The sequence below is a fragment of the Streptococcus cristatus genome, assembly GCF_003944225.1.
Taxonomy (GTDB): domain Bacteria; phylum Bacillota; class Bacilli; order Lactobacillales; family Streptococcaceae; genus Streptococcus; species Streptococcus cristatus_K.
In genome coordinates, this window is the sequence record NZ_RJPN01000011.1 from 1 (window position 1) to 57,671 (window position 57,671).

The following is a 57,671-nucleotide window of genomic DNA, read 5'->3' on the forward strand; positions in this document are numbered from 1 at the left end:
AGCTGATACAGATGCTGAGTGACTAGCGCTTACTGATGCACTTACGCTTGCACTTGCTGAAGCACTTTGGCTTGCTGTTGCTGAGCTTGATGCTGATTGGCTAGCACTGATGCTTGCTGAGATAGAAGCTGATGCGCTTTGGCTCGCACTAATTGACGCAGAGTGGCTCGCGCTTGCTGAGATAGAAGCTGAGTTCTGGTTGTTAGATGCTGAAGCTGAAGCTGATTGGCTTGCTGATACAGACGCTGAGTGACTTGCACTTACTGATGTTGAAGCACTTTGGCTTGCTGATTCTGATGCGCTTGCTGATTGGCTTGCTGATACAGACGCTGAGTGACTTGCACTTACTGATGTTGAAGCACTTTGGCTTGCGCTTACTGATGCACTTACGCTTGCACTTGCTGAGGCACTTTGACTCGCACTTGCTGAGCTTGATGCTGATTGGCTAGCACTGATGCTTGCTGAAATCGATGCTGAAGCGCTTTGGCTCGCACTAATTGACGCAGAGTGGCTCGCGCTTGCTGAGATAGAAGCTGAGTTCTGGTTGTTAGATGCTGAAGCTGAAGCTGATTGGCTTGCACTTACTGATGTTGAAGCACTTTGACTAGCTGATTCTGATGCGCTTGCTGATTGGCTTGCTGATACAGAGGTTGAGTGACTAGCACTTACTGATGCTGAAGCGCTTTGGCTTGCGCTTACTGATGCACTTACGCTTGCACTTGCTGAAGCACTTTGGCTTGCTGTTGCTGAGCTTGATGCTGATTGGCTAGCACTGATGCTTGCTGAGATAGAAGCTGATGCGCTTTGGCTCGCACTAATTGACGCAGAGTGGCTCGCGCTTGCTGAGATAGAAGCTGAGTTCTGGTTGTTAGATGCTGAAGCTGAAGCTGATTGGCTTGCACTTACTGATGTTGAAGCACTTTGACTAGCTGATTCTGATGCGCTTGCTGATTGGCTTGCTGATACAGATGCTGAGTGACTTGCACTTACTGATGCTGATGCGCTTTGGCTTGCGCTTACTGATGCTGAAGCCGATTGGCTGGCGCTCACTGATGCACTCGCTGACGCACTGGCCGAACGACTTGAGCTTACTGAAGCTGAAGCTGAGCGACTTGCACTAAGTGAGGCACTCGCTGACGCACTGGCCGAACGACTTGAACTTACTGAAGCTGACGCTGAACGACTTGCGCTAAGTGATGCACTCGCTGAGGCACTGGCTGAACGGCTTGAGCTTACACTTGCTGAAGCTGAGCGACTCGCACTTAGCGATGCGCTGGCTGATGCACTGGCTGAACGGCTTGAGCTTACGCTCGCTGAGGCTGAACGACTTGCGCTAAGCGAGGCACTCGCTGAGGCACTTGAACTTTGGCTTCCTGATACAGAAGCGGATACGCTACTGCTCACGCTCGCACTTGCTGAGGCACTTTGGCTAGCATTTGCTGAGATAGATGCTGATTGGCTCGCACTGATACTTGCTGAGTTAGATGCTGAAGCACTTTGACTTGCAGATAAAGAAGCTGAAACTGATTGGCTCAGGGATCCGCTTTCTTTAACATTTACTTGAATGTCCTTAAAGTTAAGCTGTCCCGCTTCGTCAGTAATCTTATATTTAAGTGTTACAGTTCCTGTTTTAGTAGGCGTTCCAGAAATTTGGATAGATGGAATATAACCAGTTTTACCAGCCCCTAATTCATTGGTTGTGGTAGTAACTGTTAATCCAAGTTCTTCTAGTTCTTTCTTACCATGAATCAGTTCAACCGCTTGATCTGCAAGGTAAGAACTTTGCCAAGAGCCAACAGACTTATCTCCTTTGTTATTACCATCATGAACATATAAAGTTTCATTAACTCGTTTACCGACTTCAACTTCAGGAACTAGTGGTTCAGGGGAAGGAATTAGTGAGTCTTTACTCTTATTGATAATTGACTCCTGCGCAGCCTCAGTTACAACTTCTTCTGGACGGCCTAGATAGGTAAAGAATTCAGCATCCTTACCTCCCAATCCATCATTATGTCTGACAAGATAATTAGGATTTTCAGTTTTAACAGTCCCCGTAACAGTGACTTTAGGAACATAGGTAAAATCAGCACGTCTTTCCACTCCTTGAACAAACCTCAAGCCCATCGGTTTGGTCCAACCACCATTACCAGTGTACAAAGTAATAGCATTTCTAGCATCTTGCTCATATCTATACTGTTTATCATTATGGAAATAGTAGGTTTCATTGACTGTGTCTCCTACTTTATATTTTGCAAGAGGAGCCAGTGCTTCTTTTTTCCCTTCGGCATCATACGTTACAGCAGGTCCCTTAAACTGAGTAGTAGTAAGGTTCATGAATATGCTGGTTTGAGGAAAGCTACGTCCATCAAAGGTCACATCCAGATTGATACTACTTCTAAATGCTTTTGGATTATCACTCTTGAAAGTTACATATGGAATATAACGTCCAGGAGCCACTTCCACACGACCTGTTTCCGAGGTAATATTATATTTCTCTTGTGCTTCTTGCCAGTTTCGAGTCTCTAGAGTTTGTCTTGGAGAAAGTCCTGCAAACTCACTATCCTTATATGAACCGTAAGGATATTCGTCCGCATCAAATTGAGACTTATGCATATAATATGTTACCGAGAAAGGAACACCTGCTCGTCCCAGAAAGACCCGTTGTCTATTTAAACGACCCGTTGTTTCTGGAGAGTTGATGCTATATGGATCGGTATTTAGAAAGAAAGGTTCTTTTGATCCAGTATCGATCGGATTTGCTCTAAATCCAGAATACCCTGTCTTTGCTGCAGTCGCTACAGTATTGTCAACCTTTTGGTTTTTCTCAGCTTGCTTAGTTGTATCCTTACCTTGGGCTTGGTTCTTATCTGCTACAACACCAGCTGCGATGTTGTTGCTTGTTGTTGCTGCTTGGCTTGTGCTAAGAGCTGCACTTGCCAAACTTTGGTTAGCACTACCTGATACAAGACTTGCCGCAGGGTTGACCTTAAGGTTGAGCGATGCAGAAGCTGAGGTAGACACAGAAGCCTGAGCTGATGGTTCGCTAACAACTGATGTACTCTCAACTACAGAGGCAGGTGCTTGAGCGCTTGCTGACTCTGATGGTGTAGAGCTTACTGATGCAGATGCTTTTGCACTTGCTGAGACTGATGTAGGAGCTGATGCTGATTGACTTGCTGAGGCAGATTGACTGACTGAAGCTGACTGACTTGCTGAGGCAGATTGACTGACTGAAGCTGACTGACTTGCTGAGGCAGATTGACTGACTGAAACTGACTGACTCGCACTCGCTTGATCCTCAACAGATTGACTGACTGATACAGAAGCTGTTGCAGATGCTTGTTCTGCTTGAGCTTTCTTTACTTCCGCTTGCGCTTGAGCGATGATTGAGTTGGCACTTGTTTCAGTTGTTTCAGCTACTTTCGGTTCAGCTGCGATGACTGTTTTATCCTTTTCTGTATACTCAGATGTTTCATCCGCATAAACAGTTTGCTCTTGAGTCATCACAAATCCTGCAGCCCCCGCGGCCAGGATTCCCCCTATACCCGCTAGCGTGTTAAAACTAAGGTGTGCGTGATCAAGTTCTTCAGTGTCTGACAGGGTACTAGAGACAACTTCGCCCATCCCACCGATACGGAAGAGATCCAATTGAGAGTTCGAGGCTTTTACCCAGTTTTTACCCGACTTGTAAAGCTTATAACGCTTTTTCTCATCTACGATCTCGAAATCTTTGTTAAATTTTTTACTTCGAAACATTCGATTCCTTTCTTTTATCCAATTGCGACCCTTTGTTAATCTCATGACCATTAACAAAGTGTAGATTGCGCTGCCTCCCAAAACCAGAGTTAATAAAAGTTGCAGTCAGTTTCAGTTTTTATCCCTTTGACTCAGAAAAAGCAGATTCCATCTGGGATATACCAGCCGTTTTTATCCAGTATATACCACTCATCATTTTACCAAAACGGATTCCCCTTTTCAAGTAATTATATGTAAAATAACAAATGAAAATAGCTAATTTTTTCAGAAAATCCGCTTTTAAGCTTCAAATTGTTGAAAGCGTTTTATTATCTTTCGAACCCCCTACTCCCCCTTTCACACTAGTTCAATTAGATAGAGGCAAAAAAACCTTGACGATTTGCTCGTCAAGGTTCATCTTTTCCAGAGACCTCCTCCATCCAGAAAAAATCCTAGAAAAAGTGTCCCAACTGCATGATGATTGTGACCAAGAGAGTGATAAGAAAAAGAATGCCACCTAACACTGCAATCATACTAAACTCTTGCTTCTCTCTTTTCAACGGTCTCCTACGATTATCTAGTTGCTCGTTGATATGTTCCTGCAGAATTCCCTTTTTCTTCTCTGGCATGATTGTCCTCCTTTACTAAATCTGCATAAAGGAACTTGCCTTCATCGAAAGCAAGTTCTCATGTATCTGGTTAAAGAATAGTCTTATATTGCTCCAAACTAGCTTGATTAGCAGCCTGTTTCTGTCTAGTAAGTGCTGCTTCCATCTCTGATGAGTGGGCAAGGACACTTTGAGTCTTATCCACCATGCCTGAGACATTTTCTGGCGCATAAATGTGATCATCCGCAATAAATCGACGGCTATGACAAGTATTTGTGAAACTGAGAATCAACATGTTGTTCTCAAAGGCTGTGCGACAAGCATTAAGGATTTCATCGCTGATATTGATATCTAGATACAAGTCACATCTCTCAAAAAGCTCTGCAACCTTTGCCGGACGAATATTTGGATAAAGCGAAACATTCGGATAACGATTGAGCCCCATCAAATGGCCAGACATTTCTGTGATGGCTCCAATATGGAAATGTACATTTGGTAGCTGAGTCAAGAGTTGCTCTATTTGCTCAAGCTGATCACTATTGGTCAAAATCAAGGCTTCTGGATTCATATTATTAAGACGTTGGTAATCATAAATATAACCAATATTGTGGAAATAGACTTTTTCTTCCGGTGTTGCCAAGCTTTGAATTTTCTCATATACCTGTCTGTCCTGAACAGCGATGCGGATATTGCGATGAGGCATTTTCATAGCTACTTTCATATTTCCAGGTAAGGCTTCTCCGATAGGCTCCTGCCAGAAAAGAACATCTTCTGCACGACCATTTTTAGGACGAAGAGCGTAGGCCACCAAGAAGGGGGTTGCTAGAGAATTATAAATAATACGATCTGTATCATATCCACGATATTGCAGATAAAAGACGACAAATTCTTGTTTAGATTTAAAAATATGACGCTTTCCTTCAAGTGTCAAGATGATATCACCAGTCAGATGATTTTCCATAATGACCACGACATTGCTCTGGTCAAAATAACGAGTATGGGTCGGACGTTGTGTCTGGTCGTAGGTTATTTGTGCAAAAAGCCGTCCTTTGCGATTGTAGATATCTGCCGCTCGGACTTGCCCCTCTGTATCCAACCATTCGACAGCCCGCACACGTCTTTCATGTGTCGGTTGGCGATAGAAAATATTCGCACGCTTCTTGCCCATATCCAAGATTTCGCCATTTACATTGCTGGAGCGAATCTCCCATAGATGCGGTTTGGGGACAAGATTAAAATAAATTGGACGGCCCTCTGGTGTGTCCAAATCTCCTGTAAAATAACTGTAAGGAGACTCGACATCTGGTGAAAGATAGCCATCGTCTTGTACAACAACAACAGGACAATCAAGTCCTGTTGCTTTTAATGAACGTAATAAATCAAAACTTGCTTGATCATAGCGGTCAAACAAACAAATCATAGTGGTTATGCCTTTCTTTCTGAATCCTACTTAGTTGGTCTGAGCCGATTGGACAAGATCAGACCAGCGCTGGGCAATATGCTCATCAAGGTAAGGCTCAGCTATCTCGTAGGATACACGGGACAAATCTTCCTGAGAATGTTGAGTTAATAGCTGAACAATCTTTTCCGCATACTCTGTCGTCATGGCATCTAGATCATCTGGACGAGCCTTGGGAATCAGGTAGCCATTTTCTCCATCGCGGATAAAGGTTGGATTTCCATAACGTACATCAAAGCCAATGATGGGCAGGCCAGAACCTACTGCTTCCAACAGAGTCAGACCAAAACCTTCACTTGTCGATGCTGCTAGATAAGCGGAATAATTTTTGTAAATATCCGCCATATGATGATGCCCCATCAGTCGAATATACTCTTCTGCTTGCAGATCCGCAATCAGCTTCCGCAACATAGCTTCCTCACCACCGGTGCCATAGATATCAAAGGTGATTTCCGGTAATTGCTCATGCGCCTTCACTACAGAGTGAATTAGCCAATCGATATGCTTTTCACTGGCCAAACGAGAAGCTGTCATCAAACCAAAAGGTTTCCGCTGACCTTCTGGTCGGCGCAGCTGATCCAAGCTGCCCACAGGAATAGTTAAAATATTCTTCGGCTTGATGTCGGTATACTGAGCAAACTGCTCTTTCAGCAGCTCTGTTTGAGCATCCGTCGAGTTGATGATGTAGTCCACTTCTTCTGCATATTCAAATTGATACTCGTAGTAATTATTCCACAGGATATAATCTTGTTCCGCAGGATTTTCACTGAAGTGGTCCGCATGAACGATGACAGCTAGTTTGGCAGACCCCTTATTTGCGAAGATTGGCTGGCCAATATCCGTCTCCCTGTCTAATATCAGTAAATCCTTGTCTGTCAACTTCAAGCTTCTCATGAAATGAGCAACAAACTCCTGCTTGGAGTAGAAGACCTGATCTGGAAAACGATAAACTTGCGTTTCTGGCTTACCATCCACTTCATCGATAATCTCTTCGTAAGCCACGCTGCCATCTTCATTGAGCCAAGTCCGTTGGTAGAGACGAGCCCGACCATCTACAGGACTATAGTATTCAATAAAGTTTTTGGTATAAGTATAATATTCTTTCTGAATGAGACAGCCACGCGAAACAATCTCTGCCCGCTCAATCAGCTCATTATCCATATCGCAAGCATAGCACGTTACGAAATCATTATCTCCAAACAAGATCCGAAAGGTCTTATTCTCAGGATTACGGACGATTTCTAGAGGTTCTCTATCAAAACTAGCTAAGACTTGTGCTAGAGTGTAGGTCGTTGGAGCAATCTTAACATCTGTAAAATACTGATAGAGCCAAATGACCTCAGAGTCTTCAAAACCGATATTCTTCGTCAAATGTTCAATATTATCAGCTGAAATAAAATCCATAAAGATGAATTTTGCCTCTAAGCCCACACTGCGAAGCAATTTTGCACGATAAATTTGTGCGTACTCGACTCCGCTGCTTGCCCAACCAATTCCTAGGTTGATGTTATAAATTGTCATAAACCATGTTCCTCTTACAAAAGACTATCTTTTTTAATTCTTGAAAGTCGTTTGATGATTTTTCCTTTCTTCTTTTTCCCTTTTTCTTTATCTTCGTCTTTTGATTTTTTGACAGGAGAAGTGAAGTAAGTAACGGGAACAGAGCTATCTGTACCTGTCTTAGCAAATGTTTGCTCAATATTTACAACTTCTTTTTGTGGAGCAGAGATTTCTACTGGGACTTCTTCCTCACCAAAAATATCTGATTCGTTTACTTCTTCTTCGTGCGCTTCAAGAGAAGCTTCATCAAATAAACTTTCAGCTTCAACTTGCTCATTTGAAGCCTCGTCTTCTTCCAAAGGTGTATCAAACAAACGCGTAGCTTCATCTTCCTCTAAAGGAGTATCAAATATGCTTGCAAATTCGTCGTCTTCCGAAGCTTCCTCGATTAGACTTGCGATGTCAATTTGACCCTCTAAAGTTTCTTCGTCTAGAATCTGACCAATTTGACTAAGAAGCTCTTTGATTTTTTCCTTTTGCGCCTTATAGAGTTGTTCCGTTTCAAGACGTTTTTTCGTCAATTCATCGATCTCTTCAAGGATAGACGATCTTACTTGTAAGAAGTCTTTCTGGGCTTTTTCTAGAACCTCTTGAGCCTCTTTTTCTGCCTTTTCATGTGCTTCAATAATCAGCGATTTAGCATAAACAACGGCTTCACCGATTTCTCTTTCTTGGTTCTTTAAAGCATCAATTTTTTTACGTAAAGATTCTATTTTCTCATTCTTTTTACGAATTTCACTATCAAATCCTTCTTCTAACGATTCAATGTATTCTTCAACTTCCTTGGCACGATAGTTACCAAATAGGGTCTTTTTAAGTCTCATTCTGCTCCCTCTATTCTTCATTTATTCTAATTATATACTATCTTATCAATTGTAGCATAAAATGACGCTTATTACCATTGTTTTATAAGTCTCCGAGCAAAAAAATCCGGATACTACAGGAGCAAATAAAATTCTATTTACCCGCTAAATCTATGGTTCTCTTAGTTTTGTAACCTTATTCTTTTATAAGCAAAAACACCTGAATAGATGACATATAATCCATTCAGGTATTTTCATAAAAGGTAACTAGATGTAAACGCATCTAGTTTAGAAATTGAGATCTACCCAGCTGAGAGGTGTATAGCCAAGAAGCTCAACGCCATCATATTCTACTGTTTTAACGATCTCTTGAATATTCGTTTTTAGCTCTTCTATTGAGCGGCTGTCTGACTCATCTAATACTAGATCATCTTCCACAATAAATAGTGGCTTTTGATAGCGGTCATAAAGATTATTCATAGCTAGGCGAAGACCTACAGGATCAATTGGATTCTTATTGGTATTATTATAGCCATATTTATTGATAAAGACTTCTTGAGAATTACTAGATGCATGGTAGCTAAAGCTAACAAAATCAACCTTTCCGACTCGTAGGTCAAAGAAGTCATCATTTTCAATATCTAAAGCAATCTGCTCACGTTCCAAACGACGCAAGAAATGGTTTGGATAAGAACCACGAACTTGTACATCTGTAAAGACATAGTTTTCACGGTTCTTAACTTCTGCTTCCATCGCATCAATCGCACTATCTAAATTCTGACTATAGTTACGACTGACTACCAACATGCCACCAAATTGAAATTCTGGATTGATTGATTTTCCAAGCTTAACAGCACGTGCCGAAGCGACTAATTGATAATGAGCCGCCTGCCAGATTCGTTGGTTTCGATTTTCTCCATCTTCAAAGGACAGACCACCACCAAGATATGGTAAATGGTGTAAAATATTAAATTCATTAAAGGTAATCCAATATCTTACCTTGTCTTTAAAATGTCTGAAAACAGCTTCTGTATAATGCTCATAAAGTTCAATCATCTTGCGGCTCTTCCACGCACCGTATTTTTCATACAGATGAAGAGGAAGATCGAAATGACTTAAAGTTACAATCGGTTCAACATCCTTTTGCAACACTTGATCAATGATAGTCTCATAATATTTCAAACCTTCTTCACTTGGCTGCGCTTCTTCTCCAGTTGGGAAAATTCGCGCCCAAGAGATAGAAATTCTATAAACATTGAAGCCCATCGATTGAATCATATTCAAATCACTAACATAATCCGGTTGACTCGCTAAAGTAAATTGTCCCAGAAGATCATAGGCACCTATTGGTACTTTTTTGTAGTTGATTTCCCCTGTCAGTACTCCTATACGTGGTTCACTAATTGGTAATACATCCGTCGTTCCCAAACCTTTATTGCTGTTGGGCATCGTATTTCTAATCATAATGACTCCTTTTGATTTTGTGAATATATATGGATACTATTGCATCCTCTAGTATCTTTAAAATTATCGCTGGTCTTTCTTATTTTGAGTGATTGAAGCCAATCCAGATAATGTACTAGCGACATTTTTTAAGTCAGGAGAAATTGGCTGTGAACCTGGTCTTACCATCTGATATGCCTCTTGATCTGTTACACTCAAGTTTGGAGTTGTAGATACTTGAACAGACAAGCTTTCTTGAGATAGTGCAACCGCCTCTGAAAGTTCCTGAGATGCAAGGTTCATACTATCAAGCGATTCTTGTTGATAGGCAAGACGCATTGACTCTGTTCGAGACAAGCTAAGTGACAGAGATTCTGAGACTTGTAAACTATGTGATACTGACTTAGACTCTGAAACACTCTGTCTGTAAGAAAGCAACTCTGAGACTGAAATGCTATAAAACTCAGATAAGGAAACTCTCACAATACTTTGACTGATTTGCTCTGATTCACTCAGGGAAATCGACTCACTCAAACTAAAGGAAGTTGAGATGCTGACACTATGACTAAGAGATTCGGAAAGACTGATAGAGGCTGAGGTACTCTGACTAACCGACTCTGAAACTGAAATTAACTTGCTCTCATATGCAGATTGGGCAACAGAAGCACTAACTGAGAGTGACGAACTGAGCCAATTGTACTCTGAAATTGATTGACTCAAACTTAAAGAAGTTGAAAGGCTCGCACTTTCACTTAATGATTCAGAGATACTGAGGCTCTGGCTAAGACTTTCAGACTCACTCAAACTCAAGGAGCTTGAAACACTCAGGCTTTGACTCAAGGATTCTGAAACACTGAGGCTCTGACTAAGGCTCTCAGACTCACTCAAGGAAACTGATTCACTTAAACTAAAGGCAGTTGAAAGGCTTGCACTCTGACTGAGAGATTCTGAAACACTCAGAGAGAGTGAAGCACTCTGACTAATAGAGTCGGAAAGCGATGTTAACTTGCTTTCCAATTCAGATTGGGCAACAGAAGCACTAACTGAGAGTGACGAACTGAGCCAAGTATATTCGGAAAGTGATTCACTCAAACTAAAGGAAGTCGAAATGCTTGCGCTCTGACTCAAGGATTCTGACACACTAAGGCTCTGGCTCTCTTGTTCAGATTGACTGACTGAAATTGACTCACTGAGACTCAAAGAATGTGAAGCGCTGACACTTTGGCTCAAGGATTCTGAAAGGCTGAGACTCTGACTAAGACTTTCAGATTCACTCAAAGAAGCGGACTCACTCAAACTTAAGGAGCTTGACGCACTGAGACTTTCGGATTCACTCAAGGAAATTGACTCACTCAAGCTGAAAGAAGTGAAGACGCTCACACTCTGACTGAGAGATTCTGAGACACTAATAGACTCGGAAATTGATGTCAATTGGCTTTCCAATTCGGATTGAGCAACAGAGGCACTAACCGACAATGAAGAACTTAACCAAGTATACTCGGCAATGGACTCACTCAGGGAGATTGAATCGCTCAAAGAGACTGACTCACTGAGACTGAGGGAGGCTACTGTCCACTCACTCAAAGATTCTGAAAGAGAAAGAGACTGGCTATGGCTAAGTGATTCTGATAGCTGCTGACTCTCCTTGGCTGATTCAGATTCGAAAAGAAGTTGAGAAAATGCTTCACTCAAGGATAGAGACTGACTGATGCTCAAAGATTCAGATGCCGAAAGGCTAAGTGAAGTAAACTCAGACTGAGCCAACCATTCAGAAGTAGAGAGGCTCAGGCTAGTGCTAAGAGAAATCAAGAAAGTATCTGGCTTATGTTCGTTTACTGAAAGTGAATACGCTTCCTCCTCATAAACTGAATCTGAAAGACTCATAGAAGTCTCTTCTAAGGCACTGAGAGACTCAGATTCTGAAAGGCTCAGACTGGCACTAATGGATTCTGACAGAGAAACTGACTGACTATCCGCTACCGAAGTTGAAACGAATTCGCTAAGAAGGATAGAAGCTGACTCGGAAAGACTCTCGCTTGCACTGATAGAAGCGGATAACCATTCACTCTCATAGAGTGAATCTGATTCTGATATGCTGAGAGATTCAGATTCAAAGATACTCCAGTATTCAGACTCAGAAAGACTCTCACTGGCGCTGATAGAAGCGGATAGCCACTCACTCTGATAGAGTGAATCTGATTCTGATATGCTGAGAGATTCAGATTCAAAGATACTCCAGTATTCAGACTCAGAAAGACTCTCACTGGCGCTGATAGAAGCGGATAGCCACTCACTCTCATAGAGTGAATCTGACTCTGAGATACTGAGGGACTCAGATTCGAAAATACTCCAGTATTCAGACTCAGAAAGACTCTCACTTGCACTGATAGAAGCGGATAGCCATTCACTCTCATAAAGCGAATCTGACTCTGAGATACTGAGGGATTCAGATTCGAAAATACTCCAGTATTCAGACTCGGAAAGACTCTCGCTGGCGCTGATAGAAGCGGATAGAGATTCATCCTCAAGAACCAGCTCAGATTCTGAATCTGACTCTGAGATACTGTGAGAAGAGTCTAAAGAATAAGTCTCTAATGAATCATTTTCCCACAGCGAATCTTGAAGAGGACTCTCGCTTATTGAAACAGAGGCACTATCGAAATGTTCAGCAGACAAACTCATTGAGGTCGAAACGCTCATTGATAAACTTTGGCTGACATTTTTTATCAGATCATCTACTACCAAGCTATTGTTGGCTTGGAAATCCTCAAAGTCTTCCATAATAGAAATTGGCTCTGTCTGTGGTTTTAATTCTTCATTAATACCTAACACAACCTGATTCTGCTCTTGGGGTTTTCGGCTAATCGGTTTTAAGATGGCTGCATCCGGATCATAATAATTATCATCCTCCGTCACCAATCGTTTAAACTTCGATATAACGCGCTTAAACCCCTTTGCTTTTGCTTTATTATTCTTACCCATAAATATACATTTTCTCCCGAATGCAGTTATATCCTTATTATAAAGTCTATAGCACAATCTGTCAAAACTTTAGCCAAAGAAAACCTCTAATTTCCCTGTAGGCTGAACATTGACATAACTAAGCGCCATATTTTTTATAATTTTAAGATTCATGTCTGCATTCATTCTCTTATATGACTCAAAAGCCTCTTTATGAAACTCATATACAGGATTCTTTTGTGCATAACCTTGACTAACCACTAAAGTTTGAAATTGTTGGAGATAGTCAACTTGCTCCACCCAGCAATCATCCACTGCTCTTAACACTGCGATGCGTTGAAGCTGCCCAAATAGTTCTAAATCCTCAATTCTATCGCGTTTTCGCTGATATTCTTCAATGAAAAGCTTAGATAGGAACTTCTTAACTTGACGAATATTTGTCACATCTAAATCTCTCGGAATGCCTTGACAATAGTAGCTAATGTTATCCAAAACAAATCGATACAAATCAGCCTGTTCTTTAAATGGATGCTTCTTCATATAGGCGTCCATAGCATCTGATAAAACAGATAAAAAATATTCTAGTTTAAAGTCAGAATGAGCAATAATGTCATTGCGCTTATTATAAATGATTTGCCGTTGAATTCGGATACTTTCGTCATACTGCTCCGTTGATCGTCTTGAAGCAGCTGCCGCATTATCGCTGTTTCTCTGAGCTTCTGTCACCTCATATTTAATACGAACCGATTTTAGATGAACCTTCTGTTTTTCCTCTGGCTTGGCGACTTCTTTCTGATAAAAATCATTGATCCATTTACTGCCAGTCTTTGTAATAATATCATCTTCGAGTGAAACAAAGAATTTACTTAGTCCAGGTGCGCCTTGACGGCCTGCACGACCACGAAGCTGCAAGTCCACTCGTTCGCTGGACATTCTCTCTGTTCCAATAATCGCCAGTCCGCCTAATTTAGCAACGCCTTCTTCTAAGATAATATCCGTTCCCCGACCAGCCATAGAGGTTGCGACAGTTACCGCAGAACGCCGGCCAGCCTGTGCAATCATCTCTGCTTCTTTTGCTGCATTGTAGGCATTTAGCACGTTATGAGCAATTCCTTCCTGCAGCAGGAGCATGGAGTAAATTTCTGACATTCTTACCGATCCTGTCGCAATCAGAACTGGCTGCCCCTTTTTGTGTAATTTTTTAATATAATCCAAAGAAGCATAAAGTTTTTGAGGGATAGTTAGATAGATCTCATCTGGATAATCAATCCGTTGATTGGGCTTTCTAGTAGGTACAACGACCACTCCCAAGTCATACACTTCACGAAATTCATCTTCACAGACCTTCCCTGTACCCGTCATCCCCGCCAATTTAGGAAACATCTTGAACAAATTTTGATAGGTAATAGAGGCCATGGAGCGTGTTTCTAAGGAAATCTTTACGCGTTCTCTCGCTTCCAAGGCTTGGTGCAAACCAGATTGGAGTTTATTCCCTTCTAAAACTCGCCCGGTTGCCTCATCCATCAACTTAACTTCACCATTTTCTACAGTATACTGACGATCTTTTTCAAATAAATGATTGGCCCTTAAGGCCAAATTGATTTGACGGATCAGTTGGTAGTTATTTGGATCGTAAGCATTTTGTACACGGAAGTATACTTCTGCTTCCTTGACACCTTTTCTCGTCAACCAGACTGAAGTCCGAGTCGAATCTAGCTTAAAATCTTCCCCTTCCTTCAAGGTCTTAACAAACTCATCACAGGTAACAAATAGATTGGACTGAACCCGCGGAGAGCCTGATATAATCAGAGGCATCTGTGCACTATCCAAGAGAGCTGCATCAACCTCATCCACTAAACAGAAATAGAACCTAGGCAAGAATTTCTTTGCTTGAGAGGTTGCTAAATTTTCTTCAAGGTAATCAAATCCCAGCGCACTATGTGTTGTGTACACGATATCACTTTGATAAATCCGCTGCTTTTGCGCAACCTTCAATTTTTTAGCTGGATTTTCTGAAACACCAATCCCAACTGTCATTCCTAAGTAATGAAAAACAGGAGCCATTTGTTTAGCGTCACGTATCGCCAAATACTCATTGGCCGTAACTAAGATGGCGCTGTTTCCAGTTAAAGCATTTAAGTACAAGGGCAGAATTGCTGTTAGTGTTTTGCCCTCTCCCGTCCTCATCTCGGCAATCTGATTGTCTTGCATGACTAAGGCACCTAAGATTTGCACATCGTAAGGATAGAGCCCCAAGACACGCTTAGCCGCTTCACGAATGGTGGCATAGGCTTCTGGTAAAATTTCCTGTAGCCTTTCTCCCTTAGAAAGACGGCCTTTAAACCATTGAGTTTTAGACTGCAATTCTTTATCTGACATGGCTTCATAATTGTCAGAAAGCTGATTAATCTTTTCTAAGATTTTTTTATACCGCCTTAGTTTAAAGGAATTAGCTAAATGTAATTTTTTAGGCTTCATTCTTTCTCATCCACTCTTCCGTTTTCTCCAAGTCTATTTTTTGAAGCAAAAAGGACTGATCCAACAAATAATCAATTTTGGTTAGTACCCGCGGCCTATTTTTCAGATGGGCATACTCTTTTACTCTAGCTGAATTGAAGCGTTCCAGTAGCAAATCTCTAAATAAAGGATAATTTACCCTATTTTGATAGCGAACAAGAACATGCTGATAATCCAATTCTGGCATGAAATCATCAGTCACTAAAGCATAGGCATTTTCAAATTGCTGTGAGTAAAGCAAGGCTGCGATATTTGAAATCGGCCCATAGCCAGCAAAAGCGACCTTTTCAAAAGAATATTCTCGAGACAGCTTTTCAATTGTTCCAAGTAAGATTTCGAAGAACTCTTTTTCCATATACAAAAGAGCGTCTTTATAGGAAGAATTGACTACCAACAAATTTGGAAAATGTTCCCGAACAATTTCTGAAATGTAACCCGTCCGATTAAAATCAGGCTCCGTAAAGCAAACGTAAATCGTCTCTTGATTGACGTCCTTATGCAACAATTTCGAAATCCAATAGCGATCGACAGTATAATCTGCCACACCTTCTTCAGCAATATAGATGCTTTCAAACAAGAAACGATGGCAACCTGAACTCACTAATTGAATTTTATAATGATGGGTATTATTAGGAACACGAACGCTCATGGTCTCACCCTGCTTAATGATTTGATTAAAAATCTCCTCATCACGCGCATTCATAAATTCAATCTTCAAGTAGGTCGAATTTTCAGGAAGAGTCTCCAGATGGCTGCCAAAGATATATTTTTCTCCTCGCTTCAATTCAGGAAGCTGACTCGTATTTCGTAAAGCCTGATAGTTTGCTTGCGAATGCCATTCATGAATGACTGTACCAGACGGCATGAACTGATTCTCATATAAGACATGCCCATCTGCTAGCAGCTTCACAGACGATCCATATAGATACTGTGATACACTTTGCATATCCCAATAAGCAAAATAGATTTCTTCCTTGTATCTCACGAATCAAACTTCCTTTCAAAACTATTCACTAATAAAGTTTTATATTGATTAAAGAACCATTCGACAATTCCTTGCGTATCATCATTGTGTCGTCCAGTCAATCCTTTACTAATGACATTAACGCGGTAAGCTCGCTTCCCTAGCTCTTCTAGCATATCAGGGTAGGCCGTACCATCGTAGTCATCATGATACATATAAGACACAATAAATTTTGTCCTTGAAAAATCAGCCTCTTTGAATGCTGTCCAGAAGTGCTCATTAAGTTGAGCTGTTCCTTCCTCTGATAATTCTCCTGTTGTACGAAGCACCAAATCTAAAGAAGTAGGAAAACCTCCGGGACGAATCGTGGATTCATTCTCTGCAATATCGCCTAAATTTACTAAAGGCTTACCAACAATCACTGCATGAGGCTCTAACTTGGAAGCATAATACAGGGCTCCAAAGGTCCCCATTGATAGTCCGGATAAGGTCAACTGATCCCTTGTAAAGCCTAATTCATCTAAGCAGTGATGAATGACCTGAACAAGCTTTTGCTCTAGCTCTTCTGAGCCGAGATAGAAAGCACCACCCTCAGAACGCGGATCTCCAATCAGCAAGAATGGGGCTCCCAAATTGTTCATCATCCAGTATCCCTCAAACCCTTCAGCTGGACGATAACCAGAAAAATAAATATTGAGAGGTGGCTTCAAATCACCAGGATGGAAGTAGTAAATCAATTCCTCCCGATTTTTATCCACAACACGATTTCCACCAATCAACAAGTCCCCATAACCCAAATGAGACTGGCGATGGTGGAATGGTCCAATTTTCACAATTCCTTGCCCCTTTACTTGAACACTGACGCTTAGGTAATAAGAATCGCTGGTATCCAAAACGAGAGGCTTATCAAAAGATTCTTCATCATAAATCCACTCTTGCATGGGAGAATTGCCAACTGGATAACCCTTGATGACATAACGAATTGCGCAATCTTCAGAATTTCTGAACTCTGGCCATAAATCCAAAGGGGCGTCTGCGCTCAGAAAGATATTGTACTGATAGGTTGCTACAGTTTGGTAATCCTCACCATATTGGCCACACAGACGGAGATAGTTAGTTCCTTCATAGTTAATCTGACCTGAGAAGGAGGGATTGACAGCTAGATGATTAACACTGAGCTTGGTACCACTTTGCTTGGAAGAAAAGCCCCGTGAAAAAAGATACAGCATCTGAGCTGGATCTTCAAAAGTAGACTGAACGGCCCTTTTGCGTAAAAGGAATCTTTCCAAAGTTTTTGTAGTGATTTGACAGCGCTCATGATAAAACAAGCGATAAACCTGAATTAAGCTGTCCAATACTGTAATGTACTCAAAATGCTCAACAGTATCGACCAATACAACATCATAGGGCTTAACAGCCTTCGGTTTCTTCCCATCCTTTTTTAAAATACCGATATCTTCTGGCAAGAGAGACATGATATCTTCTGGTTTAACAAATGTCCATGCGATATTACTAGGAATCTCATATTGGTGCTGCCAATTCTCATTGGCAATCTGTAGGACACTAATTCTGTTCATTTAGCTTTAATTCCTTTATCGTATTTTTCCACATTTCGACAATTTCTCCCCTTGTATACAGCTCAATCCTCTTAACCGAATGCACCAAAGACTGATTCCAGTGTTCCAAATCTGTGAGGTAATACAAGAGTGCCTCTATCAGGTTAGAAATATCATCCATGATCCAACCATTTTCGCCATGCTTCACATAGGAAGAATTATACAAATTCACTTGAGGAATTCCTCCACTGATACCCGCAATTTGAGTTCGTATATCTGCCGGGCTTCCCAAATCCAAGATGACGCGAACATACTTCAGAGCCTTCGCCAAATCGGTATCACTATGAATCACCACAGTATCAATTCGCTCTCTGGGGCTATCATCATCTTCTAAGCGTGGATCACCACTCTTAGTAGCCTTATCCTTGTCAACAAGGAGCAATTTTTCTGCATACTTTGTTGATGATAAAGATTCCTCAAGAAACTGTCGAATAGAAGCTTCTCGACCAAAATCCTGACTCTGCGTCCCAACCAATAAGTCAATCCACTCATGTTGTAACATCATATCAAACAAGGAAGTAAAGACATATTGAAGATGATGTTCTGGTAAAGTATCGAAATTGACATAGATGATCAACTCTTTTTTCCGCTGACTATGCCCAAGATTCAACTGTGTATCATAAGGTGGAATTTCATAATAAGCAGGAAGTTGCTCTTCTTCTACTTCCCCCACTTGTTCTGCAATCTTCACAATTTTATCCAAGCTATCTACCACAAAAAATGGGGTATCTTTTAAATCAGAGAATAATTGTTCTATATTCGTAATCGGATAGCGATTGCCAAAGAAAGACAGAACAACAAGATGATCCTTCTTAATCTTTTGGAAAAAATGATTATGCTGCACATCTGCTGAAACAATAATCGAATCATCCTTGGTTAAAACAGAAGCCAAATGCTGCTCTAGCTTTTCTTTAACAAGCTCCTCAATATTCTGATAGACATCCTTGGCAAATGTGCCTTGTGCTTCAGGATTGATAATGACCTGCTGGTTATCAGCTGTCAAAAATTCTCTGAATTGCCATATTCCTTGTGCATTCAGATAGTCCTGATAATAAGGCTGATTATGCTCAAAATAGATAATACTGGAGACAAAGCCACGGTCATCAAAAACAAGCTGATAATCTATCTGATTATTTTCAAAATAGGTAATATCAAAAATATTACCTATTTGTGAAAAATTAATCTGAGCATGAGGTAGGTGATCGACGTAAACATCTACAATAAAAGGAGTATAAAAGATTTCTGCTCCCTGAGGCCATTTCAAATCATCCAAACGAATTTTTCGTGCAGGCACGTCTGTCAGACCTTGTATGCTATCAAATAGATTCCACATTTCATCTGATGAAAGTCTTTGTTGATAAAAGAAAGTCCGGATATGAGGTGAATAATTCAAAATCAGGACAGAGTTGGCTTCTCCTGATTGTTGAAACATCCGCAATAAATTTACGGCATCGTCAAACATCATATTTTTCGGCTGCAGATAGAAAGGTAGGGCAGTAGAATACCATTTCCGATCTTGTTTATACCAAGAAGGTACAAAGTAAAACATATCCCTCTATTCTCCTTTTACTTCTAGTTCTTTATGATAATAAGTCCCGATTCTTAAGATTCGTATTTCTTCACGCAAGGGCAAGAGCATGCTGATCAAAATGACTAGTGTGCTTGGCAAGGTCAAAAAGAAACTTGGTAAAGGCAAGAAGAAATTAATAAAATAGGGCAGGCCGACATACAAGATGAGATAGATAGCTCCTATATTTGATTGCAAAGAAATATAGTGTTTTAACACTTTTAAGGTTTCTTTCCCCGGCTGAATATAGTCAAAATACTCACCCTGACGCTGCAAGCGTTTTGCTGTCTCTTCCGGTTCCAAATTGATATAGGCAAACAAAATACCCAACAAGTAAATCGCAACTAGATAAACAAAGAGACCCAAGGGCTTTGTAAAGTCAAACAAATTCCCAAATTTTACTGAAAATCCTTTCCCCGTCCAGTCTAGTAATAATTGGAACAACATCAAGACACTTGTTGCATACATAATGGGCATTCCACCAGAAGGAATGAACTTAATTGGCAAATAAGATTTATCATAGTAGCGACTGCTCAACATGATCCGATTAAGAGGCAGACGTATCTCCGCTTTCTCACATACAACAGCAACAAAAGTCAAAAGAAGATAAGCTATAGCCGCAGCAACTAACATCATGCCACCTCGGAGAGAAGACAGAGATTGACCAATCAAGATTATTAATTGATTGGCAAACTGAAGCAAAATCCCTGAGATAATGATGATGGTTGACCCTCCCACTCCTTTACGAGTATTAAGACTTGATAACCAGATAATGATAAAACTACCCGTCACAACCGTGGTTAAAACTGCTGCATTATAGAGCCAATCATCCACGAGAAGTAGAAAGCGACCATTTCCTCTATAAGCGGTGTACATAATGGCTAGTCCCTGCACAATAGCAAAGAACAAGGTTAAGATCTTTTGAAAGAAATCCGTTTTTTTAAGAGACCAAGATTGTATATTCCAGCTTTTCTTCAGGTTCATGACTTGCCATACAATCATCGTCGTAATCCAAGGTCCTAAGCCCAAAGAAAATACTGAAATCTGAGAAACATCAATTCCTGCCAGCAAATACAAAGCGGCCAAGGGATTGTCTTCCTTTACCCGAAAAGCTTCCATACTGCCATTGTAGCCTGGAAGCAAGATATGCCTCCCTAATATATAAATAGCAATAATGAACAGTGTAAAGAAGATTCTCTTTCTAAAAATATTCTGACGCTTCTTTTTCTTAAGACCAAAGTGCTCCATTTATTATCCTTTATTTGTATTTTGGACTTGCCCAGAGCCCTCTTTTCATACATAAACTTGTCTTTTAAGTCAAAGACTTAAGAAAGCAAGCCCATTCCATAGAATTATAGATAAGGAATCAACTTGCTTTCTCTATTTTGATTACAAAATGTGGGCAATTCGTCATTTAATTAAAATCTGATCGAATTTTTTCCACCATTTCCTGATAATTCTCATGTGAGAATACTTGCTCTGAAACCCCTTCTGTTTGAACATTATCAAAGGCATAAACAGGCTTACCAGACTCTTGAAACTCTCTAATTACAGTATCGAATTTCTGATCGTGATTAATATCAAGATAAATGTCGCTGCTCGCAAGTAAATCTCTCAAAGGATATGGCAAAATTGCAGGGTGCAAGCGAACATTTTCATAAGCCATCAGTTTGAGTAACTTATCAGACATCTGTGTGTAGGCAGCAATATGAAATAGACAGTTTGGTAATGCATTCACCAAATCTTCAATTCCCTCTAACCTATCTGAGTTTGTCAAGGTTACACAGTGGAGAGCAAAGCCTTCATTCCTCTGTTTAATAGCTTTCTCGACATCAAATTCATCTGTCTCAATAATTGTAGACCAATCAAGAGAATTGTAAAACCACCATACTTCACGCAGACGCATGTTGGAAACAGTGTTCCATGGTTTTTGACCAGAAATATAATGCAAAACAGCAGGTAGTGGAGAGAGTGGGATTTCGAAAATCCAGTCATGCTTATCTAGCGCAGCTCCCATGTCAAAACCGATTTGAAAATTGTAAGTATCTTCCAAATCAAGTTTTTTGCCCTCAAACATCAAATTCAAGATAGACTGATCACCTTCAGTAAAATTGGCTAATTCTCTATCTGTCAACTCGACCAATTGCTGAGCCATGTTTTCTTCACGCCAACGCTTATTATTGATGAGCATCATTCCAGAATTAAAGCCAAAGCCTACTCCATATGTCGCGCGAGTCGTTGCTACATAATAATCCTCCAGATCTATCTCAAAAAGATGGTCCAGATTTCGTGTCACAACAATATCACAATCTAAATATAAGACTTTATCTGCTGCAACGTAATTCGGTATAAAATAGCGCCCATAGGCCATGTAGTTGATATGAGCGTAAGTCCCAGCTTCCCATTTCGATTTCACCTGATCGTCAATCTGGTCATTAAACAATTTCACATCGTTCAACTGACTGCCAGATGCTTCTACCTTCCGACGCGTATAGTAGAACCATTCTTGAGGAATATCCTGATTGAAAACATAAATATCTAGATTTTTATGATGACAGCAAAGAGATTTTATTGTTGTTTCAATCTGTCTAATATACCCGTAATCTCCCGAAACCACAATGGCTTTTTTCTTTTCCAAAACACTACTCCCACTACGCTTATTCAATTCTCTAAAAAAATCGCTATTAGGGTTTATTATACCATAAATTCCGCCTTTATTCAAACACCTTCTTGGAAGCTGGACCTAACTTTTCTAGCCTTACACATAGAGGTGAAAGCTAAGCAGGCAAAAAGAAGAAAGCTTGCTATAAGCGCCTCTAATATCTATATCCTTTTAAAATCAGACAGCCACTAGCTGCAATGTACTTAAATGTGTGCTCTCATGCTATCAAATCTTATAAAATTAGGGCATCCCAAAGAATTAGCAGGTATTTTATTGAGAAAAATGAGAGTGGGACAGAAATCGGTAATTCGTTAGAATTCGATTTCGTCGTTCCACCTCCGCACAGTTGAGTAGGGCTGTAAAAGCTGATGAAATCAGCGTAATAGAGCCCACTCAACCACTGCGTCTTGCTCGACAATCCAAAGACAATTGAGAGGCTAGGACTTTTGTCCCAGCCTCATCTTACCCTACTTACATCACTTAGTTATTATGCACTCGATTCATGTATTCGGTGTAGGATTCTGTTTGCATCAGTTCCTTAGCATTTTTAACCCGCTCGGCAGTCGGTGGCTTCACACCTTCCAGTGAATAAGGAATACCCAGCTCCCGCCACTTGAATTCTCCCATAGTATGGTAAGGAAGAATTTCAAACTTATCAACGTTCTTGAGTGTTTTGACAAACTTACCTAGCTCAATCAAGTCCTCATCACGGTCGGTTAAGCCTGGCACTAGAACGTGACGAATCCACACTGGCTTCCCGATATCTGAGAGATATTTTGCACAGGCCAGAATGTTTTTATTGGTCTGGGTAGTCACGATCCTATGCTGCGCTTCATTAATTTCCTTGATATCCAGCAAGACCAAATCCGTCACCGCCATCAGTTTATTAAACTTTTCTAGATAACGAGGCGTATTTCTAAAAGGCAGAGCACAAGTATCCAGCGTACAATGAATCCCCAGCTCTTTGGCCTTGGTAAAGAAGGCAATCAAAAAGTCGATTTGCAGAAGTGCTTCTCCCCCGCTGACGGTAATACCACCTTTATTACCCCAGAAACCTTTGTAACGAAGAGCTTCTTGTAGGATATCGTCCACAGTCCGTAGTTGAGACTTGTTAGTCTCCATCTCCCAAGTATCTGGATTGTGGCAATATTGACAACGCATATGACAGCCCTGCAGAAAGACGATGAAGCGGATACCTGGTCCATCCACTGCCCCAAAACTCTCCGTAGAGTGCACCATTCCTGTTACTTTCCCATAATCAATCGCTTCTTCAACCATAATAATCCTCTTGTACCTGAAAACGTTTTACTATAACTACATTATACCACGATTCTAGTGAAAATAGATAGATTCTGCCTATTTTTTAGAAAATAAACTGTTTTTCAATTTCATTTTCATTGTGTTACAACAGATAAAGTCTTCCATTTCTCTTAAAATTGCCTCTCTCCGTTTCCAGCTTTCTCCATAAAAAAAGCCGCCCTAGAGGGCGACCTTTTCGGAGATTGTTATGAAAAAAAGGTGCGGAACTATAGCTGTAACAGCTGCTCATCTGTTAAACTAAAGGACTCCTTCTATCAAATAAAGTTAAGAGGTCTTTATTTGATGCTTCTAGTATACTGCACCATACTTAAAAGAAGCTTAAGCTGGTTTTAATCATTATTTTACTAGAATAGCTAACGTTTCATAGGGTTTCAGGGTCATGGTCGCGGCTACTGCTGTCTCCTCGTAATTCGAAATCAGCACCTGCCTAATTTGATAATATCTAAAAATGCTCTATCTTCTATCTCTCCGACGGCCGCCAGTTTCAATACACGGAGAGTCGGCACAAACTAGATAAATTTCGCTTCGTGGATTTTGCTACTCGGTAGAGAGAATGAAGTCTTGATTCAGCGAGCATAAAAAATCTCCTCTGTCAGCTAAAATCTAGCGAGCAGAGGAGTTTTCCTGTTCTTTGGTTTGTTGTTTAGTTTTATATGTTTTTTATATTTAGGAGATGATATGAAAAATTTATGAAATGTTGATACGAGAATCTATTTCTTGCTTCTATTGCTAGTACTGGTTAAGCTGCTTTGTTTAACTTGGAGCGAATGAATGATTTCTGATAGGTTACTTTTACTTTATATGTCATTGGACTGTCCTCACTTCTTATTTGTTGAGACTAGTATAGGACTTTCAGCTTAAGCATTCCTTATAAAAATCTTGCGGAAAACTTAAAACAAAAGAAGCTGAATTATTTTTCAGCTTCTTCATCTTCTTCAATCATTTCAGATATTTCCACTTTCACCTTAGTGACACGGCCATTTTTAACCTTGTCATTGGTCAAAATCAGTTTTTTATTCTGGCTTTCCACTTCATAGCTGAGCCGCTCTGTTGGATTTGGAATGGTTCCAACACCAGTCAGATAATAACCAGCAATAGTATCCACATCATCACTATCGATTTCAACTTCAAAATATTCATTAAAGTCATTGAGGGTCATCGTTCCTAAAACAATGTAGGTATTCTCACCAATTTCATGAACTTCGATGGCAACCTTGTCTGTTTCGTCTTCGATTTCACCGACGATTTCTTCCAACAAGTCTTCAAGCGTCACAAGACCCGCCATACCACCATACTCATCCAGCAGAATCGCCATTTGATTTTGAGTATTCCGGAGAGATTTGAGCAAATCATCCACAAAAATCGTTTCAGGCACAAAAAGTGGCTCTTGCAGAATCTTGCGGAGATTGAGATTGTCGAATCCATTAGCGAAGGCTTCATTTAACAAGCGCTTGGTATGAATCAAACCGATCACATTATCCTTATCGCCATCATAGACAGGAATTCGTGAGAAATTTTGCTTGAGGATACTTTCGATGATTTCCTTGGTATCATCCTGAATATCAACCATAAAGGCATCTGTCCGCGGCACCATGAGTTCACGCGCCACCATTTCATCCAGCGAGAAAATCCCCTGCAGCATTTCGATTTCATCTGCATCCAGCGTCTCCTCACTATTGGTCAGCATGTACTCAATCTCATCTCGGGTCATTTTTTCATCCACATCATCAAACTTCATCGGCGTCATCTGACTGAGAAGATTGGTAGAGGCTGAAAGCAACCAGACAAACGGACTGACAATTTTCCCGAGGAAGATAATCACTGGTGCAGTCCGAATAGCCAAACTATCCTTAAGATTCATAGCGATTCTCTTCGGATAAAGCTCCCCTAAAACAATAGAAATATAGGTAAGGAGGGCAAGAGCCAAGAAACTAGCAACTGCATGCGCCGTCTTGGAATCACCCATCCAAGAAGCAAAGATTTTCCCTAAATTATCCGCAAAGCTTGCCCCCGACAGGATATTAATGACGGTAATACCGACCTGAATCGTTGACAGAAAGTTATTAGGGCTTTCAAGAACTTTTAATAAACGAACGTATTTGGCATCGCCTTCTTCGGCTTTCTGCTCAACGCGAGCTCGATTGAGCGACACCATCGCCATCTCAGAAGCTGAGAAAAAGGCATTTAGTAAGGTTAAAACAAATAGCAGTATTGCTTGCAATAAAATACTCTGACTGCCAGGGTCTTCCATGGATTCTTCTCCTAAAAATTATAATCAGGTTTGATTATAACATATTTTTGGGATTCGTGCACAAGGATTTATTAGAAAGCGTTTTGCAGATTAATCCTCTAAGTCCTGCAAGACTTTTTCTAGCCGAGAAATAGCTCCAACAGGCAGGGCTGTCTTGGGATATTTCTGATTAAAGGCCAATAGGAAGTTTAAACGAACCTGCATTCTTTCACGAATGAGCTGTCTGTACTTGTCGTCAAAGTTTGGAACAGCATAGCCTTTATAATCCAAGTATTCAAAACCCTCCAAAGGACCAAGAGGCTTAAATTTAGCCCTGCCGTCTACAATCTGCTCGATAATATCTAAAGATACTTCCTTTGGGATACCTTTGCCCATATAAAAACCAGTATTGATAATGTAGCAAGCAACTCCTGACTCAAATAAACGACGGAATTTCCGATAATCTTCCACCAATGGATAGACTCGGAAAGGATTGGCATAAGGCTCAATAACCAAGTCTTCATGCAAGCCAGTGACATTCTCGGCGTTGGAGCGCTTGGTCATCAGGGTGCAGCCCATTGTGGAAGCCATCAGCGGATCATTGATCTTAACCAGAGGCGGCAGAGAGTCATCCTTCATAATCCAGAAAATAGCGTTGATGGGCTCATCAATTCTGTCTACTCGATTTGGAGTCGCAAAGCGCGATTTAACAGTCCGTCCATTCCCATTGCGAATGTCCTCTGTTACTAGCTCTTTCCGCCCATTTTCATCTAGTGTTACTCCACAATTCTGCACGGTGACAAAGAAATCCTGCTCACTATGGCCTGTAGGATAGTCATTGGTCTTGTCAAAATAAGACGGTTCGAGGGCAATAGAGGAGCCATCCTTGACCGAGATAATAAAAGCATCATCATGGAGAACCTTGATATCATATTTATGGTCATGTTTGGCATGCGTCAATGTGGATTTTCCTGAACCGGATAGACCAAAGAAAGATGCAACATAGTCTTCTTTTTCCGTCTTCTGCTTGAAGATTTTTAGACCTCCGTGGCAGGCAACATAGCCATTTCTAGCAGCTGTTCCCCAAGCCAAAGTTAAGGTCGCTTTTTTCAGTTCTCCGAAATAATTTAAACCCAGAATAACGGCGCAATTATGATTGGTATCAAAGTAAACCAAACCTTCTGGATAGTCTGGATGCGTCCACTTGGGATCAAAAAAGACAAAGATATCATTTTCCTCGTACTTTTTAGAAGCTCGTAGGCGGTTCTTAAATTCCTCATCCAAAATCTGGAAATTCAAGAGCCAAGAATAGAGATTGTTGATTTCTTCCTGAGGAACCATCAGATGGGCGCAAACCATGAAGTCCTCATCCAGCCCCACGACTGCATCTGCCTTATAAAAGGTCCTCTGATGTGCCTGATAAACAGCACTACGAACCAGAAACAGCAAGTGCTCATCTTCCTGACGATCTCTGCCATAAATTCGTCTAGCCTTGGCAGTTCGGCCGACAACAGCCCCCGAGTTAGTTAATAAAACGCGGGCATAAGTAAGAAGAATCTTTTCTTATTTCTTGCGGAGAAAATTTACGACGTGTTACCATAACGATACCTCCTTTATGCTATTACTATTATTTTAGCATAAATATCCAATGATGAACCATAAAAAATGCAGTAAAAAAGAGAAAGACGAGCTTTCTCCTATTTTTTTATAATACCAAATTCTTCATTCTTCTTTTGCTGCTGAGCTTCTTTGTGGTTATCATAAAGATTGGCGAGGAATTTCACGATTTCCTTGAGGATGGAGTAGGTCGGAATCGCTACAATCATGCCCATAATACCATAGATATTACTTGAAAGAAGCAAGAGAACCATAATCGTAATGGGATGCACTTTCATAACACTCCCAACAATACGAGGATAGAGGATATTCCCATCAATTTGCTGGATAATCAACATATAGATCAAGGCTGCCAGCATTTTATTAGGGTCAGTAAAAAAGTAGGTAATCAGCATGGGAATCAAGCCGATACTAGGGCCCACATAAGGGATCAAGTTAGCCAAAGCTGAGAAAATAGCAAAGACTAAGGCATACTTGAGTCCAATGACACTGTAACCAATATAAGCTAAGGTCCCAATCAGCAAGGCATCAATTGAAATACCGCTGATATAACGGGCAACGGTCGCATTGAGATTGGTCAAGAGACTAGATATATTGAGTTTATCGCGCTTAAGAACTGTCCGCTCCAGCATAGGCAAAAGTTTGTGTCCATCCATCAGGAAGTAGACCAAAAAAATCGGCGTCATGATAAGAATCATGAGGGTATTGATGACAGCAGATACTACACTACCCAGACTATTGGTAACACTATTTAAAATATTTTGCAGAATATCTACATAGGACAGGTTAAGCTGCTGGATAGTAGACTGAATATTTAAACTCTTAAATAAAGGATTTTTGGACAATTGATTAACAAAACTCTGAATTTCCCAATAGAGATTTTGTGTCGAGTTGATCAAGCTGGACAGCTGGTTAATCAAAATTGGCAAGAGGTAGATTACTCCGACTGTCACTAGGCCAAAGAGTAGGAAAAGAGTGATTAAAATCCCGAAAATTCGATTAATCCTCAACTTTTTTTCGAGCAGTGTCACCAGAGGATTTGTAATATAGTAGAGAAATCCTCCCATAACAAAAGGAATTAAAATCGTATTGATAACGCTCACCACTGGCGTAATCATATCTCCCATCTGGCGCCAGATGAAAAAGATAATCGTCAGCAGCAAGACTTCACTGGTCCAAAACATTAACTTACTTTTATGAAACATCTTTACTCTCCTCCAAGTTATTTTACCATAATTTATCATAAAATAAAGGTGATTTCATAAAAGAAAGAATAAAAATGGAAACATTATTACGTTCGAAGAATTTGGCTAGTCAGAAAAGATCACGCAATTCAAAATCTAAATCAGACAAATAAAAAATCACCTGAAAGCAAGAGCTGAAAAGCGGAATTTTTCAAGTGATTTTTGCTATTACCTCCATCAGGAAGCAAATGGTGCAATGATAATATTACAAAAGTTTAAAATCTTAAGCAGATGATTAGCCCTTAATCGGGATTGAAATCTCAATCAAACTATTGGCATAGATCGTCCGAATGGCAGAGGCGTCAATATTCTTTTGGTCAATTTTTCGTTTCAAAAAGAATTCTCTAATTTTTTCAATTTCTTGCTCTCTGATTGCGCGATGCTTATTTGAAATGAGAATTTCGTAATGGCTAGGGGCCTCTGTGAAAATAACATCACTATTGCCCGCAGAATAAACCTCTACAAGCGTTGCGTCTGTACTTTCCAACTGATTTTTTACTAATTCTGCGTGGGTATTCGTCGTATTTATAAGCTTCATTCATTTGCCTCCTACCTTAAATCGTCGCTATTATTATAACACGTTTTTCCGGAATTGTGAATGATTGCCTGTAATTTATATCATTTTAAATATCGCAGGCTAGTTATTCTGATATTTACGCTTCCACTGCTCAATTCCCCATTTATGACTGCCACGTTTCAATTTTTCAATTGCAAGATCGACAGGAAACCATGCTAGGTTATTGAAGTCTTCCAGCGGCTTTTCTACTTCCTGATAAGAAAGGGCTTCGTAAATATAGGCAGGATTATAGAAATGCGTGTCCCGATGGCGAGAATAAAAATACTCGTCCGCCTGGCCAAAGTAATCTCCTACTTGGATACTAAAGCCAAGCTCTTCCAGCAATTCCCGCTCGAGAGTAGCCAGCTGGTCCTCTCCTTCTTCCATTTGTCCTCCAGGAAGAAACCACGCACCATTAGGTGCCTGTACCAAAATGATATTTTCTTTCTTTTCATCCGGAATCACTGCGTAAACTCCATAGCGTGTCACATACTCGACATTTTCCTCACGAACTCCAAAAACTGGATGGGTCATTATCTTTCCTCATTCCTTCTAATCTTTACTACTATCATAAAAAACTTATACTAGCCTGTCAAGAGTTTGAACTTATTTTTTCAGCTTCCACAAAGAAGTCTAATCCCTTAGTTTTTAAGCGAAAAAGTCCGCCTCAAGTGAGACGGACCTTCTTTTATTAGTTATCAGTCAAAGCTAACAAGATTCGGCTGGCTTATTTTTCTTCAAATCCTTCTGCAACTGCATCCGCAAAGTTTTCTTCTACAATGCTTGCACAGTGGTCACAAATAACTGCATGATAGCTACGGTCTGCAGTAGTTGGATCGATACGACGGCAACGGTCACAAACTTCACCTGCAGCGCGTTCAACTGTAAAGGCTACATCTTCAAAGCTAACTGCGCCTTCTGGAGCTGATCCTTCTGCAATGGTCAATTCTGACACGATCAAAAGTTGAGCTACATTGCTATCCACTGCTCCAAGAAGAGTTTTCACCACTTCATTTGGATAAACTGTCAAGTGTGCTTCAAGTGATTTACCGATAACTTTGGCATTACGCGCTTCTTCCAAGGCTTTTTGAGCTTGTCCACGGAAGTCCATGAAGGCTGCCCATGTATCCAAGATTTCTTCTTGGTTGGCAAAGATTTCCGCTTCTGGCAATTCTGACAACTGAACAAAGTCTTCTGCTTCATGCTCTAGGTAAGACCAGATTTCTTCTGCTGTGTGTGGCAGGATTGGTGTTAAGAGTTTCGTGATTTTGACAAGAATGTCATAGAAGACAGTCTGCATTTGACGGCGCTCAAGTGATTTGGCACCTTCGATGTAGACAACGTCTTTAGCGAAGTCAAGATAGAAGGCTGACAAGTCAACGTTGATAAAGTTCACCAAGGCCTTGTAGATTGTCAAAAATTCAAAATCAGCATAAGCATCACGAATCGTCTTGACAAGCTGGTTAAAGCGAATAGTCATGTACTTGTCAACGGAACGAAGCTCATCGTAAGCGACTGCGTCCTGATCTGGGTTAAAGTCAGAGGTATTGGCAATCAAGAAACGAAGGGTGTTACGGATCTTACGGTAAGTCTCAGAGACTTGGCTCAAGATATCCATAGAGATACGCACGTCGTTACTTGAGTCAACACTTGTTACCCAGAGACGCAAGATTTCAGCACCAAATTGTTTTTCAACATCGCTTGGAGCAATGGTATTTCCAAGGGATTTAGACATCTTCTCACCCTTACCATCAAGGGCAAAACCTTGTGACAAGATTTGTTTGTATGGCGCTACACCATGGTTGGCAACTGATGTGATGAGTGAAGAGTTGAACCAACCACGGTATTGGTCAGAACCTTCTAGATAGAGATCAGCTGGGTATTTAAGCTCTGGACGGTTAACCACCACTCCATTCCATGATGAACCTGAGTCGAACCAAACATCCATGATATCCGTTTCTTTCTTGAACTCGCCATTTGGTGAACCTGGATGCTTAAATCCTTCTGGCAAGAGGTCTTTAGCATCACGTTCCCACCAGACAATAGAGCCGTGCTCTTCAAAGAGTTGAGCCACATGTTCGATGGTCTCAGCAGTCATGATTGGTGTTCCGTCTTCTGCGTAGAAGATAGGAAGGGGAACTCCCCAGGCACGTTGACGAGAGATAACCCAGTCGCCACGGTCACGAATCATGTTGTAAAGACGTACTTTACCCCATTCTGAGTGGAACTTCACTTTTTCAATTTCGTCCAAGATTTCTTGGCGGAATTTAGATACAGAGGCAAACCACTGTGGCACTGCACGCCAGATGATTGGTTTTTTCGTACGCCAGTCAAATGGGTAAGAGTGAGAGATTTCTTCTTGCGCGAGGAGTAGATTACCAAGTTTTTCGACAACAGTTGGAACTACCTTGTCATAGAATTGACCCGCAAAATCAGGACCAGCATTTTCCATCATGATCCCGCGTTCGTTTACAGTTACAGCAACTTCTAGTCCATTAGCAACACCGACATTGTAGTCATCCTCACCAAAACCAGGAGCTGTATGGACGATACCTGTACCAGAGTCAGTCGTAACGTGGTCACCAAGGATCACCAGCTCATCTACAGCCGTATCCCATGGGTGGGCTGTTACGATATGGTTCAATTCTTGTCCACGGTAAGTTGCTAAGACTTGTACATCAGCCCAACCAAATTTCTCAGACAAACTGTTCAACAATTCTGCAGCAACCACAAACTTACGAGTTTCACCAGCTGGTTGTACGACTACGTAGTCAATATCTGCTCCAACCGTCAATCCACGAGAGGCTGTAATGGTAAATGGCGTGGTTGTCCATACGACGATGTAAGTGTCCGTATCTAGCACACCTTTCCCATCTTTAACTGGATTGGCATAATAAAGGGAAGTTGAAAGCAAGTCATGGTATTCAATTTCCGCTTCAGCCAGGGCTGACTCAGATGACCATGACCAGTAAACTGGCTTGGCACCACGGTAGATATAGCCTTTTTTAGCCATTTCACCAAAGACACGGATTTGAGCCGCTTCATAGTCTGAAGTCAAGGTCACATAAGGATTTTCCCAGTCACCAGAAACGCCCAAACGTTTAAAGTCTTCGCGTTGTTTATCAACTTGAGAGAGAGCATACTCACGGCAAAGTTTCAAGTACTCAACCAAGTCCATTTCTTTGCGTTTAACACCCTGTTTTGCCAAAACTTGCTCGATTGGGAGACCATGAGTATCCCAACCTGGGATGTAAGGCGCATAAAATCCTGACATGGATTTTGAACGAACAATAATATCCTTAGAAATCTTGTTCATCGCGTGTCCAACGTGGATATTTCCGTTTGCATATGGAGGTCCATCATGCAAGGTGAAATGCGGTTTTCCTTGATTCAATTCTTGACGACGTTGGTAAAGTTTTGCTTCTTCCCATTCTTTTTGCCAGATTGGTTCTTTATTTGGCAAGCCAGCACGCATTGGAAATGCAGTTTTCCCAAGATTCAGGGTTTCTTTGAGTTTCATTTAGTCTCCTTATTCCATCATAATTTTCAAAATAAAAAACCACAAACTTCTCCGAAAGGACGAAAATTCGTGGTACCACCTTTGTTTAGACAGGAAAAAGCCTGTCCCTCTTAGCCCGTAACGTAGGCGGACGTCGTTTCTTACTCGATTCAGAAACGATGAAGCAGAATGATAAGTCAAACAAAAGGGATTACAGGTCTTTCACCACCACCTGCTCGCTGAAAATATTTTATTTGCCTTGTGTTTCTGCACTTATAAAAGATCCACTTGAACTTTAGAATCTTCATCCAAATCTGAAAGTTCTCCAGATTCTAAAATTTCTTTCTGTTGTGCTTGGATCAGCTCTTCATCTATAGTCTGAAGAGTCTGTGTTTCTGCCAAATCTCGATTTGCTTGCTCAATTCGTTCTTGCAATTCAGCTAATTCTTCAGGTGAGAATTGGCGCGTAACATCTACTTCTTCCTCTAGCTCGACTTTTTCTCCAATCGCTTCTTCAACCACTTCTTTAAAGGCTTCATCACTGGTTTGGAGATAGGCAGCAGTTGGGCGAAGGATATCTTCCCAATCTGGAGAGTCAACAATACTTAGTTGACTTTCAATTGTCGATTTGAGACGCTGATGGAAGACACGCGTTTTATTTTTCAATTCTTCTGTCTCAACAGCTACTCTTTTGGCGTTATCTGTAGCCTGACGAAGGATATCATTTGCCTTATACTTGGCTCTATCTAATAAACGTTGCGCATCTTGCTCTGCTTGCTGCACAATATTTCCTGAACGTTCTTGTGCTGCCTGTTTGACCCGCTCTGCTGTATCTTGTGCAATCAAAACAGATTGGCTGAGCGAGTCTTTCATTTCATCAAAATAAATTAGACGTTCTTCAAGATTACGGATTTTTGCTTCTTTCTCACGATTCTCACGAATTAATTCCTCATAATCATTGACAATGATATCAAGAAATTCTTCAACTTCATCAATATCGTACCCTCTAAATCTGGTTGAAAAACCTTTATCTCTAATATCTAATGATGTTAGTGCCATGTTCCCTCCTTATTTACTAGGTAATAATTCAACTGTTAGTTTATGCTTCCCGTTTTTGGAAAAACCATTTTCTGTTAAAATCTTAAATCTTCCATATTTCCTAACGCTAATCAAATCGCCCAAAGAGAGCTGTTGACTAGGATTATCAATGGTTCTGTAGTTCTGCTTTACCTGCTTCCCCATGATTAGTTCCACAGCTTGACTACGTGATAACTTAAACACTGTCGCTACCAGCTTATCCAATCTGAGACTAGAGACCAAAACATCTGTTGTTTTAGTCGCCGGTGACTCTTGTAGCTGCTCTCTGAAATCAACTCTTCTTAGCCGAACTGGAACTTTAGCTATTTTAGAAACATTCGTAATGAAATATTCTTCTAATCTTCTATCCACAAATACTTGTGCACGGTCATCCACAACGATAATATCGCCAAATGTCCGCCTCTCAATCCCTAGCTGATGCAAAAGAGTTCCCATAATTTGTGAATGAGTCACCTTATAGAACTTACTTGCATAGGTAATCTCTAGCAAGACCACATCGAAATCTTCGAGTTCTAATTGATAATAGCTAGGTGCAATCAACACTTTAGCAAACTCACTTGGAAAATAATCTGAACTAGCAAATACTTGCACATCATATTGCTTACTCAAATTTTTGAGAATATTGACCTGATGAGGATTCAAAAAAGCAGTCGTCTCATAGCTATATTGATTTTCTACTCTTTGAAGCAATTCCATGCTTTTATCCAGAAAATCTTGATCATCCTGAGAAAAATGCTGATAGATCTTGTTTACCATAGCAATAACAAGGAAGCGAGGAAGTGTAGAAATAAAGTATCAAGCACTCTCAAGGCAAAAAGTGCTGCCAGAACAGTAAAGTCTAATCTACCAAACTGCAAAGGCAACCTGCGGAACAAACGCAAAAATGGTTCAACCAGAGAACCGACAAGCCTTCCTAGGGCTGTTTGGTAAGCTCCAGGGAACCAAGACAAGAGTGCATAGACGAAGACGAGAAGGGAGTAAAGATCAATTAGATTAGAAACTAATTTTAAAATAAAGTAAATCATTAATTATCTGCTGCGTTTCATATCAAAATCGTATTCACTCAGATCCACATCGTTTGGAAGGCGAATATCTTCTACATTGACGACAACATTGATTGGAGTGAGCAAGTACATGGTACTAGCAACTTTTCTCAAGTTCCCAGCCAAAACATAGCGTGCCCCATCAAGATAATCCAAGCAACGTCTTGCTTGTACCTCTGTCATATATTGAAAATCAATTAAGATACTCTCATTCGCCACAAGTAAATCAACAACCTCTGTTGCTTCCTCATATTTTTTAGGATAGCGAACATCAATCGTAACCTTTTCACTAGATTTCACTCGATGCTGAGCCAGTTCTTGTTGGCGAGCATGCAATCTAGTAATATTTTCTGTTGTAGGCTTTTGTTGGACTTGTGAAGAAGCTGAACGAGTACGTGCGTTTTCCTTTGCTGATGCAGCCGGAACTGGCTCGATCTCTGCAGGCTTCAAAACAGAATCAGATTCATCTGAAGGCTGTACTGGTAAGTCAGACTTCTCTCCATCTTCTGTAAAGTATTCTATAAATTTATCAAATTTATCTTTAAATGACATAGTTCTTTCCTATTTAAAAAATGCTGTTCCGATTCTGACATAGGTTGAGCCGTTGGCAATCGCTTCTGGATAATCACGGCTCATTCCCATACTCAAATCAGAAAAGGGCATGTTTTTTAACTGTTTGCTTTGTAAGTTTAATTGAAGCTGATGTGCCTCTGAAAAAATCTGATTCAGCTCTTGATGATCAGCTTCGAGTGGAGCCATGGTCATCAGGCCAACAATGCAAATATTTTCTAAGACTGCAAGCTCTGGTAAAACACTATCTAGTTCTTCAACTAAAAAACCGTGCTTGCTTTCTTCTTTTGAAATATTGACTTGCAAGAAACAATTAATCACATGATCTGCTCGCTTATTGATTTCTTGAGCCAATTTGACAGAGTCTAAAGCATGGAAATAATCAACATAGTTGATCACATCTTTCACTTTTCTTCTCTGCAAACTACCAATTAAATGCCAGGTAAGGTTTTCTTCCTTTAAAGCATGATATTTTTCAAGAAACTTATCTACTCGATTTTCTCCAATATGTTTGATTCCTGTATCCACGAGTTTTTTCGCTGTTTCACAGTCAACATATTTGGTAACCGCAATAATGTTTACGGAGTCCTTCAATCGATTTTCTTTTTCAACTATTTGAGCAACATTTTGAAAAATTAAATCTTTATTTGCTTGAAAATCCATTTAATTAGCGATTTCTAAAGAATGGCGGTGTTTCAAGTTCGTCATCTTCTTCCTTAATATCTGTAAAGCGCTCTACACGGCTAGAAGGCACAGGTTCTGCTTGACGAACGATTGATTCACGACGTAAATCCCAATCTCCAAAGGCTGAAGCTCTAGAAGTTTCTACAGTTGAGCGATGAGAAGAAGCTGGCATTTCTCTTGTTTCTGCCATATCGAAGTTTCGATCATAATGAGCAGATGATTGTGCTGAGCGTACTTGCTCAGCTCGACTCGCAGGTTTAACGCCTTGCAATCCACTTACCTTATCAACCTTATCCTCTTTAACACCTGTTGCAACAACAGTCACACGGATTTCATCCTTCATAGATTCATCAATAGAAGTACCGAGCCAGATGTTGACACCATGACCAGCTGCTTGATTAACGATTTCAGAAGCTTCTTCTGCTTCAATCAAGGTCATATCTAGGCCACCAGTAACGTTGACGATCACGTCTTCTGCACCATCAATAGTTGTCTCAAGAAGTGGAGAGTAGATAGCTTTGCGAGCTGCTTCAATAACACGTTCTTCACCGCTTCCGATACCGATACCCATCAAAGCATTACCTTTGTTTTCCATAACAGTCTTCACGTCTGCAAAGTCAAGGTTGATCAAGCCAGGACTAGTAATCAAGTCAGTAATACCCTGAACCCCTTGGCGCAATACGTTATCAGCTTCACTCAAGGCTTCCAGAAGCGGAGTTTTCTTGTCAACAATTTCCAAAAGGTTGTTGTTTGAAATGATCAAAAGAGTATCTACATGTTCACGCAGCTCATTGATTCCTTCAACGGCAAAATTACCACGCTTGCTTCCTTCAAAGCCAAATGGACGTGTCACAACTGCTACAGTTAGGGCGCCTACTGATTTAGCAATGCGAGCAATAACTGGTGCTGCTCCTGTACCAGAGCCACCACCCATACCTGCAGTGATAAAGACCATGTCTGCTCCTTGAAGGGCTTCTGTCAAGACTTCTTCGCTTTCTTCAGCTGCTTTACGACCAACCTCAGGTTGACCTCCAGCACCCAGACCACGAGTCAACTTAGGACCAAGCTGGATAACTGTTTCTGCTTTTGCACTGCTAAGTGCTTGCACATCTGTATTTGCTGCGATAAATTCTACGCCAGCAAGACCTTCATCGATCATTCGGTTAATAGCGTTTCCGCCGCCGCCGCCAACACCAATTACTTTAATGACTGCGCCTTGTGCAGCAGCCGCATCAAATGAAAATGTCATAATCTATTTATTCTCCTTACTCAAACATATTCCCAATTAAATTGCGCATCTTATCTGTAAGACTAGCCTTTGGTTCCTCTTGTGGTTCTTCATTTCTAAGCGGTGCAATTTCTGGTTCCACCTCTTGAACTGGTTCAACCGGCTGATGATCAAAGCGAGGTACTCTATGACTTGGACGTTCAAAGCTAGTTGCTTGATGACGCAACTGCTCGTCTCCACGAACAGCAGCTTGTGCAATTCGATCCACTTCGGTCAGATTGCCAGCATACTCTGAAAGACTAATCACGTGGGCAAAAGCTGGATTACGGATACCGATTTGATTTGGTACATATAATTTAGCGTGAACGCCAAATACTTCCTGAGCTAATTCTACAACGCCAGGCAAGATCGCTCCACCACCAACGATGACGATACCACCAGGAAGATCTAACACGTGTCTTCTATCTAAATCTTGCTTGATTTGTTCAAAAACATGTTTGATACGAGCAGAGATGATTTCAGCTAGATAGGCTTCTGTTATTTCAACTGGATTAACTTCCCCGATGACTTCAACTGGGAAAGATTCTGTGCCTGCAAATGGTACATAAGCTACACCATAGTTAAATTTCAAGCTTTCTGCCAATTTCTGAGAAGTTTTCAAGACTTTTGAAATGTCTTTTGTGACATAGTCGCCGCCTTCTTGATAGATATTGGTAAATTGTAATTCTTGATTTTTTACAGAAGCAACTGTAGTTTGTCCGCCACCCATATCAATGACTGTCGCGCCAAACTCCCGTTCTCCTTCGTTCAAGATGGATTTTGTCATCGCTAAAGGAGAAATGATAATATTCTCCAATTTCACTCCTGCACGCTCTACTGTTTTACGAAGATTATGCAGGATTGTACGAGGACCAGTGTAGAGTAGGCCGCGCATTTCTAGGCGAATCCCCATCATACCACGAGGATCACGGATCCCTTGGAAGCCATCAACAACAAACTCTTCTGGAATGAAGGTAATTACTTCACGGTCAGGAGTCATGCTCTTGGTCAAGGCAGATCTTACCACGCTCTCGACATCTTCATCGGTAATTTCTTTGGAGTCACTAGTCACAGGAATCATTCCTTGAGTTGGCTCAATTTGCAGTAAATTTGCAGGCAAGCCAACATTCACTAGTCCAATTGAAATCCCCGCTTTTTCTTCTGCTTGAGAAATTGCTGACTTAATAGCCGCTGCTGCTGCTTCAATATCGACAATAATCCCATCTTTAACGCCAGCACTCTTTGCATTGCTGACTCCAATAACATTCATTTCACCGTTGATGTGCTCTGCCACCAACACTTTAATTGTGCTACTTCCTATATCTAATCCAGTAAAAAAGCCATCTCTAGCCATTACATCAGTCCTCTCTGTCTTCCACGTTTCCATTCTAATACAAATAACTCTAGAAAATAGGGTTATCCAAACTTTATTATATCATAAAAATACGAAATTGGCGCAGTTTTTTATCTATAATAATTAGTTATTTTCAGAAATCTCTGGCTTTTCTGCCTGAGATTGAGCAGAATGCTCGGTAGATTGCTCTGCATGTTGAGTTGAAGATTCTGTATCTTGCGCATCGTTGCTAGCTTCATGGATAGCTTCATTTTCTGTGCCTTGCGCGTAGCTAAAAATACCAGCCTCCATATCAACCACACTTGGCACTTCCAACTGAGGATGAATTCCTTCATAGTAAGGAAGTTTCTTAGCAATATGAGAAATAGGAACTAAAATTTGGTGTTCATCAGACATGGTAATAGTCACTAAATCCTCTGTCACCTTGCTAGGAGTTAAATCAACCCTTCTCATACTTTTTTTGATCGAATCAGGAACATTCTTCAGTTGTTGAACGAATTCCTTGATCAAGCCTGCATCCGAGAAGGTCACATCCATCCGCTCTTCCGGCAAGGCATCAGCCGCAACCCCATTTTTTACGTATTCTCCACTGGTTAAAATAGGATAATACTTAGAATCTTTCTGCAAATAACCTAAAATGCCATATTCCTGAACATCGATTTTGAAAGTCAGCGGAAATTGATAGGTCATCTCTACATTTTCAATCCATGGGCTAGAAGCTTTCAGATTTTGCTCGTAATGATGGCGATTTTTGTAAACAGTAACAGTGTAATCGCGCTGATCAATTTTGCTACTGCTTCTTAGCTCCTCCTGACTCACTACCTTGTTTCCTGTAAATTCAATGGTCTTCATAGTTGCAAGCGGTGTGAGGAAATAAAGGGAAACTAAGAAGATTAGAGAACTTGTCACTAAAACTGGCAAAGCTCGATACCAGTGGATTTTCTCAATTGGAACTTTTGGAAGCTCAACCCGCTCTACTTCTTCCTCCTCTTGCTCTTCTTGTTCTTGAACTTCCTCTTGCTCCTCACCTTCAGATTCAGAATCTTGCAATTCAGTTTCTTCTTCACTTGTAGGAGAGTCTGTGTCAATTTCTTCGGAGATAGTATCTTCTTCGTTAGAAGGCTCCTGATTTTCCAGTTCCGCCTTCATTTCTTCTTTTTTCTGCTCTAGTTCAGCTCTTTTTTTCTCTAACTCAGCTTGCTTTTTTGCCTTTTCTTGAGCTTTTTTCTCAAGATACTCTTTGTTTCTGACTTGCCATTCAGAAAGAGAAAGTTGAGCCGTTTCTTGCTTGTCTTCCTTGCTTTTTTTCATTTTTTCCCTTTGTTAATATCTTGCTTCAAAATTTCATAAAAATCATCTACAGATTTTAATTCCGGCGCTTTTTCCATTCGTTGATAATAAGCATCCTTTTCTCTTAGTAAATCATCCACTGATACTTGGAGATTGATCCGATTCAAGTTTTCTTCATTGATTTTAAGCGCATACCCTTTTTCCAAGAAGTAGTTGGCATTTTCAATCTGATCTCCTCGACTTGCCCCAAGCCCCAAAGGTACAATCACTTGCAACTTCTTCATCGCCAGTAATTCAAAGATAGTATTGGAACCACCTCGTGTCACGACGACATCTGCCATAGCCATTAGTGGCTGATATAGATCTGTCACATAGGACACTCGGTAAATGCGATGGGAAAGCTCATCCAAGCTAGCATCGCCCGTCAGATTGATAATATTATATTTTTCAATCAAGCGATCCTTGTTTTTGGTAATAAAATCATTGAAGACTTTCGCTCCTCCTGAGCCACCAACAAAGAGCAAGATAGGTTTTCCTTCTGTGAAATGAGCCTTGATTTTCTCAATCTCAGCTGGTTCCGTTTGAGGGAGGGCCGCAATCTTGGTCACCGCTCCAACATGTTCAGCCTTGCTCAGTCCTTCAGCTTGCTCAAAAGTCGTGAACATCTTTGTCGCGCATTTATAACCGATTTTATTGGCCAAACCAAGCGACAAGTCAGACTCATGGATAAAGACTGGAACGCCCGTCACCTTCGCAGCAATCACTGGCGGAACAGACACAAAGCCTCCTTTTGAAAATAGGGCTTTTGGACGTACTCTCAACATGATGCCCAGCGACTGGAGAATCCCACCTGCCACTTTGAAAACATCCCAGAGATTCTGCCAAGAAAAATAGCGACGGAGCTTGCCAGTTGCAATCGAATGGAAAACAACAGGTAGACCTGATTTCTGAATTTCCTTGTACTCAATCCCATGGCGGTCACCGATATAATGGACTTCCCAGCCCTCCTCAATAAATTTAGGCATCAGCAAAAGATTGAGGGTCACATGACCAACTGTCCCTCCGCCTGTAAATACTATTTTTTTCATTTTATTCCTTTAATTCTTTAAACACGGCAAGGAATTCATCGCCCCGCACTTCAAAATTCTTATACATATCCCAGCTGGCATTGGCTGGACTGAGAAGGACAACATCCCCAGGCTCCGCCACAGAAAAGGCTTTACGAGTAGCATCTCTGATATCTGAAGCGTCCAGATAACTTACCTCTGCCTGATCCGCAGCCCGCTTAACACGCGCAGCTGATTCTCCTAAAATCACCATCTTTTTCAGACCCTTGATATCTGGCACCAATTCATCAAATTCATTGCCACGATCCAAACCACCAGCAATCAGAATGACCTTGCTATTGTCAAAGCCTGATAAAGCTTTTTGTGTCGCTAAAATATTAGTTGATTTACTGTCATTGTAAAATTTGACTTGATTGATTTCGCCCACATACTGGAGACGATGCTTGACACCTCCAAAATGAGCCAGAGTTTCTCTAATAACTTGATTGTCAATCCCACGAAGTTTGGCTACTGCAATGGTTGCTAGAGCATTTTCTACATTATGGCTACCAGGCACGCCTAGTTCAGAAGCTTTCATAATGGCTTCCCCACGGAAAGTCAGCACATCGCCGTCCAAGTAAGCTCCATCGACCTTTTCTTTAGTCGAAAAAGGAAGCACTTTGGCAGCCGTCTTCTTAGCCAATTCTTTCGCCAAGTCTTGATTGAAATTCAACACGACATAGTCAGAAGCTGTCATATTTTTTTGGATATTCCACTTGGCCGCCACATATTCCTCAAAAGAGCCGTGATAGTCCAGATGCGTCGGCATCAGATTTGTAATGACCGCTATTTCTGGATGGAAGGCTTCGATTCCCATTAGTTGGAAAGAAGAAAGTTCCATGACCAATGTGTCTGTTTCACCCGCATCTTGGGCAACTTGACTAGCTGGAAATCCGATATTTCCTGACAAGAGGCCATTTTGTCCGCCTGCTGTTAGCACTTCCGCAATCATGGTTGTCGTAGTCGTTTTTCCATTGGAGCCAGTAATCCCGATAATCGGTGCATCCGAAATCAGATAGGCTAGCTCCACTTCGGTAATAACGGGAATCTGCTTTTCCAAAGCCCTCATGACCATAGGATTGTTGTAAGGAATGCCTGGATTTTTCACCATCCATTCAAAATCTTCATCCAACAGTTCCAGAGGATGACCACCAGTTATGACCTTAATTCCTTCTTCCAGCAAAGATTGGGCAGCCGGATTTTCCTCGAAAGGCTTGCCGTCATTGACCGTCACAATCGCTCCCAGTTTATCCAAAAGGCGGGCAGCTGACTCCCCTGATTTAGCTAAACCCAACACCAAAACTTTCTTATTGGCAAATTTTGAAATAGTCTTCATCATGTACCTCTTCATTCATACTACCTTCTATTTTACCTTTTTTTGCGAAAATAAAAAAGTCATATCAGCCTTTTATTTTAACTGTTATCAGCTTTCAATAAATAAGAAGAAATATTATTCTATTTGAAACCTTTGAAAAACCTATTTATACAAGCAATAACTATCCAAAACATTTAATTGCCAGTGCCTTATCAAACCTGACCTACTCACTGATGGTCAACAACATTCAAAAGAATCGGGCCTTCTTTAAATGAAAAACATCGGTAACTGTATTATATTTCTACTCAGCCAAAGCCACCATCGAAGGATCTCGCTTTAGATAAACAAAAGGAATTAGGCTACCGAAAGTCTACACGAACTTTGGAATCCTAATTCCTTCCTTATAGTTTATGAGTTTAAAGTTCTTTTGATTTCTGAGATGGTACTAGACGCTCGATGTCCATCAAGGCCCACACTGTTATAATAATCAAAAAGATACTCACAAATAATTCTCCAGGCAATTTAAAAATTTGAAAAATTGCCAAAGCAAGCAAAATAATCAAGGCAACCAGCAAAAGTACAAATGTCAAGACATTCAGCGTTCCCTTAATACTAGTTGGAATGGCAAATACATAGAAAAGCAGGATTAATATTCCAATAATCAGGTAAATCATGCCGCTCCTTTCTACCACCAGTCAACTCAATGATTTATTCTGCTGCTTGTTTTTTCTTGTTTTTATTAGCTTTTTCGCGTTCTTGCTTGTTCAAGATTTGTTTACGCAAACGGATAGACTCAGGTGTTACTTCCATGTATTCATCATCGTTCAAGAACTCGAGTGATTCTTCCAAGGTCAAGATACGAGGTGTCTTGATAACTGCTGTTTGGTCCTTGGTAGCTGAACGGACGTTGGTCATTTGCTTAGCCTTAGTAATATTCACTGTCAAGTCGTTTTCACGAGAGTTTTCACCGATGATCATTCCTTCGTAAACCTCAGTACCTGGGTTGACAAAGATAGTTCCGCGCTCTTCGATAGACATGATCGAGTAGGTCGTTGCCTTACCAGCATCAATGGAAACGAGGGCACCACGGTGACGTCCACCAATTTCCCCTGGAATCAATGGCAAGTATTGGTCAAAGGTATGGTTCATGATACCGTAACCACGAGTCATTGACAAGAACTCAGTTGAGTATCCGATCAAACCACGCGCTGGAACGAGGAAGACCAAACGAGTTTGACCATTACCAGTTGAAATCATATCCAACATTTCACCCTTACGTTCAGAAAGGCTTTGGATAACAGATCCTTGGTATTCTTCTGGAGTATCGATTTGAACACGCTCAAATGGCTCACATTTGACACCGTCGATTTCTTTTACGATAACCTCTGGACGAGATACTTGAAGCTCATAGCCTTCACGACGCATGGTTTCGATCAGGATTGACAAGTGCAATTCTCCACGACCTGAAACGGTCCACTTATCTGGTGAATCAGTTGGATCAACACGAAGGGATACGTCTGTCTGCAATTCTGCTTGCAAGCGTTCTTCCACCTTACGAGACGTTACCCATTTTCCTTCACGACCAGCAAATGGTGAGTTATTAACCAAGAAGGTCATCTGCAGAGTAGGCTCATCGATATGCAGGATTGGAAGTGGTTCAATGGCATCTGTTGGAGTGATTGTTTCACCAACGAAGATATCTTCCATACCGGAAACGGCAATCAAATCACCCGCTTTAGCTTCTTGGATCTCACGACGTTCCAAACCAAAGAAACCAAAGAGTTTTGTAACACGGAAGTTCTTCGTTGTGCCGTCTAGTTTAGAAAGAGTAACTTGGTCCCCAACTTTCACACTACCACGGAAGACACGTCCGATACCGATACGACCTACGAAGTCATTGTAGTCCAAGAGTGAGACTTGGAACTGCAAAGGTTCATCAGAGTTGTCCACTGGAGCTGGGATATGGTCGATGATTGTATCAAAGATTGGTGCCATTGTTTTTTCTTGATCAGCAGGATCGTCAGAAAGTGAAGAAGTTCCGTTGATAGCTGAAGCATAAACAACTGGGAAATCAAGCTGGTCATCGTCTGCACCAAGCTCGATGAAGAGTTCTAAGACTTCGTCTACTACTTCTGCTGGACGAGCTGATGGTTTGTCGATTTTGTTGACAACAACGATTGGGACAAGATCTTGTTCCAAGGCTTTTTTCAATACGAAACGAGTTTGTGGCATGGTTCCTTCGTAGGCATCTACAACCAAAACAACACCGTCAACCATTTTCATGATACGCTCAACTTCTCCACCGAAGTCCGCGTGTCCTGGTGTGTCCATGATGTTGATCCGAGTTCCGTTGTAAGCAACAGCTGTATTTTTAGCCAGGATGGTAATTCCACGCTCTTTTTCGATATCGTTTGAGTCCATAGCACGTTCTGCCAACTCTGTACGTGCATCAAGAGTTTCAGATTGTTTCAATAATTCGTCAACGAGGGTTGTTTTCCCGTGGTCAACGTGGGCGATAATCGCAATGTTACGGATATCTTCTCTTAATTTTGTCATGATTTCCTCTAAATCTTATTATTTATTTCCAACTAAAAATTATAACACAGTTTTTTCCAAAAAACACGGGCTAACCAAGTGTAAATGTTTTCATAGGTAAATCGTAAACTCTATCCATTTTTGCAATTTTACTTCCGAAAGAGTATGATAAAAGGAGAAAAAGAATCGATTCCAACCTTTGAAAGGAAAACTCATGCGCCTTGATAAATTCTTAGCCCTAGCTAAGATTAGCCGGAAAGAGATGAAACAAAAACTGCGACTAAGACAGATTTTAATTGACGGCCAAGCAGCTCGCTCCCTCAGCCAAAATGTCGATAGTGGCCTCCAGTCCATTAGCCTGGCTGGTAAAGCTTTAAACCACCTAGCCCACCATTATTTTCTGATGAACAAGCCCGCTGGTGCTGTCACTGCCAGTTCTGACGCAGACAAGATGACTGTCCTAGATCTAATTGCCCCAGAAGATTTTAACGACCAGCTTTACGCCATCGGCCGTTTGGATCGTGATACACGGGGTCTACTTCTGATTACAGATAATGGACCGCTGGGATTTCAGCTCCTCCATCCACAATACCATATCGCAAAGACCTACTATGTCGAAGTCAACGGCCCTCTTGACCAAGAAGCCATAGTTGCTTTTCAGCAAGGAATTGTTTTTCTGGATGGCACTCGTTGCAAGCCCGCTCAACTTCAGATTCACACGACTAGCCCCGAGCACTCCACCGCCTCAGTTACCATTTCTGAAGGGAAATTTCATCAGGTCAAGAAAATGTTTCTAGCAGTTGGTGTCAAGGTCACCTATCTCAAACGCACTCATTTCGGTGATTTCCAGCTAGATCCCAATATAACAGAAGGCAGTTATCGACCGCTGAATCCTTCCGAACTCGAGATTATCAAAGGCTATTTGGAACAAACTTGGTAAAACAAAAAGGCTTATTCAAGCCTTTTTATTATTTACTACATAAATCCATTCATAGTCAGAAGAATTCCTGCAATCCAGTTGATGACAGAAATGACAATACCGACGATATTAAGAATTCCTTCTATTTATTGAGTTTCTTTTTGATGAGAATTGCCCAAAATCAGACCGATAATATCTAAAACAAGGCCAATTAAATTATAAAAAGAATCAACTTGTCTTAACCTTGCCACTCCAAGAATCAAGACCGTAAGACAGGATATAAATATCATTAAAACCTTGCTTCTTCAAGTAGATTGCTGCATTGGTCACACGTTGCCCACGGCTATTTTCATAAAGAAGAACTGGTTTGTCTTTGCGAAGTGCATTGATACTAGACTTGAGCTGTTGAGACGGAATATTGCGCGCCCCCAAGATATGCTTGCGATGGAAATCCGATGGATCACGCAGGTCAATCAATTGTCCTTGACGAATCAAAGCTTCAAACTCACTATTATCTACCACCTTAGCTGCACGACGAATACGGAAATAATTGAAGCCCATCCAAGCTAACATTCCCAGCAAAATTGCCCATAAAGTCCAAATTCCCATTCTAGTTTCTCCCTTTATCTTCTAAATACTTCAACTCTACTTGATGTTCTCTGCGCAGGACAGCCTCAGCCTCTAGATAATCAAGCTTATCCATCAGGCCAGCATCGTAAATCCGCTCCAGCTCAATTTTCATCATCTCAATATCATAAAGACGCTTGCCCATATAGATAATGATCCCGAAATTTTTAAGAAATTGCTGCACATCATAGAGTGTTTTCATGAGCTATATTTTATCAGATTTTAGCAAAGTTTTCAAGATGACAAAACAGAAAAGACAGCCACAGAGGCTGCCTTTTCAGGAGATTATTATGAAAAAGAAAAGTTTAGGAGTTCTATCAAACAAAGTTAGGAGGTCTTCATTTGATAATCTTAGTATAAGGGAAGAAGCTTAAACAATCCTTAAGAAAAAACAGAGAGTGGGACAGAAATCGGTAATTCGTTAGAATTCGATTTCGTCGTCCCATCTCCGCACAGTTGAGTAGGGCTGTAAAAGCTGATGAAATCAGCGTAGTAGAGCCCACTCAACCACTGCGTCTTGCTCGACAATCCAAAGACAATTGAGAGGCTAGGACTTTTGTCCCAGCCTCTTTAAACATCATTTTACAAACCTGGTGCTTGGCCAAGCTCAGCTGTCAACATCCAGATCGTCTTTTCAAGGTCTGCCTTAGCTCCAACGAAGATATCATTGGTTACATCGTCGCCTTCTTCATCCGTCACATCCAGTGCTTCTTGGTAAAGATCTGTCAGATAACGGAAAATTTCAATCACGCGCTCCAAGCTTTCTTCAACATTCTTGCTGAATTCGCCAGCCTTTTCTTCAATTTTGCTGTGTTGAATAAACTCTGTCAGAGTTGAATAAGGCTTGCCACCTAGAGTAATCAAGCGTTCGCTGACTTCATCCAAGGTTTCATCAATTGTATCCATGTATTCATCCATTTTTGGATGCCATACCATGAAGCCTGCACCACGCATATACCAGTGAACTTGGTGAAGAGCGATACGAGCTGTATAAAGATCTGAAACCACTTGGTTAAGAACTGCTTTTGTTTTTGGTAAAGAATTTTGGTTAGTGAAAGTTGCTACATCTGCTGCAGCGCCATGTTTTACTTGAGTCATAATGATACCTCTCTTTTTATTTGTAATCATTCTAATCTTTATTGATTACGTTTTAATTATAATGTTTCTAATTAAGAAAGTCAAGTATTAAAACCCAAAATTTCACTTTATTAGAAAAGTTGTAAAATTTCAGATTTTTCTACTCAAAATCACGAATAAACAAGTATGATTCATCTATACTTTTTTCTAGTCGGAACGGTTCTGGCCTCATTTCTAGGCTTAGTTATTGACCGCTTCCCAGAACAATCCATCATCTCACCAAGCAGCCACTGTGACAACTGCAAGCAGATACTCAAAGCAAGGGATTTGATCCCCATCCTTTCTCAACTTCTTAGTAGCTTCCGCTGCCGTTTCTGCAAGATCCAGCTTCCTGTCTGGTATGCTGCTTTTGAGTTAGTGCTGGGCTTGATTTTTCTAAGCTGGAGTTTAGGTTATCTTTCGCTAGCCCAGCTCTTACTGCTAACGATGGGCTTGACCCTAGCCATCTACGATCAGCGTGAGCAAGAATACCCTCTTCTAATCTGGCTAATTTTTCAGTTCTTGCTGATGGCTACAGCAGGTATCAATCCGCTCATGCTCTTCTTTTTAGCCCTAGGACTCCTAGCCTTCTTTTTTAATCTTCGCATTGGAGCTGGGGATTTTCTCTTTCTTGCTTCCTGCTCAGCCATTTTCAGCCTGACAGAAATTCTCATTCTTATCCAAATCGCTAGCTTCTCCGGTCTCGCCTGTTTCTGCTTTAAAAAGAAAAAAGACAGGCTAGCATTTGTACCCTGTCTCTTGTTTGGTGTGGTGGTTCTTATTTCTTATAAATTCCTACTCTTTTACTGAACTGGAACCCAAAGCTCAACTTCTGCATCCATAGGATTCCCGTTTAAAAGTATTTCTAAGATAATTCCATCTTGGTAAAGGGAACTGCTTTCTTCCTCAAAAAAGTTATCCTCCAATTGGTCAAACAGGAGTCTTGATTTATCACCACTGGCTGAACTTACTAAATAATCTTTCTCTGGGACAAGAATGCTTTCGTAGCCTGCCACAGCATTCTTTGCCGCAACTCCTGCGTAGTATTGAATACCATCTTTATGAGGAACAATCAAAGCATAGCCTTTTTTGTCTAGAGAATGGGGCATCAATTTCCCCAGCATTCCTTCTTTAAATAACTGAGCATAGAACGCTGTCTTCTCTTTAGAATAGTGCTGTTCATGAACCGTAGTTCCTTCTATCAAAATACTCCTGCCAATCAGGGTAAACGATGGTTTGGTTTGATGTTTCATCATATGAACTCCTTTCTTTATGGTATAATCATAACAAAGATAATATGACACCTATCTGTCATATTTAAGGAGAAAATCATGAAAATTGACCGTCAGATGGGAATAATTTCTCATTTAGTAAATCAACGAAAAACAACAGCTAAAGAACTATCAAAACTTTTTAAAGTCAGCACCCGAACTATTATGAGAGATATTGATGATTTATCTCTTGCAGGCATTCCTCTCTATGTAACGAAAGGAAAAAACGGAGGAATTTTTCTTATGGAAGACTTTCAAACTGATAAACCTCCCCTGACTCAATCCGAACGACTTTCAATCGAATCCGGTTTGAAAAGTCGCTATCAAGTATTGGAAGATGCCTCTACTTTCAATGCTATATTGAAATTAAATGCTATTAATGCATACTCTGATTTCGAAATTGATTTGTCTCTATCTCAAGGGAACTTGGAAATACGAACTTTGATTTTTAAATTATTGGAAGCTATCAGAGGTAGAGTAAAAATAAAATTTTCCTATATTAATGCACAAGGACTGGTGAGTCAAAAAAATTGTGAGCCTTACCGTATTGTCTATAAGGACCGGAGCTGGTATATGGATGCCTACGATACTGATAAAGCGCGTTTTTCTGTTTTTAAAGTTGCTAGAATTAGTGAACTTACTCTCTCCGATACTTTTTCAAAAAGACATTTTACACCACTTCCCTATGATGGTGGTACATGGATGAATGAAAACAAAGTACCTGTCATCCTGCATGTCCAGAAAATTGTCCTTGATCGATTTGTGGAACTCTTAGGCTATAATGCCATAAAACCTATTAATAGCGATATTTACGAGATTACTTATCCGTTAAACGACAATGATTGGGGATACAATACCTTGCTTGCTTTTGGAAAATACATCACTGTTATATCTCCTAAGCATTTCTTGAAACATTTCACCAGCTATATAGATACCATTCATAAGCAATACCCAAACTAATATTCAATCAACATCAAAAATCAAACATTTTTTAAAAATGAATTATACCAAAGTTACTTTTTTATGGTGCTAAAATTCAAGAACATGGGTCAGGCTCTAGTTCTTATCCAAATCGCTAGTTTCTCTAGCCTCGCCTATTTCTGCTTTAAAAAGAAAAAAGACAGGCTGGCATTTGCACCCTGTCTTTTGTTTGGTGTGGTGGTTCTTATTTCTTATAAGCTGCTGCTTCTTGGATAAAGGATTCTATGCTGGCGTCCTTTTCATGAAGAGCTTTGACAATCTTAGATCCGACAATGACGCCATCTGAGACCTGATTGAAGCGCTCAACATCTTCTAAAGTCGAAACACCAAAGCCCGTCAGTACTGGAATCTCTGCAATATCATGGAGTTTGCTCAAATGCTGGTCCAAATCATTGCGATAACTGCCGCTCTTACCCGTCACACCGTTGATGGCTACAGCGTAAATAAAACCTTCTGCATCCTTAATCAACTCCTGCTGACGTTCTAGTCCAGTAGTCAGGCTCACTAAAGGAATTAGAGCAATATCCGAATCTTCCAGCAGAGGCAAGATAAAGTCTCTATGCTCGTAGGGCAGATCCGGAATAATCAATCCTTTAACCGGCGTCGTAGCCAAGTCCTTGACGAAATCTTTGAGGCCATATTGAAAAATTGGATTGAAGTAGGTCATGATAATGAGAGGCAGCTGAGTGTCCAATTGCTGCAAGCTTGCCACTAAAGACTTGGCGGAAGTATGGTGACCCAGACTTCTCAGACCGGCTTCTTCAATAACTGGCCCGTCTGCAACAGGGTCTGAAAACGGCAGACCGATTTCAATGGCTGACACGCCCAAGTTTTCCAAAAATGAGATGGTTTCTGGTAAGCCTGCCAAACCTTTCTCATGATCACCAGCCATAATATATGGAAGGAAAATTCCCTTACCTGCTTTTTTAATGGCTTCTAAATGCTGAGTGAGTGTTTTAGTCATGGGCACCTCCTTTTTGAGCCGCTTCTCTTTCCAAGCGTTCCTTTACCTGAACGACATCCTTGTCACCACGGCCGGATAGGCAGACAATCATTGATTTATCTGGTCCCAACTCCTTAGCCAGCTTAACTGCGTAAGCAATAGCATGGCTAGACTCTAGAGCAGGAATAATCCCTTCGATACGAGACAGGAGCTGAAAGGCTTCCAAGGCTTCTTCATCCGTGACTGGCACATAAGTGGCGCGCTGGATAGCATTAAAATGAGAATGTTCAGGACCGATGCCCGGATAGTCCAGCCCGGCAGAGATAGAGAAAGCTTCCAGAATCTGTCCTTGCTCATCCTGCAAGACATCCATCAAGGCACCGTGCAAAACACCCGGCCGGCCCTTGGTTAAGGTCGCAGCGTGTTCATCTGTATCCACGCCCCGCCCAGCTGCTTCTGTTCCATACATAGCCACTGTACTATCATCTACAAAGGGATAAAAGAGCCCAATAGCATTGGAACCACCGCCAACACAGGCCACTAAAGCATCTGGTAAGGCACCTGCATTTTGCTCAGCAAACTGGCGCTTGGCCTCACGCCCAATCACGCTCTGATAGTCGCGAACAATCTCTGGGAAAGGATGGGGTCCCAAGGCTGAGCCCATAATATAGTGAGTATCATCCACCTGAGCCACCCAAGCTCGCAAGGCAGCATTGACTGCATCCTTGAGGACTCGAGAGCCATCGGTCACAGACTCCACCTTGGCTCCAAGAAGTTCCATCCGAAAGACATTAAGGGCTTGGCGCTTGACATCCTCTTCGCCCATATAGATAGTACAGTCCATATTGAAAAGAGCTGCAGCTGTGGCAGTGGCTACTCCATGCTGACCCGCACCAGTCTCGGCAATGATTTTCTTCTTGCCCATTCGCTTGGCTAATAAAACCTGGCCTAGGGCATTATTGATTTTATGGGCCCCGGTATGGTTGAGGTCTTCCCGCTTTAGATAAATCTTAGCACCGCCAGCATAAGCTGTTAGATTTTTAGCAAAATAGAGAGGATTCTCCCGCCCTACATACTTCTTCAGCAACTCATCCAGCTCAGCCTGAAAGGCTGGGTCTTTTTTACTCTCACGGTAGGCTTTGCCCAGTTCCAAAACTGCTGTCATCAGCGTTTCGGGAACAAAGCGTCCACCAAACTCACCGTAAAATCCTTCTTGATTGGGTTGATTATATGCCATCTTTCACTCTTTCTATAAATTCTTTTATCTTCTCTAAGTCCTTCTGGCCGTCAGTCTCGACCCCGCTGGAGACATCAACTGCGTAAGGAGCAAAGTGCTGAATCGCTTCTCGGACATTTCCTGCATTCAAACCACCGGCGATAAAGAAGGGCTGGTGGATTTGATTCTTGTCAAAAGCTTGCCAGTCAAAGGTCTGACCACTACCGGCAAGAGGGGCATCAAAGAGCAGGTAGTCCGCTTGTTGGCTGACTCCTTTTAACACTCCCTTGACCTGATAAGCTCGAATAACCGGCCGGCCAATCTGAGTCAGAAGCTCTTCATCAAAATCGCCATGAATCTGTACCAAATCCAGATTTGCCACTGAAATAGCTTCCTGCAGCTCTGCCAAGCTTGGAGAAACAAAAACTCCTACCTTTCGAACAGTAGCTGGCACCAAGGCAGCTAGCTTCTGAGCTTGCTCCAAACTGACCCTTCGACGGCTTTCAGCAAAGACAAAGCCAATGTAATCTGCACCAGCCTGGCATGCCGTTTCCACAGCGCTGGCCGTTGATAAGCCGCAAATCTTAACCTTTGTCAATTTTCAGCTCCTTAATCTTTTCTGCCACATCCTCAGCCTGCATCAAAGCAGTTCCGACTAAAACCGCATGGAAATAAGGAGCTACTAGCTCAGCATCTTCCTTGCTGAAAATAGCGGACTCAGATACGTAAACCCTGTCATCTTTGAAATGGGCAGATAGCTGAAGACTTGTATTGATATCTGTCTCAAAAGTAACTAGATTGCGATTATTAACACCGATAATCCGAGCTCCTATTCTATGAGCAATTTCCAGCTCCGCCAGATTATGGGTTTCAACCAAAACTTCCAAGCCTAAACCTGTCGCAAAATCATAGAGTTCTTGCAGCCGCTTTTCAGGCAAGGCAGCTACAATCAGAAGAATGACTGTCGCTCCTGCATTGCGGGCGCGAACAATCTGTTTTTCATCAATGATAAAGTCCTTATTGAGGGTCGGAATGGTCACTTGACTGGAAATCTCTCTCAGGTAATCCAGATGTCCTTTGAAGAAAATCTCATCTGTCAGGACCGAAATCATGGCTGCACCGCATCGTTCATAGGTGCGAGCCTGCTCCACAATATCCACAGCAAGATTTATATCTCCCAGACTGGGGCTGGCTTTTTTAACCTCAGCAATCAGCTGCAGCTCTTTTGACTGGCTTTTGAGATACTCATAGAGGGAATAGGTCGAGCGCAGGGGTTGCAGCTCTTCATAGGACATAGCTGCGACTTCCTGCTCTTTTTGCTTTAGAATGGTCGGGAGAAATTCTTTACTCATTTCTGATACTCCTGTAGTTGCTTGAGTTTTTCATAGGCTGCTCCACTGGTAATCACTTGGCGAGCCAAAGCTATTCCTTCTTCTATGCTGTCTGATTTCCCATTAGCATAGAAGCCTAGACCTGCGTTCAGAACTGTCATTTCCAGATAAGGGCTGGCTTGATTTTGCAGGACAGATACCAGAATATCTGCATTTTCTTTGGCATTACCTCCACGAATCACTTCAAGAGGAATTTCTTCCATGCCAATATCTGACGGTAGAAAGCTATGCAGGCTGATCTCCCCATCTGCTAGCAAAGCGTACTGGGTACGACCATGAAGACCGGCCTCGTCCAGACCATCTGGACCCGACACGACCACTGCACGCTTGCGGCCCATATTTTTCAAAACTTCTGCCGTGCTCTCCAGCATATCTGGCCGACTGGTGCCCAAAAGCTGGGTTTCTAAAACCATAGGATGGATGAGCGGCCCTGTCAAGTTCATGATAGTGGGAACACCTAGACTGAGACGAGCTGGCATGATATATTTCATAGCTGGATGAAGGTTCTTAGCAAAAAGAAAGACTATACCCGTCTGATCAAAGACCTTACCCAAGCTGGCTGTATCCATGTTTAGGTTAATCCCTAAAGCTTCTAAAACATCAGCCGATCCTGATTTAGAGGTAATGGAGCGATTGCCGTGCTTAGCCATCTTGATCCCACCACCTGCTAATACGAAGGCCGCTGTGGTCGAAACATTGAAACTAAATGATCTGTCACCACCAGTTCCACAATTGTCCATGGCTGTGCGGATTGTAGTAGGAATCTGCGGAGTATGACCTCGCATGGCTTGGGCCAAAGCTGTCCGTTCCTCTACCGTTTCCCCTTTCATCTTGAGAGCCAGCAAAAAGGCTGCAATTTGTGTTTCTGTTACTCTTCTAGTAACGATGCGCTCTAGCACATCTGACACTTCGGAGCTGCTTAAATCCTTAAAATCTGCTAGTTTTGCAATAATTTCTTTCATAATTCTTCCCCTATTTGACTAAGTCGATGAAATTTTTGATGGACGACAAGCCATCCGGCGTCCCAATACTTTCTGGATGATACTGAAAACCATAAATGGGCAGGTGCTTATGCTGGATAGCCATGATAGAGTTGTCATCAATTGCCCGAGCTGTCACTTCAAAGTCCTCTGGCATCTCCTCAATCAAAATCGAATGATAACGCATAACTGGCTGCTCATCCTCTATCCCTTGATAAATAGGAGATTTTCTTTCAAAACGCAGAATACTCTGCTTGCCGTGCATGACTTTGGGAGCCAAGCCTAGCTTTCCGCCAAATATTTCTGCAATGGCTTGGTGCCCCAAGCAAATCCCCAAAATCGGCTTTTTACCAGCAAAATCGCGGATAAGTTCTTCCATCCGCCCTGCATCTGCTGGCCAGCCTGGACCTGGAGACAGCACCAAGGCATCCGCTTCTTCTGCCGCTTGATAAAGGCCTGCATCATCATTACGCAAGACCTTAACTTCTGCGAAATTGCCGATATATTGGGCTAGATTGTAAGTAAAAGAATCATAATTATCAATCAATAAAATCATTGCATCTCTCCTATCTTGGTCATTGATTTGGCCTTGTTGATGGTTTCTTGGTATTCATTAGCAGGGATCGAGTCATAAACAATACCAGCTCCAGCTTGAACGTAAGCTCTGCCATTTTTCAAAATCATGGTCCGGATAGCAATGGCAAAATCCATATCCCCTGTCACAGACAGATAGCCGATAGCCCCCGCATAAACGCCACGTTTTTCCTGCTCCAGCTCATAAATGCGTTTCATAGCTCGAATCTTAGGCGCGCCCGAGACGGTACCAGCCGGCAAGGTTGACTTGAGCGCATCCATAGCTGTCAGTTGGGGCAGAAGCTGACCACGAACTACACTGGTCAGGTGCATGACATAGCGGAAATACTCCACTTCCATGTACTTAGTGACTTCCACGCTGTTATTTTGAGCAATTTTACCGATATCATTACGCCCCAAATCAACTAACATGCGGTGTTCCGCCACTTCCTTCTCGTCAGCCAGTAACTCCTCTGCCAAGGCTTTATCTTCTCTTTCATCCTTCCCGCGCGGTCTGGTCCCAGCAATAGGATTGGTCGTAACCTGCCCCTGCTTGACAGACACCAGACTTTCCGGGCTGGCTCCGATAATCTGATAATCTCCGAAATCATAAAAGTAGAGATAGTTGGAAGGGTTAGTCACACGCAGATTGCGATAGTAATCCAGCGGCCTACCAGAATACTCCGCTGAAAAGCGTTGACTGAGCACACATTGGAACATATCGCCCTGCCGAATCAAGTTACGCGCTTCTTCCACCATTTTTTCAAAAGCGGTCTGCTCGATGTGGTTCTGGAAATTCAAACTGGACAGTTCCAGCGGTGAAAATTCATCTGCCGCTGGCTGCGCCAGCTCAGTCATGATATGCTCCAGACTAGCACCCAATTCTGCTTCGCTTCGGTCGCTGTAGAGTGCATCTTCGACGATATAGACCTTGTCTTTTTTATGGTCAAAAACCATGTAACTCTCATAGACAAAAAAGTGCATGTCTGGCGTTCCAATCACATCAGCTGGAATCTGGCCAATCTCTTCATAGAGGGAAATCATATCGTAACCGACAAAGCCAATGGCTCCACCGCCAAAAGGCAGGTCTGAATGATGGACTTTTTTTACGGCCAACTCATGCAGATAGTCCAAGGGATCTGCCTCGATTACTTGCCCATTCTTTGTTAACTGGCCATTTTCATAGCGGACTTCAAAAACTGGATTATAAGCTAGGATAGAAAAGCGAGCTGTCTCGCTATCTCTCGGAATACTTTCCAAAATCACCTTGTGGTCGCCCTGAATCCGCATATAAGCTAGGATCGGAGATAAAATATCAGCTGGTAAAATCTTTTGCATAATCTTTCTTTCTATTCAATCAGAAGCGTTTAGGTAGGAGCAATTCGCTAGCCATGACTGCTTTTCACAAGAACAGGTAGCACCTGTCCACTGTCATAACTTGCTCTAAAACTACAGAAAAACGCCCGCACAGTTCATCCTGTGAGGGCGTTTCATCGCGGTGCCACCTCAGTTATGGAGTTTTCAGGCTCCACATCTCATTTACCTATTTGCAGTCATTTAGATCCCTTTTAGAACAAGGCAGCACACCGAGTCATAGCAAAGTAGGCTAACAAAGTAATAAAAGTTCAACTAAAGGACTAAATGTTGACTCCAACAGCCCATTTCATAACTTCTCCTGCCTGTTTACAGCACCACAGACTCTCTGAAAGGAGGAATGTTACTACTCTTCTGCTGGGTATTTTATTTTCGTTTTTCTAGATAGTCGGCAATGGCTGCCACATCCTTATCTCCACGACCAGATACATTGATAATGATGATTTGGTCGGATGACAATTGCGGAGCTCGCTTAATCGCTTCAGCAATAGCGTGAGAGCTTTCAATCGCTGGCAAAATCCCTTCCTTTTGTGTCAAGAGAAGCAAGGCATCCACAGCTTCATCATCTGTCGCTGCTACGTACTCTACTCGACCAGAATCTTTAAAGAAAGCATGTTCGGGACCAACTCCCGGATAGTCCAAGCCTGCTGAAATGGAGTAAACCGGCGCCACCTGACCATCTTCAGCAAAGACAGCGTAAGTCTTCATACCATCCACTACTCCGACACTTCCCTTGGTCATAGTCGCCGCATGCTGGTCTGTATCAAGACCCCGTCCAGCCGCTTCAACACCAACCAGCTTGACTTCTTCATCCGCCACATACTGAGAGAAAGCGCCGATAGCATTGGAGCCACCGCCTACGCAGGCAATAACATAGTCTGGCAAGCGGCCTTCCTTGTCCAAAATCTGACGTCGAGATTCTTCGCTAATCACCTTTTGGAACTCATGGACAATGGTCGGATAAGGGTGAGGACCGACAGCAGAACCCAAAACATAGAAGGCTTCCAAATCACTCATCCAAGCTCCAAAGGCTGCATCAACGGCATCCTTGAGGGTTTTGGTGCCTGTTTCTACCGCGTGAACAGTCGCTCCCATCATTTCCATGCGGAAGACATTAAGGCGCTGGCGCTCTACATCCTCTGCACCCATGTAAACATCGCACTTCATACCAAACTTAGCTGCGGCTGCCGCAGTTGCCACACCATGCTGGCCAGCTCCAGTTTCAGCAATGACTCGGGTCTTGCCCATGCGCTTAGCTAGAATAATCTGTCCTAAAACATTATTAAGCTTATGGGAGCCCAGATGATTGAGATCTTCCCGCTTCAGATAAATCTTAGCTCCACCCAGATGCTGGGTCAGACTTTCTGCAAAGTATAGCGGGGTTTCCCGACCTGAATAGTCCGCCAAATAATGTCGGTATTCATTTAAAAATTCAGGGTCATCCTTGTACTTCTCAAAAGTCGCTTCCAATTCATCCAGCAAGGCCTGGATAGGCTCTGGTACAAAGGAGCCGCCGAATTGTCCAAAATATCCTTTAGTTTCTGTCATCTTGATTTCCTCTTTTCTTTATTTTCAAGCAAAACAAAAACCCACACACAGAAAAACTCTGTGTGAGGGCGTAAAATCGCGGTGCCACCTCAATTATGGGGAAAAGTAT

Annotated in this window: 45 protein-coding genes, 5 pseudogenes and 2 other annotated features (1 of these 52 running past the window's edge); of the genes and pseudogenes, 4 read left to right on the forward strand and 46 right to left on the reverse strand. The window is 41.5% G+C overall.

The features are described from left to right. From D8797_RS10450 to D8797_RS10615, 15 genes and pseudogenes are all read right to left on the reverse strand, one after another. Positions 1-3,756: KxYKxGKxW signal peptide domain-containing protein (locus D8797_RS10450; RefSeq protein ID WP_260471226.1), on the reverse strand; the 3,756-nt coding region annotated here is incomplete at its 3' end. Positions 3,757-4,187: 431 nt separating this feature from the next. Further along, positions 4,188-4,364: a hypothetical protein gene (locus tag D8797_RS09165; RefSeq protein ID WP_048764096.1), complete on the reverse strand. Its 177-nt coding sequence runs from the start codon at positions 4,362-4,364 to the stop codon at positions 4,188-4,190. Positions 4,365-4,434: 70 nt separating this feature from the next. After that, positions 4,435-5,763, reverse strand: a complete 1,329-nt coding sequence (gene gtfB, locus D8797_RS09170) for an accessory Sec system glycosylation chaperone GtfB (protein WP_125380388.1) — start codon at positions 5,761-5,763, stop codon at positions 4,435-4,437. Between the two features lie 30 nt (positions 5,764-5,793). Next, complete coding sequence (gtfA, locus tag D8797_RS09175; RefSeq protein ID WP_125380391.1) at positions 5,794-7,323, reverse strand: accessory Sec system glycosyltransferase GtfA; 1,530 nt, start codon at positions 7,321-7,323, stop codon at positions 5,794-5,796. A 14-nt stretch (positions 7,324-7,337) separates the two neighbouring features. Continuing rightward, positions 7,338-8,186: a hypothetical protein gene (locus tag D8797_RS09180; protein WP_125380393.1), complete on the reverse strand. Its 849-nt coding sequence runs from the start codon at positions 8,184-8,186 to the stop codon at positions 7,338-7,340. A gap of 267 nt (positions 8,187-8,453) precedes the next feature. Continuing rightward, positions 8,454-9,629, reverse strand: a complete 1,176-nt coding sequence (locus D8797_RS09185; RefSeq protein ID WP_125380395.1) for a family 1 glycosylhydrolase — start codon at positions 9,627-9,629, stop codon at positions 8,454-8,456. Positions 9,630-9,692: 63 nt separating this feature from the next. Then, on the reverse strand, positions 9,693-12,590 hold the full coding sequence (locus D8797_RS09190; RefSeq protein WP_125380397.1) for a hypothetical protein: 2,898 nt from the start codon (positions 12,588-12,590) through the stop codon (positions 9,693-9,695). 69 nt (positions 12,591-12,659) lie between these two features. Continuing rightward, positions 12,660-15,047 carry an accessory Sec system translocase SecA2 gene (gene secA2 / locus D8797_RS09195; protein WP_125380399.1) on the reverse strand — a complete coding sequence of 796 codons (2,388 nt, stop codon included), beginning with the start codon at positions 15,045-15,047 and terminating at the stop codon, positions 12,660-12,662. Beyond that, entirely contained in the window at positions 15,037-16,071 is a 1,035-nt protein-coding gene (asp3, locus tag D8797_RS09200) for an accessory Sec system protein Asp3 (protein WP_125380401.1), read from the reverse strand. Before asp3 ends, secA2 begins: the two co-directional genes overlap by 11 nt. Next, positions 16,068-17,627, reverse strand: a complete 1,560-nt coding sequence (asp2, locus tag D8797_RS09205) for an accessory Sec system protein Asp2 (protein ID WP_125380403.1) — start codon at positions 17,625-17,627, stop codon at positions 16,068-16,070. The genes asp3 and asp2 overlap by 4 nt, the downstream gene beginning before the upstream one ends. Further along, complete coding sequence (asp1, locus tag D8797_RS09210; protein WP_125380405.1) at positions 17,614-19,215, reverse strand: accessory Sec system protein Asp1; 1,602 nt, start codon at positions 19,213-19,215, stop codon at positions 17,614-17,616. Before asp1 ends, asp2 begins: the two co-directional genes overlap by 14 nt. Positions 19,216-19,221: 6 nt before the next feature. Further along, on the reverse strand, positions 19,222-20,376 hold the full coding sequence (locus D8797_RS09215) for an accessory Sec system protein translocase subunit SecY2 (protein ID WP_446677493.1): 1,155 nt from the start codon (positions 20,374-20,376) through the stop codon (positions 19,222-19,224). Positions 20,377-20,647: 271 nt separating this feature from the next. After that, positions 20,648-21,871, reverse strand: a complete 1,224-nt coding sequence (locus D8797_RS09220; protein ID WP_125380458.1) for a glycosyltransferase — start codon at positions 21,869-21,871, stop codon at positions 20,648-20,650. 504 nt (positions 21,872-22,375) lie between these two features. Further along, positions 22,376-23,173, reverse strand: coding sequence for a pyruvate formate-lyase-activating protein (gene pflA / locus D8797_RS09230; protein WP_061910806.1), 798 nt, complete (start codon positions 23,171-23,173; stop codon positions 22,376-22,378). A 378-nt stretch (positions 23,174-23,551) separates the two neighbouring features. Further along, a pseudogene (locus tag D8797_RS10615) lies at positions 23,552-23,653 on the reverse strand (DUF3459 domain-containing protein); the annotation flags it as partial. Positions 23,654-23,676: 23 nt separating this feature from the next. On the opposite strand from D8797_RS10615, the pseudogene D8797_RS09240 reads away from it, so the two are divergent. Continuing rightward, a pseudogene (locus D8797_RS09240) lies at positions 23,677-23,763 on the forward strand (trehalose operon repressor); the annotation flags it as partial. Between the two features lie 362 nt (positions 23,764-24,125). Here the strand turns inward: D8797_RS09240 and D8797_RS09245 are convergent. The 18 genes and pseudogenes from D8797_RS09245 to typA all read right to left on the reverse strand — a co-directional run bounded on the left by D8797_RS09245 (position 24,126) and on the right by typA (position 44,644). Further along, complete coding sequence (locus D8797_RS09245) at positions 24,126-25,466, reverse strand: hemolysin family protein (protein WP_125380409.1); 1,341 nt, start codon at positions 25,464-25,466, stop codon at positions 24,126-24,128. A 90-nt stretch (positions 25,467-25,556) separates the two neighbouring features. Next, positions 25,557-26,999 (reverse strand): annotated as a pseudogene (locus tag D8797_RS09250) (phosphoenolpyruvate carboxykinase (ATP)); the annotation flags it as partial. A 143-nt stretch (positions 27,000-27,142) separates the two neighbouring features. Then, on the reverse strand, positions 27,143-28,267 hold the full coding sequence (locus D8797_RS09255; RefSeq protein WP_061910815.1) for an AI-2E family transporter: 1,125 nt from the start codon (positions 28,265-28,267) through the stop codon (positions 27,143-27,145). Between the two features lie 274 nt (positions 28,268-28,541). Beyond that, positions 28,542-28,844 (reverse strand): DUF1827 family protein, encoded by a 303-nt coding sequence (locus D8797_RS09260; protein WP_005590795.1) that lies wholly within the window; start codon positions 28,842-28,844, stop codon positions 28,542-28,544. Positions 28,845-28,943: 99 nt separating this feature from the next. Next, positions 28,944-29,396: an NUDIX domain-containing protein gene (locus D8797_RS09265; protein ID WP_125380411.1), complete on the reverse strand. Its 453-nt coding sequence runs from the start codon at positions 29,394-29,396 to the stop codon at positions 28,944-28,946. 193 nt (positions 29,397-29,589) lie between these two features. Next, positions 29,590-32,382: an isoleucine--tRNA ligase gene (gene ileS, locus D8797_RS09270; protein WP_125380413.1), complete on the reverse strand. Its 2,793-nt coding sequence runs from the start codon at positions 32,380-32,382 to the stop codon at positions 29,590-29,592. Positions 32,383-32,434: 52 nt separating this feature from the next. After that, positions 32,435-32,638 (reverse strand) — a binding site (T-box leader). Further along, positions 32,635-33,420 (reverse strand): DivIVA domain-containing protein, encoded by a 786-nt coding sequence (locus D8797_RS09275; protein ID WP_061910821.1) that lies wholly within the window; start codon positions 33,418-33,420, stop codon positions 32,635-32,637. Its footprint overlaps the feature before it by 4 nt. A 9-nt stretch (positions 33,421-33,429) precedes the next feature. Further along, positions 33,430-34,215 (reverse strand): YlmH family RNA-binding protein, encoded by a 786-nt coding sequence (locus tag D8797_RS09280; RefSeq protein WP_125380415.1) that lies wholly within the window; start codon positions 34,213-34,215, stop codon positions 33,430-33,432. Then, positions 34,209-34,484 carry a YggT family protein gene (locus D8797_RS09285; protein WP_061422496.1) on the reverse strand — a complete coding sequence of 92 codons (276 nt, stop codon included), beginning with the start codon at positions 34,482-34,484 and terminating at the stop codon, positions 34,209-34,211. The genes D8797_RS09280 and D8797_RS09285 overlap by 7 nt, the downstream gene beginning before the upstream one ends. A 3-nt stretch (positions 34,485-34,487) precedes the next feature. Further along, positions 34,488-34,856 (reverse strand): annotated as a pseudogene (locus tag D8797_RS09290) (cell division protein SepF); the annotation flags it as partial. Positions 34,857-35,063: 207 nt separating this feature from the next. Next, a complete protein-coding gene (locus D8797_RS09295) occupies positions 35,064-35,735 on the reverse strand; it encodes a YggS family pyridoxal phosphate-dependent enzyme (RefSeq protein ID WP_125380417.1) in 672 nt (223 codons plus the stop codon). Between the two features lie 4 nt (positions 35,736-35,739). After that, positions 35,740-37,005 carry a cell division protein FtsZ gene (ftsZ, locus tag D8797_RS09300; protein WP_125380419.1) on the reverse strand — a complete coding sequence of 422 codons (1,266 nt, stop codon included), beginning with the start codon at positions 37,003-37,005 and terminating at the stop codon, positions 35,740-35,742. A 16-nt stretch (positions 37,006-37,021) separates the two neighbouring features. Continuing rightward, entirely contained in the window at positions 37,022-38,377 is a 1,356-nt protein-coding gene (ftsA, locus tag D8797_RS09305) for a cell division protein FtsA (RefSeq protein WP_125380422.1), read from the reverse strand. 123 nt (positions 38,378-38,500) lie between these two features. Next, positions 38,501-39,688, reverse strand: a complete 1,188-nt coding sequence (locus D8797_RS09310; protein WP_125380425.1) for a cell division protein FtsQ/DivIB — start codon at positions 39,686-39,688, stop codon at positions 38,501-38,503. Then, on the reverse strand, positions 39,685-40,755 hold the full coding sequence (locus D8797_RS09315; protein ID WP_125380427.1) for a UDP-N-acetylglucosamine--N-acetylmuramyl-(pentapeptide) pyrophosphoryl-undecaprenol N-acetylglucosamine transferase: 1,071 nt from the start codon (positions 40,753-40,755) through the stop codon (positions 39,685-39,687). Before D8797_RS09315 ends, D8797_RS09310 begins: the two co-directional genes overlap by 4 nt. 1 nt (position 40,756) lies before the next feature. Continuing rightward, the gene (murD, locus tag D8797_RS09320; RefSeq protein ID WP_125380459.1) at positions 40,757-42,109 is read right to left on the reverse strand and encodes a UDP-N-acetylmuramoyl-L-alanine--D-glutamate ligase; all 1,353 of its coding nucleotides are present in this window, start codon (positions 42,107-42,109) and stop codon (positions 40,757-40,759) included. A gap of 395 nt (positions 42,110-42,504) precedes the next feature. Then, positions 42,505-42,762: a DUF3165 family protein gene (locus tag D8797_RS09325; RefSeq protein ID WP_005590808.1), complete on the reverse strand. Its 258-nt coding sequence runs from the start codon at positions 42,760-42,762 to the stop codon at positions 42,505-42,507. 34 nt (positions 42,763-42,796) lie between these two features. Beyond that, entirely contained in the window at positions 42,797-44,644 is a 1,848-nt protein-coding gene (gene typA, locus D8797_RS09330) for a translational GTPase TypA (RefSeq protein ID WP_062122682.1), read from the reverse strand. Between the two features lie 193 nt (positions 44,645-44,837). On the opposite strand from typA, the gene D8797_RS09335 reads away from it, so the two are divergent. Further along, on the forward strand, positions 44,838-45,563 hold the full coding sequence (locus D8797_RS09335) for a 16S rRNA pseudouridine(516) synthase (protein ID WP_125380430.1): 726 nt from the start codon (positions 44,838-44,840) through the stop codon (positions 45,561-45,563). Positions 45,564-45,598: 35 nt separating this feature from the next. Here the strand turns inward: D8797_RS09335 and D8797_RS10460 are convergent. From D8797_RS10460 to D8797_RS09360, 4 genes and pseudogenes are all read right to left on the reverse strand, one after another. After that, positions 45,599-45,832, reverse strand: a pseudogene (locus D8797_RS10460) (DUF4190 domain-containing protein). Then, a complete protein-coding gene (locus D8797_RS09345; protein ID WP_045499072.1) occupies positions 45,771-46,151 on the reverse strand; it encodes a rhodanese-like domain-containing protein in 381 nt (126 codons plus the stop codon). The pseudogene D8797_RS10460 and the gene D8797_RS09345 overlap by 62 nt, the downstream one beginning before the upstream one ends. 1 nt (position 46,152) lies before the next feature. Continuing rightward, entirely contained in the window at positions 46,153-46,371 is a 219-nt protein-coding gene (locus tag D8797_RS09350) for a YqgQ family protein (protein ID WP_005590812.1), read from the reverse strand. Positions 46,372-46,751: 380 nt separating this feature from the next. After that, positions 46,752-47,267 (reverse strand): Dps family protein, encoded by a 516-nt coding sequence (locus tag D8797_RS09360; RefSeq protein WP_125371394.1) that lies wholly within the window; start codon positions 47,265-47,267, stop codon positions 46,752-46,754. Positions 47,268-47,432: 165 nt separating this feature from the next. Between D8797_RS09360 and D8797_RS09365 the strand changes: the two genes are divergently transcribed. After that, positions 47,433-48,095, forward strand: a complete 663-nt coding sequence (locus D8797_RS09365) for a prepilin peptidase (RefSeq protein ID WP_125380432.1) — start codon at positions 47,433-47,435, stop codon at positions 48,093-48,095. On the opposite strand, the gene D8797_RS09370 is transcribed toward D8797_RS09365, so the two are convergent. After that, a complete protein-coding gene (locus D8797_RS09370; protein ID WP_125380460.1) occupies positions 48,089-48,538 on the reverse strand; it encodes an effector binding domain-containing protein in 450 nt (149 codons plus the stop codon). The genes D8797_RS09365 and D8797_RS09370 overlap by 7 nt on opposite strands. A gap of 78 nt (positions 48,539-48,616) precedes the next feature. Here D8797_RS09370 and D8797_RS09375 point away from each other — a divergent pair, with 78 nt between their 5' ends. Further along, the gene (locus D8797_RS09375; protein WP_125380435.1) at positions 48,617-49,516 is read left to right on the forward strand and encodes a helix-turn-helix transcriptional regulator; all 900 of its coding nucleotides are present in this window, start codon (positions 48,617-48,619) and stop codon (positions 49,514-49,516) included. A 205-nt stretch (positions 49,517-49,721) separates the two neighbouring features. On the opposite strand, the gene trpA is transcribed toward D8797_RS09375, so the two are convergent. The 8 genes from trpA to trpB (D8797_RS09415) form a co-directional block, all read right to left on the reverse strand. Next, positions 49,722-50,501, reverse strand: coding sequence for a tryptophan synthase subunit alpha (gene trpA, locus D8797_RS09380; protein ID WP_125380437.1), 780 nt, complete (start codon positions 50,499-50,501; stop codon positions 49,722-49,724). Then, positions 50,494-51,717, reverse strand: a complete 1,224-nt coding sequence (gene trpB, locus D8797_RS09385; RefSeq protein WP_125380439.1) for a tryptophan synthase subunit beta — start codon at positions 51,715-51,717, stop codon at positions 50,494-50,496. The genes trpA and trpB (D8797_RS09385) overlap by 8 nt, the downstream gene beginning before the upstream one ends. Continuing rightward, a complete protein-coding gene (locus D8797_RS09390; RefSeq protein WP_125380441.1) occupies positions 51,707-52,294 on the reverse strand; it encodes a phosphoribosylanthranilate isomerase in 588 nt (195 codons plus the stop codon). Before D8797_RS09390 ends, trpB (D8797_RS09385) begins: the two co-directional genes overlap by 11 nt. Continuing rightward, a complete protein-coding gene (trpC, locus tag D8797_RS09395; protein ID WP_125380443.1) occupies positions 52,281-53,048 on the reverse strand; it encodes an indole-3-glycerol phosphate synthase TrpC in 768 nt (255 codons plus the stop codon). The genes D8797_RS09390 and trpC overlap by 14 nt, the downstream gene beginning before the upstream one ends. Next, entirely contained in the window at positions 53,045-54,049 is a 1,005-nt protein-coding gene (gene trpD / locus D8797_RS09400; RefSeq protein WP_125380444.1) for an anthranilate phosphoribosyltransferase, read from the reverse strand. The genes trpC and trpD overlap by 4 nt, the downstream gene beginning before the upstream one ends. 10 nt (positions 54,050-54,059) lie before the next feature. After that, a complete protein-coding gene (locus D8797_RS09405; protein ID WP_125380445.1) occupies positions 54,060-54,623 on the reverse strand; it encodes an aminodeoxychorismate/anthranilate synthase component II in 564 nt (187 codons plus the stop codon). Continuing rightward, positions 54,620-55,978 carry an anthranilate synthase component I gene (gene trpE / locus D8797_RS09410; RefSeq protein ID WP_125380446.1) on the reverse strand — a complete coding sequence of 453 codons (1,359 nt, stop codon included), beginning with the start codon at positions 55,976-55,978 and terminating at the stop codon, positions 54,620-54,622. The genes D8797_RS09405 and trpE overlap by 4 nt, the downstream gene beginning before the upstream one ends. 402 nt (positions 55,979-56,380) lie before the next feature. Beyond that, complete coding sequence (gene trpB, locus D8797_RS09415) at positions 56,381-57,562, reverse strand: tryptophan synthase subunit beta (RefSeq protein WP_125380447.1); 1,182 nt, start codon at positions 57,560-57,562, stop codon at positions 56,381-56,383. Positions 57,563-57,623: 61 nt separating this feature from the next. Continuing rightward, positions 57,624-57,671: a binding site (T-box leader), on the reverse strand (it continues 183 nt past the right edge of the window).

Excerpts from the sequence above, each read along its gene's own strand:
- trpC (WP_125380443.1), bottom strand. The coding sequence starts at position 53,048 with ATGAGTAAAGAATTTCTCCCGACCATTCTAAAGCAAAAAGAGCAGGAA.
- D8797_RS09280 (WP_125380415.1), bottom strand. The coding sequence starts at position 34,215 with ATGGTAAACAAGATCTATCAGCATTTTTCTCAGGATGATCAAGATTTT.
- trpB (WP_125380439.1), bottom strand. The coding sequence starts at position 51,717 with ATGGCATATAATCAACCCAATCAAGAAGGATTTTACGGTGAGTTTGGT.
- trpD (WP_125380444.1), bottom strand. The coding sequence starts at position 54,049 with ATGAAAGAAATTATTGCAAAACTAGCAGATTTTAAGGATTTAAGCAGC.
- trpA (WP_125380437.1), bottom strand. The coding sequence starts at position 50,501 with ATGACTAAAACACTCACTCAGCATTTAGAAGCCATTAAAAAAGCAGGT.
- D8797_RS09180 (WP_125380393.1), bottom strand. The coding sequence starts at position 8,186 with ATGAGACTTAAAAAGACCCTATTTGGTAACTATCGTGCCAAGGAAGTT.
- D8797_RS09265 (WP_125380411.1), bottom strand. The coding sequence starts at position 29,396 with ATGACCCATCCAGTTTTTGGAGTTCGTGAGGAAAATGTCGAGTATGTG.
- ftsZ (WP_125380419.1), bottom strand. The coding sequence starts at position 37,005 with ATGACATTTTCATTTGATGCGGCTGCTGCACAAGGCGCAGTCATTAAA.
- D8797_RS09365 (WP_125380432.1), top strand. The coding sequence starts at position 47,433 with ATGATTCATCTATACTTTTTTCTAGTCGGAACGGTTCTGGCCTCATTT.
- D8797_RS09375 (WP_125380435.1), top strand. The coding sequence starts at position 48,617 with ATGAAAATTGACCGTCAGATGGGAATAATTTCTCATTTAGTAAATCAA.
- secA2 (WP_125380399.1), bottom strand. The coding sequence starts at position 15,047 with ATGAAGCCTAAAAAATTACATTTAGCTAATTCCTTTAAACTAAGGCGG.
- D8797_RS09190 (WP_125380397.1), bottom strand. The coding sequence starts at position 12,590 with ATGGGTAAGAATAATAAAGCAAAAGCAAAGGGGTTTAAGCGCGTTATA.
- D8797_RS09370 (WP_125380460.1), bottom strand. The coding sequence starts at position 48,538 with ATGAAACATCAAACCAAACCATCGTTTACCCTGATTGGCAGGAGTATT.
- D8797_RS09165 (WP_048764096.1), bottom strand. The coding sequence starts at position 4,364 with ATGCCAGAGAAGAAAAAGGGAATTCTGCAGGAACATATCAACGAGCAA.
- D8797_RS09350 (WP_005590812.1), bottom strand. The coding sequence starts at position 46,371 with ATGAAAACACTCTATGATGTGCAGCAATTTCTTAAAAATTTCGGGATC.
- D8797_RS09360 (WP_125371394.1), bottom strand. The coding sequence starts at position 47,267 with ATGACTCAAGTAAAACATGGCGCTGCAGCAGATGTAGCAACTTTCACT.
- D8797_RS09295 (WP_125380417.1), bottom strand. The coding sequence starts at position 35,735 with ATGGATTTTCAAGCAAATAAAGATTTAATTTTTCAAAATGTTGCTCAA.
- D8797_RS09255 (WP_061910815.1), bottom strand. The coding sequence starts at position 28,267 with ATGTTTCATAAAAGTAAGTTAATGTTTTGGACCAGTGAAGTCTTGCTG.
- murD (WP_125380459.1), bottom strand. The coding sequence starts at position 42,109 with ATGAAGACTATTTCAAAATTTGCCAATAAGAAAGTTTTGGTGTTGGGT.
- D8797_RS09285 (WP_061422496.1), bottom strand. The coding sequence starts at position 34,484 with ATGATTTACTTTATTTTAAAATTAGTTTCTAATCTAATTGATCTTTAC.
- ftsA (WP_125380422.1), bottom strand. The coding sequence starts at position 38,377 with ATGGCTAGAGATGGCTTTTTTACTGGATTAGATATAGGAAGTAGCACA.
- D8797_RS09245 (WP_125380409.1), bottom strand. The coding sequence starts at position 25,466 with ATGGAAGACCCTGGCAGTCAGAGTATTTTATTGCAAGCAATACTGCTA.
- asp1 (WP_125380405.1), bottom strand. The coding sequence starts at position 19,215 with ATGTTTTACTTTGTACCTTCTTGGTATAAACAAGATCGGAAATGGTAT.
- D8797_RS09405 (WP_125380445.1), bottom strand. The coding sequence starts at position 54,623 with ATGATTTTATTGATTGATAATTATGATTCTTTTACTTACAATCTAGCC.
- gtfB (WP_125380388.1), bottom strand. The coding sequence starts at position 5,763 with ATGATTTGTTTGTTTGACCGCTATGATCAAGCAAGTTTTGATTTATTA.
- pflA (WP_061910806.1), bottom strand. The coding sequence starts at position 23,173 with ATGGTTGAAGAAGCGATTGATTATGGGAAAGTAACAGGAATGGTGCAC.
- trpE (WP_125380446.1), bottom strand. The coding sequence starts at position 55,978 with ATGCAAAAGATTTTACCAGCTGATATTTTATCTCCGATCCTAGCTTAT.
- trpB (WP_125380447.1), bottom strand. The coding sequence starts at position 57,562 with ATGACAGAAACTAAAGGATATTTTGGACAATTCGGCGGCTCCTTTGTA.
- gtfA (WP_125380391.1), bottom strand. The coding sequence starts at position 7,323 with ATGACAATTTATAACATCAACCTAGGAATTGGTTGGGCAAGCAGCGGA.
- ileS (WP_125380413.1), bottom strand. The coding sequence starts at position 32,382 with ATGAAACTCAAAGAAACCCTGAATCTTGGGAAAACTGCATTTCCAATG.
- D8797_RS09260 (WP_005590795.1), bottom strand. The coding sequence starts at position 28,844 with ATGAAGCTTATAAATACGACGAATACCCACGCAGAATTAGTAAAAAAT.
- typA (WP_062122682.1), bottom strand. The coding sequence starts at position 44,644 with ATGACAAAATTAAGAGAAGATATCCGTAACATTGCGATTATCGCCCAC.
- D8797_RS09275 (WP_061910821.1), bottom strand. The coding sequence starts at position 33,420 with ATGGCACTAACATCATTAGATATTAGAGATAAAGGTTTTTCAACCAGA.
- asp2 (WP_125380403.1), bottom strand. The coding sequence starts at position 17,627 with ATGAACAGAATTAGTGTCCTACAGATTGCCAATGAGAATTGGCAGCAC.
- D8797_RS09185 (WP_125380395.1), bottom strand. The coding sequence starts at position 9,629 with ATGATTAGAAATACGATGCCCAACAGCAATAAAGGTTTGGGAACGACG.
- D8797_RS09310 (WP_125380425.1), bottom strand. The coding sequence starts at position 39,688 with ATGAAAAAAAGCAAGGAAGACAAGCAAGAAACGGCTCAACTTTCTCTT.
- D8797_RS09315 (WP_125380427.1), bottom strand. The coding sequence starts at position 40,755 with ATGAAAAAAATAGTATTTACAGGCGGAGGGACAGTTGGTCATGTGACC.
- D8797_RS09325 (WP_005590808.1), bottom strand. The coding sequence starts at position 42,762 with ATGATTTACCTGATTATTGGAATATTAATCCTGCTTTTCTATGTATTT.
- D8797_RS09345 (WP_045499072.1), bottom strand. The coding sequence starts at position 46,151 with ATGGGAATTTGGACTTTATGGGCAATTTTGCTGGGAATGTTAGCTTGG.
- D8797_RS09335 (WP_125380430.1), top strand. The coding sequence starts at position 44,838 with ATGCGCCTTGATAAATTCTTAGCCCTAGCTAAGATTAGCCGGAAAGAG.